Below are 57284 nucleotides of genomic sequence, written 5' to 3' on the forward strand. Positions count from 1 at the left end.
AGTAACTTATTACGCTATAAAAATATAAATCTTGCGATCCGTACATGGCGCCCGATTCAGCCCGCGATAGGCTCTCGAGTCGGCCCGGGCCCCTGAAGATCGGCATGGAAGAAAAGGAGACAACTTTGACGAATACCCCTCCGAAGCGCCCGACCCGGCGCGAAGCACTGATCCGAGGCGGCCTGACGATAGGCGGACTGGCGGCCTGGGCGGTCGCGCCCGCCGCCGAGGGGGCCCAGCCTGCGGCCAAGTGGGACCACGAAGCCGACGTGGTGTGTGTGGGCAGCGGCGCAGCTGGCTGTGCGGCCGCGGTGACCGCTGCGGCGGCCGGGGCGAAGGTGATTGTCATCGAGAAGCTGCCGACTACTGGCGGCACCACCAACAAGTCGGCCGGCATCGCCTGGATTCCAAACAACCGCTTCATGTCGGCGCAGGGACTGCGCGACGACAAGGTCGACTGCCTGCGCTATCTGGCGCGCTACTCGTATCCGGGCGAGTACGACCCGAACAGCCCCACGCTGGGCCTGTCAACGCCCGCCTATCGGCTGCTCGAGGCCTTCTACGCCCACGGCGCGGCCACGGTCGAGCACCTGGAAGAGATGGGGGCGGCGCACTTCCAAGAATACAAAATGTGGCACGTCAATCGGCTCGCCCCGGACTATGCCGACCACCTGCCCGAGAACTGCGCCCCGCGCGGGCGGGCGCTCGAGCCGGTCGATCGCAGCGGCACCTACGTGGGCGGGGCCGGGCTGGCCGCGCAGATGGCCGAGTGGCTGCGCCAGCGCGGCGTGCCGATCCTGCTCGAGCACGCCGTGACCGCGCTGGTGCAAGAGGGCGGGCGCGTGGTGGGCGTCGAGGCGCGCACGGGCGAGCGGCTCGTACGCATCCGCGCGCGCCGCGCGGTCATCTTCGGCAGCGGCGGCTATGCCCACAACCCCGAGCTGGTCGCGCGCCACCAGCCGGGCCTGTATGGCAGCTGCGCGATGCCCGGCTCCACAGGTGACTTTATCCCGATTGCCGGGGCGATGGGCGCGAGCATGGGCACGCTCGGCACGGCCTGGCGCACCCAAGTGGTGCTCGAGGAGGCGCTGCAAAGCCGTGCCATCGGCTTGGGCGCGTTCGTGCTGCCGGGCGACTCGATGATCGTAGTCAACAAGTACGGCCGGCGCGTGGTTAACGAAAAGATCAACTACAACGACCGCACCGAAACGCACTTCGTCTACGACCCGGTGGCCAAGGAGTACCCCAACCGCTTCCAGTTCATGGTCTTCGACGAGCGCACCCTCGACGGCTTCGGCGGCGCTTTTCCGCTGCCCACCACGCGCGCCTCCGACCCCTTCCTCATCGGCGGCGCAACCCTGGCCGAGCTTGCCACGAACATCCAGGCGCGCATGCAGAAGATCGGCGCGCACATCGGCGCCTACCGGCTCGCGCCCGAGTTTGCCGCCACCCTCGAGCAGGCCGTGGCCCGCTTCAACGGCTACGCCGCCGCCGGCAAAGACGCCGAGTTCGAGCGCGGGCTGCACGACTACGATCGCGACTGGCATGCGGTGTTCTCGCCGATGCGTCAGGGCACCGCCCAGCCGCCCAACCCGATGCCTAACGTCACCATGCATCCGCTCAGCGACCAGGGCCCGTTCTACGCCCTCATCCTCGGGCCGGGTGCGCTCGACACCTGCGGTGGTCCCGCGATCAACGAGCAGGCGCAGGTGCTCGACTGCGCCGACCGCCCCATCCTCGGCCTGTACGGCGCGGGCAACTGCGTGGCCAGCCCCTCCGGGCGCGCCTACTACGGCGCCGGCCACACCATCGGCGTCGCGCTCACCTTCGGCCACATCGCCGCCCGCCACGCCCTCGCCCACGGAGACACGGCGTGACCGCGTGGATGCTCCTCCCGGTCCGCTGGCCCGTGGACATCGGCGGGCCGGCGGCCCGAGGCTGCAGGGTGCTGATCCCCTGCGAGTCACGCGGCGGTTTCTTCGGCCCGCGGTGCCAGCTGCCGGTGAATGAGCGGCCTGCCGGGGCGCTCTCCGGCTCGGCGCGGCCCGCGCGTTCACCCCATTCCTACTGCTGCAGCAAGTTATCCGCATGACCAATCTCGTCAGTACCTTTCGCTACACACAATTACCGCCTGCGGCCGAGGCATTCCGGCTCGAGATCAAGGCGTTTCTGATCTCGGCGATGGATGCCCTGCCTGCCGATGTGCGCGCTCGCTCCTGGACCGGCTTCGACGCTGAGTTCAGCCACAAGCTGGCGGCGCGGGGGTGGGTGGGCATTACGCTGCCAGCCGAATACGGCGGGGCGAACCTCGACCCGTTCTCGCGTTTCGTTCTGGTCGAAGAGCTGTTGGCGGTCGGGGCGCCGGTGTCGGCGCACTGGATCGCGGACCGCCAGAGCGGTCCGTTGATCCTGCGCTATGGCACGGAGGCGCAGCGGCGCTTCTATCTGCCCAGGATCTGCGGCGCCAAGGCGTTCTTCTGCATCGGCATGAGCGAGCCCAACGCCGGCTCGGACCTCGGCAGCGTCGGCACCCGTGCCACCCGCACCGAGCACGGCTGGCGCCTGAACGGCCGCAAGATCTGGACCACCAACGCCGTCCATTGCCAGTACATGCTCGCGCTGGTGCGCACTTCCGGCAGCCCGCAGGATCGGCAGAAGGGGCTCTCCCAAGTCATCGTAGACCTCTCGCTGCCCGGCGTTACGGTACGGCCCATCGAGGATCTCACCGGCGACACGCACTTCTCGGAAGTGTTCTTCGATGATGTGGAACTCGGTGACGACGCGCTCATCGGCCAGGAAGGCAACGGCTGGGAGCAGGTGACCGCGGAACTGGCCTTCGAGCGCAGCGGCCCGGAGCGCCTGTATTCGAGCCTCGTCCTGGTCGATCGCTGGATCGACTACCTGCGCCAGAGCGGGAATGGCGAAGCGCATGCGCGCCAGATCGGACGCTTCGTGTCCCACCTCACGGCACTGCGCAACATGTCGGTGGCGGTGACGAGCCAGCTCGCGCACGGCGCCAGCCCGGTGGTGGAGGCGGCGCTCGTCAAGGACCTCGGCACCGAATTCGAGCAAAGCATCCCGGCTTCAATCGAGGCTGCGATCGCCGCCAATCCGATGCTGGCGGTCGATGCGGAGCTCTATCGAACCGTCGCGTTTCTGAGCCAGATCGCGCCGACCTTTTCCCTGCGTGGCGGCACGCGCGAAATCCTGCGCGGCGTCATCGCGCGCGGACTCGGCTTACGTTAAAGGTGGGGCCATGTTTGTAGAAGCGATTGAGAAGATTCTCGAAGATCATTGCAGTCCGGCCGAGGTCCGCAACGTCGAAAGCGGGTGCGGCTCCCCCGCCCCTTTGTGGGAGTCGGTGGCGGAGGCCGGCTTTCTTGAGCTGTTGGGCTCGGACGAGCAGGGTGGGGGGGGGCTTACGCTGGCTGAGTTGTTCCCCGTGATCGCCGCGTTCGGCCGTCACGCCATGCCGCTGCCCTTCGCGCAGAGCATCGTGGCGCGGGCGCTGCTCGCGCCTGGCGGCGAAGTGCCCGCGGGGATGCTGACCCTTGGGGCTGGCTGCCGGCGGATTGACGGCCGCATCGTGTGCCCCATGGTGCCGTTCGGTGTAGTGGCCGACTACGTTCTGGTCGACGAGGGCGACAGTCTCCTGGTGTTGCCATGCGCCGCGGCGCAGCGCACGCCGACCGGCGTTTCCCGCAGCCTGGTGGCAACGCTGAGTTGGGCGGAGGCAACGCCCCACGCGCGTCTCGCGGCTCAGGGCGTCCATGTGCAGCCGTTCTCCGCGGCAATTCATGCGGCGCTCATAAGCGGTGCATTGCATCGCGTCCTCGAGATGACCCTGCAGTACGCCAACGACCGCTCGCAGTTCGGCAAGTCGATCGGCAAGTTCCAGGCCATCCAGCACCAGATCAGCGTGATGGCCGAGAACGTGGCCGCCGCGAGCATGGCGGCAGAGGCAGCCTTCCAGGGCGAGGCGTCGCAGCCGGCCCTGCTGCCGAGCGGCATGGCAAAGGCCCGGGCTAGCGAAGCGGCCGTTCAGGCGGCGGCCATTGCGCACGCCGTGCATGGTGCGATCGGCGTCACAGAGGAGTATGACCTTCAGCTGTACACCCGGCGCCTGCACGAGTGGCGCATGGCGCACGGCTCGGAGGACTACTGGAATCTGATCGTCGGGCGGCTGGCGCTGGCACATCCGCATCCGACCATTACCGATTTCGTGCGCCTGGGCGGCTGACGATGGGCAAGAGACGCGGATTGCCGAGCGCCACGACGGTGGGCGCGTGATATCCGGCGTGCGGCGATCGCCGTCGAAGGGCCGCGCTGCCGCGCGGCCCGACGCCCATACGGTGTGCGTCGGCGGGGAGCACCCGGTGGAGTCGAAAATGCAGCTGCGCGACATCCTTAGGATGAGAAATCGAGAGCGCGGCTTGCCGCGCATCCGCAGCGTGCCGCCGGAGGTGCTGCTGCTCGACGCCTTGAAGACCATGGCGCGGCACGCGCTCGGCGCGCTCGTCGTCTCGACTCGGGATCGCTTCATCGGCCTGGTGACCTTGAACGACGTGCTTCAAGCGCTCAGTTTGCGCGGTGCCGAAGTGCTGGCGGGCTCCGTCGACGAAATCATGAACGCTGAGGCGATCATCAGCCGACCGGATGATGCGATCGAGGACGTACGCAGGCTAATGTTCGAGCGTTGCCTCAGCCATGTGCCGGTGATTGACGAAGGCCGGCTGCTGGACGTCATTTCCCGAGTGGACGTGGCCGACGCCGCCTACGCCGAGTGCCAGTTCGAGAATCAGCTGTTGAAGCACTACATCAAGGGGTGGCCCGATCCGGATCGGGCCACCTGAAGAACGGTTGCAGTTCGAATGAAAGGGAGCTTGACCTTGAAGCCGACAGACCTTCGAGCGCCTGACTACCTGCACAAGGTGGTCGACTGCCAATGGGCATGTCCCGCCCATACCCCCGTGCCGGAGTACATCCGGCTGATCGCGGCGGGCCGCTATGCGGAAGCGTATGCGCTCAACTGGCAGTACAACGTGTTTCCCGGAATTCTGGGGCGGGTGTGCGACCGCCCGTGCGAGCCGGCGTGCCGGCGCGGCCGCGTCGAGCGCGAGCCGGTGGCGATCTGCCGCCTCAAGCGCGTGGCGGCCGACCACAAGGGCGACGTGGGCGCGCTGCTGGTGCCCTCGCCCGTGCAGCGAAACGGCAAGCGCGTTGCTTGTGTGGGGGCTGGGCCCGCTTCGCTCGCGGTGGCGCGCGATCTGGCTACCCGCGGCTACGCGGTCACCGTGTTCGACAGCGGCACCCAGGCGGGCGGGATGGTGCGCAGCCAGATCCCCAAGTTCCGCCTGCCCGATGCGGTGATCGACGAGGAGTGCGGTTACATCGAGGCGCTCGGGGTGGAGGTGCGCCTGGGCCATTGGGTACCGAGCCTGCAGGGGCTGCTGGCCGAAGGGTGGGATGCGGTGTTCGTCGGCACCGGCGCGCCGCGCGGACGGGATGCTGATATTGCCGGTCGCGAGGCGGCGGCCGCGAACATCTACTTGGGCATCGACTGGCTCGCGAACGTGGCCTTCGGGCATGTGGACACCATCGGCAAGCGCTTGATCGTGCTCGGCGGCGGCAACACCGCGATGGACTGCTGTCGCACCGCGCGGCGCCTGGGCGGCGAGGACGTGCGCGTGGTGGTGCGAAGCGGCTTCGAGGAGATGAAGGCCTCGCCCTGGGAGAAGGAGGAGGCGATGCACGAGGGCATCCCTATCCACAACTATCTCGTGCCGCTCGAATTCACCCACGAGGGTGGGCGCCTCACCGGGGTGCGCTTCGAGCGCGTGCGCGCCGAGTACGACGCCGCCGAGCGCCGCAGCCTCGTACCCACGGGCGAGGCCCCGGTGCACATGCCCTGTGACGACGTGCTGGTGGCGATCGGTCAGGAGAACAGCTTTCCGTGGATCGAGCGCGACATCGGCCTTGAGTTCGACCGCTGGGGCCTGCCGGTGCTCGATGCGCGCACCTTCCAGTCGACGCTCGCGCCGGTGTTCTTCGGCGGCGATGCGGCCTTCGGACCGAAGAACATCATCACCGCGGTGGCCCAGGGCCACGAGGCGGCGATCTCGATCGACCGCTTCTGCCAGGGGCAGGCGGTGGCCGAGCGGCCGGAGGCGGTGGTCGAGCTGGTGAGCCAGAAGATGGGCATCCACGACTGGAGCTACGGCAACCGCGTCTCGGAGGAGGCGCGGCGCAAGGTGCCCACGTGCGAACTCGCGGCGGCGCTGCGCGACGTGCGTCTGGAGCTCGAGCTCGGTTTCGATGAGCGCCAGGCGCTCGCCGAAGCCGAGCGATGCCTGAACTGCGACGTGCACACGGTGTTCAGCGCGCCCGCCTGCATCGAGTGCAACGCCTGCGTCGACATCTGCCCGAGCGAGTGCATCACCTTCACCGCCGACGGCGAGGAGACTGAGCTGCGCGCACGGCTCACGGCGCCGGCCACGAACCCTGCGCAGCCCCTTTACGTGGCCGATGGCGTCAAGAGCGGTCGCATCATGGTCAAGGACGAAAACCTCTGCCTGCACTGCGGCATGTGCTCGGAGCGTTGCCCGACCGCGGCGTGGGACATGCAAAAGCTCAACCTGCGCCCGGCCCGTGAACAAGCGGAGACCACAGCACAATGAACCCCAAACACGTGATCCGCAGCACCAACGACTTCGTCGTCAAGTTCGCCAATATAAACGGCTCGGGCTCGGCCTCGGCCAACGAGCTGTTTGCCCGCGCGATCCTGCGCATGGGCGTGCCGGTGTCACCGCGCAACATCTTCCCCTCGAACATCCAGGGCATGCCCACTTGGTACGAGATGCGGGTGTCGGGGGCGGGCTGGCTCGGGCGGCGCGGCGGCTGCGACCTCATGGTGGCGCTCAACCCGCAGACCTGGGAGCGCGATCTGGCCGAGATCGAGCCGGGCGGCTACCTCGTCTACGACTCGTCCAAGCTGGTGCCGCGCGGGAAGCTGCGCGAGGACATCACGGTGATCGGCATCCCGCTCACCGCGCTCTGTAGCCGCGAGTTCGACGACCTGCGCCAGCGCCAGCTGGTGAGGAACATCATGTACGTGGGCGCGCTCGCGGCACTGCTCGACGTCGAGCTCGCGGTGGCCGAGGCGCTGCTCTCGGAGCAGTACCGCGGCAAGGACAAGCTCATCGAGGCCAACGTGAAGGCGCTGCGCATCGGCCATGCCTACGCCCGCGAACATTACCCCTGTCCGCTCGCGCTACGCGTGGAGCGCGCCGAGGCGGTGGGCGAGCGTATCTTCATCGACGGCAACAGCGCCAGCGGCCTCGGTGCGGTCTATGGCGGGGCGACGGTGGCCGGCTGGTACCCGATCACGCCCTCGACTTCGGTGGTGGAGGCCTTCGGCAGCTACTGCCGCAAGCTGCGCACTGACCCCGACAGCGGGCGCGCACGCTACGCCATTGTCCAGGCCGAGGACGAGCTTGCTGCGATCGGCATGGTGATCGGCGCCGGCTGGAACGGGGCGCGCGCCTTCACTGCGACCTCGGGGCCGGGGGTGTCGCTGATGCAGGAGTTTCTCGGCCTGGCCTACTTCGCCGAGATCCCGGCGGTGCTCTTTAACGTGCAGCGCGGCGGCCCATCGACCGGCATGCCCACCCGCACCCAGCAGTCCGATCTGCTCGCCTGCGCCTACGCCTCGCACGGCGACACCCGCCACGTGCTGCTCTTTCCTGAGGATCCGTATGAGTGCTTTGCCTTCGGCGCGCAGGCGTTCGATCTGGCCGAGCGGCTGCAGACGCCCGTCTTCGTCATGCTCGATCTCGATATCGGCATGAACGAGCGGCTGTGCCGGCCCTTCGACTGGGACGACAGCCGCCGCTACGACCGCGGCAAGGTGCTCATCCACGCCGATCTGGAAGCCGGCAAGGAGTTTGGCCGCTATCTGGACATCGACGGCGACGGCATCCCGTACCGCACGCTGCCGGGCACCCACCCCACCAAGGGCGCGTACTTCACCCGCGGCACCACGCGCAACGCCTACGCGCGCTATAGCGAAGCGGGCGCGGACTACGTCTCCAATATGGAGCGGCTGCGACGTAAGTTCGACACCGCCAAGACCTTGGTGCCTGCCCCGGTGCTCACCCCGGCGCCAGAGACCACGCGCGTGGGGGCGATCTGCTACGGCTCGACGAGCCCCGCGATGGCCGAGGCGATCGCGCTGCTCGGGGCGCAGGGCATTCACCTCGACGTGCTGCGCGTGCGCGCCTTCCCCTTTGCCGACGAGGTACTCGAGTTCATCGCCGACCACGACATCGTGTTCGTGGTCGAGCAGAACGAGAGCGCGCAGCTGCGGACACTCCTCATCAACGAGGGCGAGATCGCGCCGAAAAAGCTCATGCGCGTGCTGCACTACGACGGCACGCCGATCACCGCGCGCTTAATTGCTGGGTGCATCGGCGAGGCGCTCGCCGAGCGCGGCGCGAGCCCCCTTGGTACCCCCGCCCTTTCGCTGTGCAAGGTGGCCTCATGACCTATCTGCCCAAACCGAAACTGCTGCGCGCCGACGCCCCCCGCAACGCACTCGGCTACACCCGCCGCGACTACGAGGGGGCGATCTCGACCCTGTGCGCGGGCTGCGGCCACGACTCGATCAGCGCCGCGGTGGTGCAGGCGTGCTTCGATCTGGACATCGAGCCGCACCGCGTCGCCAAGCTCTCGGGCATCGGCTGCTCGTCGAAGACGCCCGACTACTTCCTGGGCGCCTCGCACGGCTTCAACAGCGTGCACGGGCGGATGCCCTCGGTGCTCACGGGGGCGGCGCTCGCCAACCGGGAGCTACTCTACCTCGGTGTGTCGGGCGACGGCGACTCCGCCTCGATCGGCATCGGCCAGTTCGCCCACGCCATGCGCCGCGGCGTGAACATGACCTATCTCGTCGAGAACAACGGCGTCTACGGGCTCACCAAGGGGCAGTTCTCGGCCACCGCCGACAAGGGCTCGAAGAGCAAGAAAGGCGTGGTAAATGCCGACACCCCGATAGATCTGGTCGCACTCGCCCTACAGCTGGGGGCCACTTACGTGGCGCGCAGCTTCTCGGGCGACCGCGAGCAGCTCGTGCCGCTCATCAAGGGGGCGCTGCGCCACCGCGGCCCGGCCTTCATCGACGTCATCAGCCCGTGCGTGACCTTCAACAACCACGCCGGCTCGACCAAGAGCTACGACTACGTGCGCGAGCACAACGAGGCGGTCAATGCAGTCGAGTTCATCCTGCCGTGCACCGCGATCGAGACCTCCTCCGCGCCGGGGAGCCTGCGCCGCGTGGTGCAGCACGACGGCTCGGTGCTGCACCTCCGAAAGCTCGGCCACGACTACGACTCCTCGGACCGCATCGGCGCGATGAACTACCTGCAGGAGCGCCAGGCGCTGGGCGAGCTCGTCACCGGGCTGCTCTACATCGACAGTGTCGGCGAGGAGCTGCATGCGCACCTCAATACGATCGAGACGCCGCTCAACCGGCTCGGCGACGCCGAGCTGTGTCCCGGTAGCCGCGCGCTCCAGGCGCTGAACGCGAGCTTGCGATAGCTGGAATTGAACGCTGGCCGGCCTCGCGCCAAGCGGGCCGCCGCACAACAACAGAGTTGAAGTGAAGTGATGAAGATCCTGGTCCCAGTCAAACGGGTGACCGATCCGAACGTCAAGGTGCGGGTCAAGAGCGACGGCAGCGGGGTGGAGCTCGCGAAGGCCAAGATAGCGGTGAACCCCTTCGGCGAGATGACCGTCGAGGAGGCGGTGCGGCTGAAGGAAGCGGGCCTCGCCCGCGAGGTGGCGGCGGTCCCGTGCGGCGTTGCGGCCTGCCAGGAGACGCTGCGCGCGGCGCTGGCGATCGATGCCGACCGCGCCGTCCTGGTCGAGACCGAGGCCGAGCTGCAGCCGCTCGCGGTGGCCGAGCTCTTGAAGGCGGTGGCCGAGCGCGAGGGCCCGCAGCTGGTACCCAGCGGCAAGCAGGAGATCGCACCTTTGCTCCGTTCTTCAGTCGGTCGATGAGCTCGCCCACGTCGGCCACCTTCACCGCGCCGCGCTTGGGCGGCTCGGCGACCTTGAGCGTCGCCAGCCGCGGCCCCACCTCGACGCCGAGCCCGGGGCAGGGTGTCGAGCGGCTTTTTCTTCGCCTTCATGATGTTCGACAGCATCGCGTAGCGTGCACGCGGGCGGCTACAGCCACATCCTCGGCGCGGGCAGGCCCAAGGATCTCGAAGCGCCGATCTTCCAGGTGGCCGACTACGGCGTGGTGGGGGACCTCTTCGAGCTCGTGCAGCAGCTCGCCGCGGCGCTCGACTGAGCGACAGTCCAGTTTTTTGTTTTTTTGGGTCCCCTCCGGTGACATTACCTCTCCTCCTAGGTCACCGGCTTTGTCCGGTTCATCGATGGCAGATCGATGAACCGGATTTTTTAACCGTTCGGCATGTGAGCCGCACGCGCATTCGATTCCCGTCAACCGGCGTCTTCCTCTCCAGATCGCTCCTCGGACGCCGGTTCTTTCGCCCATCCGGCTGTTCGGCCGGATGGGCATATTTTTCGTGCGAGTAGTCGACCGAACATCTTTGGAATCCATATTGACGAGTGTCGCGGACATCTTCTCCTTTCTGGTGACAAGGTAGATCGCGCCGAAGAAGCTCGTGCGCGTGCTGCACTACGACGGCACGCCGATCACCGCGCGCTTCATCGCTGGGTGCATCGGCGAGGCGCTCGCCGAGCGCGGCGAGAGCGCCATTGGTACCCCCGCCCTTTCGCTGCGCAAGGTCGGCGACCGCGTGTCGTGGCAGTTGCCGCGTCGGCTCATGCTCGGCAACAGTCCGTGCGCCTTCAGGATGAGGATTCCGAACCCACGTAACCGCTGATTCCGAAAGAGTGTGACCGGCGATTCCGCAGTTGTGACCGTGGATTCCGACTTGATCGTGACTGATTTCGGCGAGTTGTCGGAATGGGCGGTCACGATGCCGGATCCCTCGGTCACGATCAAATCGGAACGGAGTTTGCGAGGCCAAGCGTAGCAACGTCGTTTGTCCGGCCGCTACCCTCGCGCGCTTTGCGTGGAGATGGCGATGCCGGCGGAGCGTATTGCCATACACAAGATCAGAGAGCTGTTACGGCTCAAGTACGACTGCGCGCTCTCGCATGAACGGATCGCCCGCGCGCTGTCGGTTTCGAAAGGGGTGGTCGCCAAGTATGTGAAAGCTGCCCGCAGTTGTCTTCGGCTGACGAAGCCGAGTTGCGCGAGTTGCTGGGTGTTGCGACCCGCGGACACGGGGCGAGCCTCAGATACGTCGCGCCGGATCTGGCGGCGGTTCACCAGTGCCTCAAGCGCAAGAGCGTCAGGCTCGCGCTGCTGTGGAAAGAGTACGTCCAGGCCGCTGCTGACCCGCCTCCCAGTACTCGCGCTTTTGCGACCTGTACCGGGACTTTGCCCGGCGCCTGAAGCGATCATCGATGCTCCGACCGGCGAGGGGTCGCACGCGCACACGATTTCGTCGTCTGCGGCGCGGAGCTCGATCCTCGTGTAAAGGAGGGAAACGTGCTCGTTGTAGTGGAACAGTTTTCCGTGCATCAGCGTCTTGCGCGGCTCCCGCTTGTTCCTAGCCGTGAAGATGGATGACCGCGCGTAGTCGCTAGGGATGTGGCGCAAGTCCTCGCGCTCGCCAATCGTAGCCGGGAACAACAGGTCAAGCTGAAACTGTTTCTCGTTCGGCTTGATTCCTTTGCTATTCAGGTAGGCATGGCGTTGGAGTTCTCGACGCTGGCGATTACCTCGTTAGTCATCACCACCCCCTGTCGTGTTGATTCAGCCAAAAAGCGGCAAAGTTAGCCGCCACGATGCATTATCGCTCGCCGCGAGTCGATCCAAACGGCCAGCGGGGCCACTATGCGGCATACTATCATCGTGGGTAAAGTCGCCGTAAGTATAGCTACACTTATCCAATCAGTCAAAGACTTTTAGCGGCTAAAATTAAGAACACGCAAATAAGAGGCCGGAAGCCCTTGTACAACTACATTTTCTTCACGAACATGCTGCGCCTCCTTGATGAACTGCACATGACTAAGCAGGAGCTGGCTGATAAATCGGGCGTGTCCATCTCTTTCCTCTCCGACATCACTACGGGCAAGGGCAACCCTTCCTTGAAAGTGATGGAGGACATTGCCAAGGCGTTGCAAACGCCGCTGCCCCTGCTGTTGGAATCGACAGACTTGGACCCGGCTTCCCTGGAAGCCCTGGCCGGTGAAAAGATGCCCAGCAGTCTCCCACCAGGCTATGTGCGGGTAGCGGTGGTACTACCGGAGCATCAAGCGTTCATCGTGAAGAAGTGGGCCGAAACAACCCGGAAGAAGCTTACGAAGGCGTAACACGAGGAAGGCAAGGCAGCACGAAAGCCAGAAAACGGCATTTTAGCGGCTAAAGCACGCTGGGCGCTCAACCTCCAACCCCACGTCCACAGCCCATCCGGCAGAAATACGCCGCGGCGCCCGCTCGGGTGCTTTGTCGGATTCTTCCCTCATTTTGCCTTAACCATGTCGCGTAAGCTGACAGAAACGTTTTCGTCAAATCGTTTCAATTCGTTTCCCTTTCGCCATAAATAAAATTCGATATATCGTCCAGTGCTAGGATTCAGAGAAATGACATTCTAGGCAGGCGGAAACGATGATCGAGCACGGCGAAGCGATCAGCATAAAGGAACGTGCGAAGCGCAAGCTCGAGCGAGATATGGGGCCGGAGTTCCTTGCCGCGCTGAGCGACCCCAAGACCGTCGAAATCATGCTCAATGCCGACGGCAAACTGTGGCAGGAAAAATTGGGTGAGCCGATGCAGTGCATCGGCTCAATGCGCGTGGCGCAGGCGCAGGCGATCATCGAGACCATCGCCGGCTACCACGGCAAGGAAGTCACGCGACAGAAGCCGATCCTCGAAGGCGAATTGCCCCTCGACGGCTCACGCTTCGCTGGCCAGATCCCTCCAGTAGTCCCGGCGCCGATCTTTGCCATTCGTAAGAAGGCCGTCGCCATCTTCACCCTCGATCAGTACGTCGAAAGCGGGGTGATGACCGCTGGGCAACGCGACGTGCTGATTGAGGCCGTCCGCGCGCATCGCAACGTCCTCGTGATCGGCGGGACCGGCAGCGGCAAGACCACCTTGGTGAACGCCCTCATCAACCAAATGGTGATCAATGACCCGACCGAGCGGGTTTTCATCATCGAGGACACGGGAGAAATCCAGTGCGCGGCCGAGAACTACGTCCAGTACCACACCAGCCTCGACGTGAGCATGACGGCGCTGCTCAAAACCACCCTGCGTATGCGCCCCGACCGAATCCTGGTCGGAGAGGTGCGCGGTCCCGAAGCCCTTGATCTCTTGATGGCCTGGAACACCGGTCATGAAGGAGGTGCCGCCACCCTTCACGCCAACAACGCGAAAGCCGGCCTTGATCGGCTCGCAATGCTCATCAGCATGCATTCCGACTCTCCCAAGCCCATCGAACCGCTCATCGGCCAAGCGGTTCATGTCGTCGTCCACATCGCCCGATCCGAAGGCGGCCGCCGCGTCCAGGAAATTATCGAGGTATCGGGTTTCGACCACGGCCGCTACATCACTAAAGCGCTTTAAAGGAGTAACCCCCATGCAAGTCGCAGTGCCCTCGTTCCGCCTCGATCGTAACGCCGTCTTCTATCTCGGCCTGCTCGCTCTTCTGGCCTTCTTCCTGCTGGCGCCGCATTCGGCCTTCGCATCCGAAGGAACGGGCGGTTCGCTCCCGTATGAGAGCTGGCTGACCAACCTGCGCAACTCCGTCACCGGTCCGGTCGCGTTCACGCTGGCCCTCATCGGCATCGTCGTTGCTGGCGGCATCCTGATCTTCGGCGGAGAGCTCAACGGTTTCTTCCGCACCTTGATCTTCATCGTCCTGGTCATGGCCCTGCTGGTCGGCGCGCAAAACATGATGAGCACCTTCTTCGGCCGTGGCGCGGAAATCGCGGCTGTCCCCGAGGACGCGATCCAGCACGCCAAGCTGGCCGCCTCGGTGGTCCTCCCCAAGCGGGCTGGATAAACATGGCCCTGCGCAGCATCCCCATTCGTAGGGCCGGCAACCGAGAAAACCTGTTCATGGGCGGGGATCGTGAGCTGGTGATGTTCTCGGGGCTGCTGGCCGGGGCACTGATTTTCAGCGCCCAAGAAGTCAGGGCAACGATGTTCGGTATCGCCTTGTGGTTCGGCGCGCTCTTCGTCTTGCGCCTCATGGCGAAGGGCGATCCGAAGATGCGCCACGTCTACCTGCGGCACCGCCGCTACAAGGCGTATTACCCCCCGCGCTCGACGCCCTTCCGGGAAAACACGACAAGCCAAGGGAAGCAATACAAATGATCGAGACAATTGCAATCACCATTGCTGGCGTCGGGACCGTCTTGTTGCTCATCCTGTTTGTCCGCATCCGCCAGGTCGATGCTGAATTGCAGCTCAAGAAGCATCGTTCCAAAGACGCGGGCCTGGCCGACTTGCTCAACTACGCCGCTGTGGTCGATGACGGCGTGATCGTGGGCAAGAACGGCTCCTTTATGGCTGCGTGGCTGTATCGGGGGGATGACAACGCCAGCAGCACCGATGAGCAGCGCGAAATGGTGTCCTTCCGGCTCAACCAGGCTCTGGCCGGCCTCGGTTCAGGATGGATGGTGCACGTCGACGCGGTGCGTCGGCCGGCGCCTAACTATTCGGCAAAGGGGAGCTCGCATTTCCCGGATGCCGTATCGGCCGCGATAGACAAGGAACGGCGGCAGTTGTTCGAGGGCCTCGGCACGATGTACGAGGGGTACTTCGTACTGACGCTGACCTGGTTCCCGCCGCTCCTCGCGCAACGCAAGTTCGTGGAGCTGATGTTTGATGATGACGCCATCGCTCCCGATCGCCAGACCCGGACGATGGGGCTCATCGAGCAGTTCAAGCGCGAACTCACTGCGATCGAAAACCGCCTGTCCTCGGCCGTCAAATTGATGCGGATGCGCGGCCAGAAGGTGGTCAACGAAGACGGCTCCACCGTCACCCATGACGACTTCCTGAGCTGGTTGCAGTTTTGCCTCACCGGCCGGCATCACCCGATCCTGCTGCCCAGCAATCCGGTGTACCTGGATGCCGTGATCGGCGGTCAAGAGCTGTGGGGCGGGGTGGTGCCCAGGATCGGCCGCAACTTCGTCCAGGTCGTCGCCATCGAGGGCTTTCCCCTGGAGTCCACCCCCGGGCTCTTGACCGCCCTGGGCGAGCTACCGTGCGAATACCGTTGGTCGAGCCGGTTCATCTTCATGGACCCGCACGAAGCCGTGAAGCACCTGGACAAGTTCCGTAAGAAGTGGCGACAGAAGGTACGCGGGTTCTTCGATCAGGTCTTCAACACCCATACTGGCCCAGTCGACCAGGACGCCTTGTCGATGGTGGGCGACGCCGAAGCGGCGATTGCCGAAGTAAATAGCGGTCTGGTCGCGGTCGGCTATTTCACGGGCGTTGTGATTCTGATGGACGAGAATCGGGACAAGCTCGAGGAATCGGCCCGGCTGGTCGAGAAGTCCATCAATCGCCTGGGCTTCGCAGCGCGCATCGAGACCATCAACACGCTCGATGCCTTTCTCGGCAGCCTCCCCGGTCACGGCGTCGAGAACGTGCGCCGGCCACTCATCAACACGATGAACCTGGCGGATCTGCTCCCGACCTCATCCATTTGGACTGGCCACGCCGACGCGCCGTGCCCGCTCTATCCGCCGCTGTCGCCGGCCCTGATGCATTGCGTTACCCATGGGGCTACACCGTTCCGTCTCAACCTGCATGTGCGCGACATCGGCCACACGTTCATGTTCGGCCCGACCGGCGCCGGCAAGTCCACGCACCTGGCGCTGATCGCCGCGCAGCTCCGGCGCTATGCCGGCATGACCCTCTACGCCTTCGACAAAGGCATGTCCCTGTACCCGCTGACCAAGGCGGTCGGCGGGCTGCACTTCTCAGTCGCGGCCGACGATGACCGCCTGGCCTTCTGCCCGCTCCAGTTCCTCGACACCAAGGGCGATCGTGCCTGGGCGATGGAGTGGATCGACACCATCCTGGCATTGAACGGGGTCGAAACCACGCCGGCCCAGCGCAACGAAATCGGTCACGCGATCATGAGCATGCATCGCAGCGGCGGGCGCACGCTCTCGGAGCTCTCGGTGACGATCCAGGACGAAGCGATCCGCGAGGCGATCAGGCAGTACACGGTGGACGGCACGATGGGCCACCTGCTGGACGCCGAAGAGGATGGCTTGTCGCTCGCCGACTTCACCACGTTTGAAATCGAGGAACTGATGGACCTCGGCGAAAAGTACGCGCTCCCGGTCCTGTTGTACCTGTTCCGCCGCATCGAGCGCAGCCTGAAAGGCCAGCCGGCCGTCATCATCCTGGATGAAGCGTGGTTGATGCTCGGTCACCCCGCATTCCGCGCCAAGATCCGCGAATGGCTCAAGGTGCTGCGTAAGGCCAACTGCCTCGTGCTGATGGCGACACAGAGCCTTTCCGACGTGGCGAACAGCGGCATCCTCGACGTGATCGTGGAATCCACTGCGACCAAGATCTTCCTGCCCAACGTCTATGCCTGCGACCAGGACACGGCGGCTCTGTACCGCCGCATGGGCCTCAACGCGCGCCAGATCGAAATCCTGGCGACCGCCATTCCGAAACGACAGTACTACTACGTTTCCGAGAGTGGCCGCCGCCTCTATGACCTCGCGCTGGGGCCGTTCGCCCTGGCCTTCGTCGGTTCCTCCGACAAGGAATCGGTTGCCAGCATCAAGAGCCTGGAAGCCAAGTTCGGCGATCAATGGGTGCATGAGTGGCTGGCGGGGAAGGGCCTGAACCTCAATGACTATCTGGAGGCCGCATGAGCATCGCTGACACGATGAAGGGCTTGATCTTCAAGAAGAAGGCCGAGCTGAACGGCGATCCCCTCGATCCGCGCAACGCCGGCGCCACGATGGTCCGCGGCCGCCGCGAGGGGGAGGTCGAGAACCCCTACCTGGCCGCTCGCCGCACCTGGAACGATCACGTGGGATCGATCGTATCCCAGCGCCAGACTTGGCAGGTCATCGGCATCCTGTCGCTGCTCATCGCCCTGGCCGGCGTCGGCGGCGTGATCCACATCGGGAGTCAGTCGAAGTTCATCCCCTATGTGGTGGAAGTCGACAAGCTCGGCCAGATGGTGGCTGCCGGCCCGGTCACCGCAGCCGCCAAAGCCGATCCACGCGTCGTCCACGCGTCGGTCGCCGAGTTCATTGGAGACGCCAGGATCGTGACTCCTGACGTGGCCTTGCAGCGCAAGGCCGTGTTCCGCGTGTACGCGAAGCTCTCTCCGAACGATCCCGCGACTGCAAAGATGAACGAGTGGCTGAACGGCCACCCCGAGGCCAGCCCCTTCAAGCGGGCCGAAAAGGAAATGGTCAACGTCGAAATCAAGACCGTCCTCCAGCAGTCGCCCGACACCTGGCAAGTGGATTGGGTCGAAACCAGCCGCGACCGGCAAGGCATCGTGAAGGGCCAGCCTGTCACGATGCGCGCCCTGGTCACGGTGTACACGGCCGAAGTGTCCAGCCAAACGACAGACGAGCAGTTGCGGAACAACCCCATGAGCGTATTCGTCCGCGACTTTTCTTGGTCACGCATTCTCTGATTTAGGGGTTATCCAAGATGAAAAAACATCTTTCTGCTGTGATCCTGGGCATCGCGCTGACCGCATCCGTCGTGGCGGCACCAGACGATGACTTGGCCGACAAGTATTTCTCCGGGAAGAACCCCAAGCTGACCGCGCAAGAGCGGGAGGCGTTGAGGATCGCCAAGAAGTGGGGGGCGAACTCGGCGACCGGTATCAAGCCGGTGGCCGGCGCTAACGGCGCCGTGCGCTTCATCTACGGCGCACAGCAACCCAGCATCGTGTGCGCGGTACTCCAGGTCTGCGACGTAGCTTTGCAGCCCGGCGAACTGGTGAACTCGATCCACCTGGGCGATACCGCCCGCTGGACGGTCGAGCCGGCGATCACGGGCAGCGGCACCGCCGAAACCCAGCACCTCATCATCAAGCCGATGGATGTCGGCCTGGAAACCAGCCTGATCGTGACTACGAACCGGCGCACCTATCACCTCAAGCTGCGCTCGCATCGCACCGAGTACATGCCGCAAGTGGCCTTCACATACCCCGAGGACGCCCTTGCCAAGTGGGATGCGATCCGCACCCGCGAAGTGCGCGAGCGCGAAGAGCAAGCGATGCCGCAGACCGGCGAATACCTCGGCGATTTGTCGTTCGACTATGACGTGTCGGGCACCACGCGCTGGAAGCCGGTGCGCGTCTACAACGATGGCCGCAAGACCATCATCGAAATGCCATCTACGATGGAGCAGACCGAGGCGCCGACCCTGCTGGTCGTGCGCAAGGATGGCGGGCTGTTCACCGACGACGAAACCGTGCTGGTCAATTACCGCGTCCAGGGCGACCGCTACATCGTGGACACGATCTTCGACAAGGCGGTCCTGATTGCCGGGGTCGGTAGCAGCCAAGACCGCGTGACCATCACCAGGACCGGGAAATGACCATGAAGAGATTTGCCCTTGTCGCGCTGGTTGCATTCGCCCTGGGCGGATGCGCAACGACAGTCCCTTACGGCAACTTCGTCCAACCCCCGGTTACGGTCGATCAGCAGAAGCTCGCCGGGGATGCCGCCAAGCAGCTCGCTGCGCTGTGGCCGCCGGCCAAGACCCGGTTCGAACTGCAACAGCCCACGCCGGACGAGTTCGGCGCGGCACTGGTCAGCAATCTCCGGGCGGCTGGCTATGCCGTCGTGGAGTACGCCCCGGAGAGGACCTCCAGCGCCGGCAGGGCTGCGCCAGAGCAAACAGCTGGCGAGCCGGTTGCGGTCGCACCGCCGACCATGGCCGCACTGCCGCTGCGGTACGTCCTGGATCATGACGCAGGCAGCGGGCTTTATCGCCTCACGCTGCTGATCGGCTCGCAGTCCATCACACGCCCCTACCTGGAACAGAACCGCACGCTGATTCCGGCCGGGTATTGGGCACGCAAGGAGTGATACTGATGAGCGAAACAGCCGATCAAATGGCACCCGAGGCCTCGCCCGGCCAAGTGTCGAAGAAGTCGGGCGTGCGTCGGGTCAACAATCTGCCCATGTACCTGCTGGGCGGGGTGATGGTCGCGTTTCTGGTGATCATGATGCTGGTGGCAGCGGACCGCGCCGCTAAGCAGAACGCACCGGCAACCGGCGCCGCCGAGAAAGCCGGCAACACGTCGATGTTCGCCAAGGAAATTGCCGGGGAGCAGACCGGGGGGATGATTCAGCCGGCGTCGCAACTGGTCCCGCCCGAGCTCGATGCGGCCCCAGCCAGCGAGCCGCTATTGATCGCCCGACCCGAGAACCTGGACGCCCCACCGAGCCCGCCAGCTGCGAGCGGCGGGCTACAGCAGCCCGAGCGCGACGACGAGGCCGACCGCATTCGTATGGCGAAGCTCCAACGGCTCGAGGAAGCGGCCAAGGCGCGAACGGGGGTGCAGATGGTGGCCCCACGTAGCGCTGCCTCCGCGCCGGGGGGTGCAGCCGGCACGCCCCAATCCCGCGACGAAATGCTGGCGCGGCTTGCCGCCATGCGACAGCAGGCGGACGGCGTCCGCAGCGAAGATCCGACCGCCGCGTATCAAGCGCGCCTGGCACAGATTCGCAGCAACCTCAACACTGGGGCGACCAACCCGGCGGCCGCCGGCAGCGAGGCGTCGCAACTGGTCCGGACTTCGACAGGTGGTCGCAACAATATCACTCAGTTCGGGAAAGCAGGGCAGGGTGATCGCTGGGCGATGGAGTCCCAGCCCGAGGCGCCACACACGCCGTTCGAGCTGCGGGCCGGGTTCGTCGTGCCCGCCACACTCATTTCCGGGATCAACTCAGATCTGCCGGGCCAGATCATGGCCCAAGTCGCGCAGCACGTTTACGACACCCCGACCGGGCGGCACCTGCTGATCCCGCAAGGCTCGCGCCTGGTCGGGACGTACTCCAGCGATGTTGCCCACGGTCAGGCACGCGTGCTGGTGGCGTGGCAGCGCATTGTCTTCCCCGACGGAAAGGCGATGGATATCGGCGCGATGCCGGGCGCCGACAGCGCGGGTTATGCCGGTTTCAACGACCAGGTGAACAACCACTACTTCCGCACGTTCGCGTCGGCCTTCCTCATGTCGGCCGTAACGGCCGGCTTCACCTTGAGCCAGGACAACGGCAACAGCACCGGCGACTCGCAGCGCGCGAGCGATGCCTTGAGCGAAGCCCTCGGGCAACAGCTCGGCCAAGTCACAGCACAGATGATCGCCAAGAACCTGAACATCGCACCAACGCTGGAAATCCGCCCGGGCTACCGCTTTAACGTCATCGTCACCAAGGACATGACTTTTTCAAAGCCGTACCAATCGTTCGATTACTGACGCCAAGGAAAAACACCTATGAAAATGAAATTTTTAGCCGCTAAAGCCACCCTGGTCGTTGCTCTGTCCGCAGGCCCGCTCGCGGCGCACGCCGGGATTCCGGTCATCGACGCCGCGAACCTCTCGCAAACCATCATGACGGCGATCGAGAGCGTTGCCCAGACGCTCAAGCAGATCGAGCAGTATCAAACGCAACTACAGCAGTATGAGAACCAGATTCAAAACACGATGGCACCAGCCGCCTACATTTGGGACCGCGCGCAATCGACCATCAACGGCCTGATGACCGCCGTCGACACGCTGAACTACTACAAGACACAGCTTGGCAGCGTCGATGGCTACTTGGGCAAATTCCAGGACGTGGCCTATTACCGGGGCTCGCCGTGTTTCTCCGGCGCCGGGTGCAGCGACACAGAGCGGACGGCCATGAACGAGAACCGACGCCTGGCCTCCGAATCGCAGAAGAAGGCCAACGACGCGCTTTTCCGTGGCCTCGACAGGCAACAGGAAGCCCTCAAGGCCGACGCCCGCACGCTGGAACAACTGCAATCCAGCGCCCAAGGCGCCAGCGGCCAGATGCAGGCGCTCGGCTATGCCAACCAGCTCGCCAGCCAGCAAGCCAATCAGCTCTTGCAGATACGGGGGCTGTTGATCGCCCAGCAGAACGCAGTTGCGACCCGCATGCAGGCCGAGGCCGACCGGGAGGCACAGACTATCGCAGCGGATGAACAATTCCGTCGTGGCAGTTATCGGGCCAGCTCCGGGCAGACCTGGTAAAGGAGCATAGGCGGATGAATCGCAATTTGACCCTGACAGCGGCCGCCCTTGTGGGGGCCCTCGTGACTGGATGCGCGCCGGATGCCTCGGAAGAACCGAAGAAGGAGGAAATGCCGGTGGTTAACGATGAGAACTGCAAGCTGGAGAACATCAAGAAGATCCAGGACGACAAAGTACGGCAGGCGTTTGCCGATGCCTGCGCTCGTCGTGGCGACTTCAAGTCTAGCTCCGGAAAGACCTATTGAGGGAATGACCATGAGACTGCCAGTCACCTTCAAAGCCCTTTCTATGCTGTTGCCGCTGTGGCTGGCACTCTTTGCGCTGGATGCCCATGCCGCCATCGACAACGCGGACGTGCTCGATAGCGTACTGACGCGCTACCAGACAGCCGCGAGCGGCTGGGCTGCCACCATCATCAATTCCGCGTCCTGGTTGTTCTGGCTGTTAGTCGTGATCTCGATGGTTTGGACGTTCGGCATGATGGCCTTGCGCAAGGCCGACATTGGGGAGTTCTTCGCGGAGTTCGTCCGCTTCACGATCTTCACCGGCTTCTTCTGGTGGCTTTTGACCAACGGCCCGAACTTCGCCAAATCGATCATGGATAGCTTGCGGCAGATCGGCGGCAATGCAACTGGACTCGGCATCGGCCTTTCCCCATCCGGGATCGTGGATGTGGGTTTTGAGATCTTCGACAAGGTAATCGACCAATCGTCGCTGTGGTCGCCAGTGAATAGCGCCGTAGGGATCAGCATCGCCGCAGCCATCTTGGTGATTCTCGCTCTAGTCGGCGTCAACATGCTGCTACTGCTGGTCTCCGGCTGGATTCTGGCGTATGCGGGAATCTTCTTCCTAGGCTTCGGCGGCTCCCGGTGGACCTCCGACATGGCGATCAACTACTACAAGACCGTCCTCGGCGTGGCGGCTCAACTGCTCGCGATGGTGCTGATCGTCGGCATCGGTAAAACCTTCCTCGATGGCTACTACGGAAGGATGAGCGAAAGCATGACCATCAAGGAAATGGGGGTCATGTTGATTGTTTCCGTAATCCTGCTATCGCTGGTCAACAAGCTCCCAAGCCTCGTATCCGGAATCATCATCGGCGCCAGTGTCGGGCACGCCGGCATTGGCAACTTCGGAGCTGGCGCTGCGGTCGGCGCCGCGGGCATGGCGGCAGCAGCAGCGGCGACGGGAGGCGCGATGTTGGCTGTAGGTGCCGCGAACGCGGCCGGTGGTGCACAAGCCGTGATGGCGGCCTTCTCCAAGGCCAGTGAGAACGTCCAATCCGGCGCTGACGCATTCACCAGCATGTGGGCCGGTGGCGGCCCGGGAGGGGGCGGAGGCAGCGGCAAGGGTGAGGAAAGCACCGGCAGCACGCCATTCGCACAGGCGGCCGGCTTCGCATCATCCGGCAGCGTCCAAGCCCTACGCGGCAGTTCGGCAGCGAGGGCCGAGGGGCAGGATTGGGACGCCAAGGGCAAAGAAGAAGGGAAGTCCGATCAGGGGCAAGGCAAGGCTAGCGAGTCCAAGGCCAACGCAGGAACGGGCGGCGCCGGAAAGGCAGAAGGAGGGCCGCAGCGAAGCTCCGGAGGCTTGAGGCCCTCGGCCGGGAAAGCGGGGCTGTTCGCCGCCGATGCAGCCGCGAACTTGGCGAAAGGCACGGCACAGGTAGCAAAGGAAAAGATGGCGGGCATCAGGGATGCCGCGATGGATCGCATCGCCGAAACCACGGGGGGCAAGATCGCCGCCGCCATCAAGGCCGGGAGTGCAAAAGACGAGGCAGGAAGCGCCATCGAATCGATGCCGACGTTTGGAGGGAACAACCTCGCGGGCGCCAGCACCAGCGATGTCGACACGGCGGCAGAAGTCGCTGCATTTGCCAACCGAGCCACCAAGTTCGTATGAGCAAGGAGAAACGAAGAATGAAGAAGAACCTGCTTGGGATGGCCTCCGCGGTGGTGGCCCTCGGCACATCGCCCGGCTCGGTCAATGCGCAAGACGCAGACGTACTTTCCGGTGATACCCGCCTTGCCTGCGAGGCCATTCTGTGCCTCTCCACCGGGCAGCGGCCGAGCGAGTGCACTCCCTCCTTGGATCACTATTTCGGTATTAAGAAAAAGAAACTGTCGGACACGCTCGAGGCGAGGCTCAGCTTCTTGAACAAGTGCCCGGTCGCCAACCAAACGCCGCAAATGTCGACCCTGGTACGAGTGATCTCGCGCAGCGCCGGCCGATGCGACGCGGCCTCACTGAACAGCGCGCTGCAAATGTGGACCAGCGGCGACGGCGGCGAGATCTATATCGGCAACAGGATGCCCGACTACTGCATGGCCTATACAGCGCACGCCTACACCGACTTCAGCCAGACCAAGCCCATGTATGTCGGGATGCCGGAGAACGGCGGATATTGGGTTGAAGCGAAGGATTACGAACGTGCCCTAGCGGAATACAACGCCCGTCTGGAAGCGGAGCACCGGAACTATTGGTGGGGAGGCAGCTAATCGTGCTGCCGTTCGTTGCGGATCTACCCCCGCTGGAGCAAGAGCGCATCGTGTGCTCGATCTCGTCTGCCGTGAAGTACGAAGTGCCCGCCAACATCGTCTTGGCAGTCGCCGAGAAAGAGGGCGGCAAACCCGGCCAGTGGGTTCGCAACACGAACGGCACCCATGACGTAGGCCCGATGCAATTCAATACCGCGTACCTGCGCGAACTGGAGCGGTACGGCATCACGGCGAACGATGTAGCGGCCGCTGGCTGCTACTCGTTCGACCTGGCCGCCTGGCGGCTGCGGATGCACCTGCGCAACGACAAGGGAGACATCTGGACGCGAGCCGCGAACTACCATTCGCGCACACCGCAATTCAATGCCATCTATCGCGCCGACCTGATGAAGAAGGCGGCGAAATGGGCGGATTGGCTGGAAGCCCGGTTTGTCACCCTCGACGTAATCAAAGAGGGCGCAGCGCCTTCAACACCAACGATGCAGGCGCCTGCCCCTACGGCCGCGGCGGCGACTCAAGCCGCGCAACCGACCCCGCCGCGATCCACGCGCACGGGTGCGTATGTGCCGCGCCAGATCACTTTCACCAGCGCGAACGAATGACGCCGCTGCGACTCTCGGAGGGCTCCCTGGAGGCCTTGAAGTGGATCGCCCTGCTATTGATGACAGGGGATCACGTCAATAAATACCTGTTCAACGCCACCCTGCCGGTGCTGTTTGAGGTCGGCCGGGTTGCACTGCCGCTCTTCATCTTTGTCCTGGCTTACAACCTCGCACGCCCCGACGTCATGGCGCGAGGGACGTATGGCCGCACGATGAAGCGCCTGGGGCTCTTCGGTGCGGTGGCTTCGGTCCCTTTCATCGCCCTGGGCGGGTTGGCCTTCGGGTGGTGGCCGCTCAATGTGCTTTTCACACTCCTAGTCATCGCTGGCACGCTGCTCCTAGTCGAAAAGGGCAGGACAGGCACCTGGATCGTCGCCGGCATCCTCTTCCTGATCGGCGGCAGCTCTGTCGAATACTGGTGGCCCGCAGTCGCCCTCGGCCTCGCCGCGTGGTGGCACTGCAAGCACCCGTCATGGTGGTCGGCCGCCGCGGCAGTGCTAGCGTGCGCGGCCCTCGGGCCGGTCAACGGAAATCTGTGGGCTCTGGCCGCCGTGCCGCTCGTGCTGATTGCCTCGCGGATCGAGCTTCGTATGCCGCGCCTTCGGCGGGTGTTCTATGCTTACTACCCGCTGCACCTCGCCGCGCTTTGGCTGATCCGCATTCCGATGAGCAAAGCCGGATACCTGTTCTTTTGAATGGAAAGAAGATCCATGCATAAAGCCGTTGTGTGCTGAAATAGAAATTCGCAGACAAAATCGTTCGACATTGGCAAGGATTTTGTCTGCTGGCTTGATCCATGCGAATGTCGAGATCGGCCGGAACGTTGGCTTCGATGATGCGCGGAAAGAGCACTACGACCACATGTCCGGGTATGCGTTCACGCTGGACGGCGACATGGTCGAGATGCGACCGAAGGTCGCTGCCGCACCGCAACTCTCGCTGCTATTCCAGCACACCCCCTCTGTTCAGCTGTCGCCACATGCCTATGAGCAAGGGCGCACACTCGCGCCAGGATCGGACATCCACGGAAGCCGAATGGCGGGAGTGGCTGGCGAAGAAGCAGATCGCGCCGCGAAGCCCGGAGCGACACTTCCTGGCCTTCTGCAAGCGGCGCGGGCGCTATCCCGGCTTCAGGTGAGGGCGGTATCTTGGCCCGGCCTTGAGAGAAGCGGCGGTACGCGGCCGGCGATCGACACCGAAATGAGCGGACGGTAATGGATTCTTAAAAAAAGTACGCCGTACCTATTGACTAAGGTACGGCGTACCGATACATTGCAGGCCATAACGACAAGGAGCCCGCAATGCACAGCACTCATCACTTCAAGACGCGGATGTCCCAGCGTGGCATTACGGGGGACATGGTGAATCTGGCCCTCGAGTACGGCGAGGAAGACCCGGAGAACCTCGCTCGCCTGGTGTTCGGTCGTCGCCGGGCCACCCAGCTCATCGAAGAAAAGCAGCGCCAGGTGCGGGCCAAGGAGCAGGCGCTGCGTGAGGAGAAGCGCGAGCTGAAGCTCCTCAAGAAGTTGGCCGACAAGGGCGGGATCGTTGTTGTGGCGGCGGACGCTACCCTGATCACCACCTACAACCTGGCCGCCTGACATGCTTGACGGTTCAGTCAGCCGCAGCTTGGGACGCCTATTGCAGCCGTTGAGGGCAACGCCCCTCGAGGTGGAGCAGCAGGTCATTTTCGCCACGCAGCTCGCGACGTGGGTGTGGCTCGCCGCGAGCGACAAGATCCCGGAGGCGCTTGCACCGCACGGGCAGCCGCTGCCCCCTAATGAGGTTGGCCGCATCTTCCGGCAGCTGCGCAGTCTGCCGGCGCTGCGCGGCAACGGCGATGCCTTTATCGCGGACGACAGCCTGATTCACGCGGTTTCCGAGGCGGTGCTGGGGAATCTTCTGCATGAAGCCCGGCATCTGGTTAAGGGCGGATTCATTGGTGCCGAGTTCGTTGACGAAGTCCTGATAGCCTTGGGGTCCGGCGCAGGTCGCAGTGGCATAGGCATGTTCACGATGCCGCACGAGCTGGTGCAGTTGCTGATTGGGCTTGCAGACATCCGCCCCGGCGAAGAGGTCTACACGCCGTTTGACGATGCGCTGCAGCTCTCGCTTGCGGCAGCGCAGGCCGGCGCAAGCGTCTTCACGGAAATGCCGCGCTACTCCCCCCTGCCGTATCTGATCAATCTGCTGACCAAGCAGCAGATTCATGTGAATGCCGGGCGCGACCCCATCACGCACCCCAGCTTCGTTGACGGCCCGCGGCTGCGAAGCTTCGCCAAGACTGTGTCGTTCCCGCCGATGGGCGTGCGCCTCCCCCTTGAAACGAGCGACCGCGATCTTTATGGACGCTTCCGCGAGCGCACGACCTCCAGCAGCGTGCTCGCTGCTCGCCACGTCCTGGCACAAACCCAGCGCCGCGCGGTCATCCTCGCGCCCAACAGTCTGTTGTTCGGTGCGGGGGCGGAGCGATCACTTCGCCAAGACCTGGTGCATGGCGGACTCGAAGCCGTTATCGGCCTGCCGCCCGCGACGCTGTTCGGGACCGCTATTTCGCTGGCTGTTATGGTGATTAATCTCGAGCAGGCCGCAACACACGTGGAAGTCCTGTTCGTCGACGGCAGCGCCGACCGCTTCCACAAGCGGGACGGCAAGGGGCGCACAACGCTGACAGGCTGGCGCGAACTGTTGCAGGCGGTCAATCAACGCCGGACCGGCGATCATGTGACGGCTGTTCCATCGCAAGTCATCGAGGAGAACGACTACCAACTCATGGTGTCGCGCTATGCGCGTTCGCCAATGATTGATGCGGTAGACGAGGCACTGCGCAGAAGTGAGGTGGTGCCGCTTGAAGAACTGGTGGAGTTCATCCGGCCAGTGCCGGCCCGCGCTGCAGGCAGCGCGGAGGAGCTGCCGGTTGAAGCGCTCGAGGTAGGCGTCCCTGACCTGCCGGAATACGGTTACATCCGCAATCCTCAGAAGCGCGTCCGCCTAGAGGCTTTGAAGAACGCGTTGCGGCCCCTCGACATCCTGATCAGTGTAAAGGGCAGCGTCGGCAAGGTTGGAATCGTTCCGCCCGATCTCGACGAAACATGGGTGGCTGGGCAATCCTGCTTGATCCTGCGCCGGCGCGACGGCGCACATCTTCACAGGCCGCATTTCCTGTTGCTTTACCTACGTTCAGCCATCGGCAAGGCAAGCCTTGAGCGCATCGCGTCGGGGACCGCGGTGCCGCTCATTCAGCTCCGCGAGCTGCGCAAGCTTCTTGTCATAATACCGACAGCGCAAGAGCAGGCAGCGGCGGAGCAGGCTTTCGGGCAACTGGTGACCCTGCAGCAGCAGATCGAGGACTTGCGCGCGCAGCAGCAGCAGATCGCAGCGGGATTCTGGCCGCTGCCAGGCCTGGCCAACGCTGGCTCCACATAGGGACTCGCCCAGCGGGACAAGAACAGCTAGAAACGTGATCAACTCGGGCGCAGCTTATAAGGGGAAGAATAACAATGACCAACGAGGCGTTCTCGCGCGTCAAAATCGACGCTCAGCTCAAGGACCAGGGCTGGGAAATCCTCAATCCGAACGCTGTGCGCTTCGAGTACGTCCTTTCCGACGGCACCAAGGCGGACTACGTGCTGTGTGACCGCCACGGCCGGGCGCTCGCCGTCGTTGAGGCCAAGAAGGCAGCCATCAACCCGGCCGAAGCCGAAGCGCAGGCCAAGGCCTACGCCGTGCAGCTCCAGGTGCCCTACATCTTCCTTGCCAATGGCGAAGAGATCCGGTTCTGGGAGTGGGAACGTGAAGCTTTCCCGCGGACCGTGAAAACGTTCTTCGCGCAAAGCGACCTGGAGCGGCGGGCTGCGACCGGCCAAGTCAAACGCGACCCGCTCACCGTCCAGATCGACAAGCACATCGTCGAGCGCGACTACCAGACCGCCTGCATTGACAAGCTCTGCCAGGAGATTACTGCCGGCAGGCGAAAGCTCCTCGTCGAAATGGCGACGGGCACCGGCAAGACCCGCACCGCGGCGGCCTTCATCAAGCGTCTTTTTGAGGCAAACGCCGTCACGCGCGTGCTGTTTCTGGTCGATCGCATCCCGCTTGCCAAACAGACCGAGGACGCCTTCGCCGAGCATCTATCCGACTTTCCCGCCTATGTCCTGCGGACCGGGCGACGCTTCCAGGACGAAAAACGCATCACCATCACGACGCTGCAAAGCATGGTGAACATCTATCACGAGTATTCCGCCGGCTACTTCGACCTCGTGATTTCGGACGAATGCCACCGGTCAATCTATGGCAAGTGGAGCGGGGTGCTGAAGCACTTCGACGGGATACAGGTCGGTCTCACCGCAACGCCCTGCGTTGCCAACCTCGGGGATTTGGGCGACGCGGAAGACAAGCTCTTTGTCCGCGACACGCTCCGCTTCTTCGAGGTGGACAAGCCGACCTTCAGCTACAAGATGAAGGATGCGATCCACGACGGCTACCTGGTGCCCTACCAGATCTACAAGGCCAAGACGGTGAAAACCGCCGCGGAAGGGGGTTTCGAGGTCAAGCGCGGCGAGCTCGACTGGTCGGCGATGGACACAACCACCCGCGCAGAGTTCGAGAAGCTCTTCGAGGGGAGCGACGCGATCGTGATCGATCCCAATGCGCTCGAGCGGAAATTCACTATTCCGGAGCGGAACCGCGCCATCGTGCGCGAGTTCCGCGAGGTGCTCGAGAAAGGCTTCACGGACGCCAAGGGTGTGGTGCGCAAACCGCTCCTTGGCAAGACCATCGTCTTCGCGGTGACCAAGCGCCACGCGGAGACCCTCGCCCAGCTGTTCGATAGTGCCTTCGCCGACCAGAAACCCTCGCCTGAGGTGCGTTACGCGGATTATGTGGTCTCCGGCATGGGCAAGGACGACACCGTCGACGGGATGACCAAGATCAAGCGCTTCAAGAAGGAGCCGTTCCCGAAGGTGCTGGTTTCGGTCAACATGCTCGATACCGGTTTCGACTGCCCCGAGGTGGCGAATCTGGTGTTCGCGCGGTTCACCCGGTCAGCCATCCTCTATCAGCAGATGCGCGGCCGCGGCACCCGCAAAGCCAAGGGCAAGCCCGTCTTCACGATGTTCGATTTCGTCGGCGTCACGGACTATCACGGCGACAACGACGCGGAAGGGGAGGGCGGGATCGTCATCCAGAAAGCCGCCCCCAAGAGGCCCACGGAGCCCCGCAAGCTGCTCTCCCTCGATATTGACGACCACATCGACCCGACCACGCGCGAGTGGGTCACGGTCGATGAAGACGGGAACATGGTGTTCCCCGAAGCTTCGGAGCAGAAGCAGGCCGAGATTGGGGCGCGCTTCGAAGCCTGGCTGCTGGCGCAGGAAGAAACGCTTTCGCCGGACGAAGCGCGCTGGCTGCGGACCGTGGGCAGTCAGCTCTACGCGAACGTCGATGCCTGGGATGAATTTACCGCCGGGCACTTCGCCTTTCCGCCTTTCACCCTGATGGGCGGTCTTCCTGAAGCTCTGCGCGTGTTCAGCAGCGGGAAGCGCCTCGACACCCTCCTTGAATCGTTAAACGACGCTGTGTTTCAGACGGATGCGCAGGACAACGGCCCCCCCACGCCTCTGCGCCAAGCAGCAACCGCCTCATAACCCGAAAAGGACTCCAAGAAATGCCCCTGACCCCAGCCATGCGCCGCTCGATCGAGCAGATACGGGACTATCTGTTCGGCGGCGGCTACCCGGACCCGGTGAGCAACGCCGAGCAGCTCTCTTTTCTGTTCTTCTTCTACCTGGTCGAAGGCATCGACGCCGAGAACGAGGCCCGCGCCAAGGTCCTTAAAACCCCCTATGAAAGCCTGTTCAAGAGCTCATGGACGCTCAGGAACCCCCTCAACGCCCTCGCCAAAGGTGAAACCACGATCCCGCGCGATCGTTTCCGCTGGTCGGTCTGGGCCACCGCCCTGTCCGGTGAACCGCTGGTTCGGTTCCTCCGGGACGAGGTGTTCGCGTTTTTCACCGAGATGGCGGGCAATGGCGCGGTCAATTTCATGCATGGCGCGCGACTGGTGATCGACGAGCCGACCGTGCTCAACCAGGTGGTAACGCTCGTCGACGGGCTGCACCTCGACCGGGCCGATGCCGATACCAAGGGCGATCTCTTCGAGCACGTCCTGCGCCAAATCAAGCAGGCGGGCGAGCTCGGGCAGTTCCGCACCCCGCGGCACATCATCCGCGCGATCGTCGAGATCATCGATCCGAAGATCGGCGAGACCATCTACGACCCGGCTGCCGGCACGGCCGGGTTCCTGGTGGCGGCCTACAACCACATCCGCCTGGCCAACTCCTCGCCGGCGGGAATCCAAAGCGTCGAGCTTGACGGCAAGATGCAGACGCGCGGTCTCGGCGACAAGCTCTCCACCGCGCAGCTCTCCGCCCTGCAGAGCAAGACCTTCTTCGGCAACGACGTGGACCCGAAGATGGTGCGCCTGGCCACCATGAATCTGACGCTGCGCGGCCTTCCCAACGTCCACATCCTGCTGCGCAACGTCCTGACGACCACGCTCGATAACGAGCGCAAGGCGGATCTGTGCCTGCCGCAGGAGGGCTATCACGTCGTCCTCGCCAATCCGCCGTTTTCGGGGCGGGTGGACAAGGACCGCATCGTCGATGACGTGAAAATCGGCACCACCACGGCGACCGAGCTGCTCTTCCTCAAATACATGATGGATTCCCTGCGGCCAGGCGGGCGCTGCGGCGTGATCGTGCCCGAGGGCGTGCTCTTCGGCTCGACCGGCGCACACAAGGAGCTGCGCCGGCAACTGATCGAGAACAACCGGGTCGAGGCGGTGATGAGCCTGCCGGGCGGGGTCTTCCAGCCGTATTCCGGCGTGAAAACCTCGGTGCTGTTCTTCCGGAAGGGCGGCAGAACCGAGAACGTGCTCTTCCTGCATGTCGATAACGACGGCTACAAGCTGGATGCCAATCACGACACGCCCATCGAGGCCGACGATCTTCCGGGCCTGGTGGCCGCTTACCGGGATCGTGAAGCGAACCGCGAGGCGTGGGCGAGCCGGGAACCGCAGGCGGAATGGAGCGCCCCCTGGTGGTTCGCGGATGCCGCCGCGCTCCGCGCCAACGACTTCAATCTCTCGGCCGGGCGCTACCGGCCGATGAGCCAGTCCCAGGTCGAACACCGCGACCCGCGCAAACTGCTCGATGAGCTGGCCGCGATCGAGGTCGAGATCGCCGAAGAAGTGGAAGCGCTGCGCGCAGCGTTGGGTGAGGCGGCATGACCTTTCCCCGCTTTCGGCTCGCAGACGTTTGTGACATCAACCCACGGCTGCCGCGTACTCATGGCATCACGGACGACACGCTCGTGTCCTTCGTGCCGATGGCCGCCGTTGACGAATTGACCGGCACTATCGCCACATCACAGAGCCGCTCATTCGCCGAGGTGAAGAAGGGCTACACGTCGTTCCGTGAGAACGATGTACTGTTTGCCAAGATCACGCCTTGCATGGAGAACGGCAAGGCCGCGCTCGCACAGAGTCTTGTCGGCGGCGTCGGCTTCGGTTCGACTGAGTTCCACGTCCTGCGCGCTGGTCCGCAAGTGCTGCCCGAGTGGCTGCGCTACTTTGTCAGACGCGAAGAGTTCCGCCGCGAAGCCAAACGCAACTTCACCGGCACGGCTGGACAGCAGCGCGTGCCAACCACTTTCCTCTCTGGCGCAGAGATTCCTGTCCCCTCGCTCGACGAGCAGCGGCGAATCGTCGACCTCCTCTCTCGTGCAGAGGGAATTGTCCGGTTGCGGCGCGAGGCGCAGAGGAAGGCCGCCGAGATCATCCCCGCACTGTTCGTCGACATGTTCGGCGACCCGGCGACGAATCCGAAGGGGTGGCCTGTTACGACAATTGGGAGCTTGAGCTCCTACACTCGCTACGGTCCCCGTTTCCCGGACCGTCCGTATGCGGCTGAGGGTGCCCACATTCTCAGAACGACAGACATGGGCTATAGCGGGGATATCCATTGGTCGGACGCGCCCGTCCTGCCAGTCACCGTCGACGAACTGGAAAAGTATCACCTAAGACCTGGAACGCTCTTGGTAACCCGAACCGGGGCCACGATTGGTAAGATTGCCATCTTTCGCGGCGCTGAAGAACCGTGCATTGCGGGTGCCTACCTAATAGAGATCGGCTTCCAGGCTCAGGTGATCCCCGAATATATCCTGCACTTCTTGCTTAGCGCCTTCGGCCAGTCTCAGCTGGTCCGAGGGAGTCGTGCAGTAGCACAACCAAATATCAACGCTCCAACGATCTGCGCCATACCAATTCCGTTGCCACCTCTTGAAATACAGGCGCGCTTTGCTGCAAGTGTCGATCAATTACGAGCTGCACAGGGATTGCAGGAATCGGCAATGGCGAAGGCTGAGGCAATCTTTAATTCGCTGCTGGCGCAGGTGTTTTCCAGAGACGACCAACGGGCGGCCACGCGACTGGAAGAGGCAGCCGTGGCATGAGCGAGGCCGATTTCAGTCTGATCTTTCAGGGATTCTCCGGAACGGGAAGGTTGGTTAGTAAATGTGGGTAACAACAAAAAAGGTCAACGTTCATGAAAGCTACCGCCGTTTCGCTGTTGGCTCTATTCGAGACCAAGATGCAGCTCGAAGTGCCGCTTTTTCAGCGGCAATACATTTGGCAGCGCGAAAAGCATTGGGAGCCGCTGTGGGAGGACATCGCCCGAAAGTTCACCGACTATCTTGACGGTCGCAAGGACGCACCTGTGCATTTTCTGGGTGCGATGGTACTTGACCTGAAGCAGACTCCGGCCACCCATGTCGGCAAGCGCCAGGTCATTGACGGGCAGCAGCGGCTCACTACACTCCAGATTTTTCTATCGGCATTCCGAGATTTCTGTAGCGAACATAGCTGTGAGGACATGGCGAAGGAGTGCGCCAACTTCACCCTGAACAAGGGGATGATGGCCGATCCCGAAGTAGACAAGTTTAAAGTCTGGCCGACCCAGCTCGACAGAGCGCAGTTCGTCGATGTCGTCGGATCCGGTTCACGAGTCGAAGTCTTGAAGCGCCATCCGCTACGCAAGCGGCCCTACGCCCGTGGCTTCGACCCTAGACCGCGCATGGTCGAAGCCTATTTTTATTTCTATGAACAGCTTGAAGCGTTCTTCATCGGCACCAAGGCAGAGCCGCCGCTCGCTGCCGACGCGCCGCTTTCAGCGCGCGTCGATGAGTGCTTCCAGGCTTTGAAAGGTGCGCTGCAGGTCGTCGAGATAGATCTGGAACAAGGCGACGATGCGCAAGTCATCTTTGAGACCCTGAATGCGCGCGGCGAGCCCTTGTTACCTGCCGACTTGCTGCGCAACTTCATCTTTTTGCGCGCGGCACGACGGGGAGAACCGCAGGAAGCACTCTACAAGCAGTATTGGGCGCGCTTCGATGACCCGTTCTGGCGCGTTGAAGTCAAGCAAGGTAGGCTCTTACGACCCCGCAGCGACTTGTTTTTGCAGCATTTTCTTGCCAGCCGTTTGACCACCGACATCCCAATCAAGCACCTCTTTGTCGAATACAAGTTCTGGATTGATCGCACCGAACCATTCCCATCGGTCAAGGAAGAGCTGGCCTGCCTGGCGCGACAAGGCGATGATTTCCGGCGAATCATCGCCCCCGCCAAAGACGATCCGATCTATGGCTTGGTCACTTTTCTCGACGCCTACGACGTGCGCACCAGCTATCCGCTGCTGCTCACGATGCTCGACGCCGGATTAGACGACACGCAGTGGGCGGTAGTATCTACCGTCCTCGAATCCTACCTGCTGCGCCGAGCCGTCTGCGGGTTGACGACAAAGAACTACAACCGCGTTTTCCTCGGTCTGACCAGAAGCCTGCGGCGCGATGGCGTAACCCCGGAAAACCTAGCCGGGCTCCTTGCTGCGCAGACGGGTGACTCAACCGAATGGCCTGCCGACGATAGGTTTGCCGAAGCGTGGCGGACGCAACATGCCTATCATTTGTTAAACAACCCAAAAATCGTTCATATCCTGAAGCGGTTAAGCGATACCTACTTTACCAGCAAGAACGAGGGCGTTTCCTTCGACCACCCGCTGACGGTCGAACATATTTTGCCGCAGCAGTGGGCCGACAAGTGGCCCTTGCCTGACGGCTCAAAAGGCATGACGACCGCAGAGCTGTGGACGGCTGCAAAGGACGATCCGCGCGCCGAAGCATCGCGGAGTCGGAACAAGCTGCTGCAGACATTCGGCAATCTCACCATCTTGACGCAGACGTTGAATTCGTCCGTGTCGAATAGCGAATGGGACGTTAAGCGGCCTGAACTACTGAAATATTCTCTGCTGCCAATCAACCAAATGCTGCACGACGTAACGCAGTGGGATGAAGCCGCGATTGCTAAGCGTTCCGATGACCTGCTCGCTCGGGCACTCAAAATCTGGCCTCGCCATGTCTGAGCCTCGCCCTGGGTCGGACAGGCGACGCCTGCGCCGGGCGAAGTCAGCATACGACTAGGGAGCGAAGCCGGTCTTGCGACCGGCTTTTTTCTAGCTTGTTTATGTTTGATAAAGGACGTTATCATTCATGAAACTGGGGATAAAGGGGCCGGGAAGGGCGGCGACGATTCTGGACTGGTGTACGGGCATAAAAGGTGCTATGTTGGTAGATGCTTAGATGTTTATATGCGTAGGTGCGATCATGGCTGAGGATTCGACGACAAGGTGGACGGTGACGGTTTCCCGGGAAACCGATCTGGCGCTGCGTGCCTTTCTGGGAGCGCAGGGGATGCGCAAGGGCGACATCTCCCGCTTCATCGAGGACGCCGTGCGTTGGCGGATGTTTGACCAGAACGTGCAGGCCATCAAGGCGCGCAACGCCGACATCCCCGCCGATGAGCTGCAGGGGGCGATTGACGAAGCCTGCGCCGCTGTGCGGGCGGAAATGTGGCCGACGACCCGCGGGCCGGTGTAACCGGCCATGCGGGTTGTGCTCGACACCAATATTCTGATTGCCGCACTGATCACGAAGGACACGCCGCCCGACCGCGCCTATCAGTCGTGGCGCGCGGGCGAATTCACGCTGCTCTCCTGCGACCAGCAGCTCGAGGAAATCCGCCGCGTCACTCGACGCGAGGGGGTCCGGTTCCGTATCCGGCCGATGGAGGCAGGGCGGATGGTGAACGATCTGCGCAAGCTGGCGGCGATGCTCGAAAAGCTGCCCGTCGTGGAGGTTTCGCCCGATCCCTACGACAACTACCTGCTGGCTATGGCCGTAGCCGGTGACGCGGATTATCTGGTCACCGGCGACAAGCGCGATCTGCTGGCCCTCGAGCGCCACGACCATACCCGGATTGTCACGGTGCGGACATTCATTTCGCTGCGGGAGAGCTAACCATGGCCTTCCAGAGCATCCTGCGGCGCGGAAAGGAGCGGCGATGACTTCTGGACCCGTTCTCTCGTTCTGGGATCTGTGTTTCAACAATCTGCCGCAGGGACCCTTTGAACGCCGCACCATTGCCGCGGACGAAGCCCGCTCCCTGATCGATGCGGCCCGCAGCGCCGGAACGTTGCGCTGCGTCAGCAGCGACGACCTGCTCGCGCCCAATCGGGAACGGCAAAGGCGGGGGCACGATGCCCTTCGCGACGTGCTCCTCGACAACTATGACCTCCCCCTGCGCTTCGAGGATTTTCTGTCCGGCTCCGCGGACCGGGAGGACGGCGTACAGAGCGTGACGCCGCTGCAGGTGGCGCGCCTGCAACCGGGCGAACGGATGCTGGGGGTGAGCTGCGACTACGTCTTTTCCAAAAATCCCGGGATGGCCGATCCGGAGAATCTCTTTGCCATCGACGCGGAGTCCGTGGGCTTCGATCTGATCACGGCACTGCCCCAGAGAGGGACGGCACCATGAGCCGCCCGCTTCCTCCAGCTTCCGTTGTCGGAAGGGTGACTATCGTCCCGCAGTCCCCCCTCCCGGCCCTGTTCTGCTCGGACGAGGCCGCCGCGCGCCGGTTCGTCGAATTCTTCACCGCCAACATCCGCAACCCCAACACGCGGCGGGCCTATGGACGGGCGGTGGCCGGCTTCGCCGCCTGGTGCGAGCAGGAAGCCCGGATCACCGCGCTGCGCGACATTGAGCCGGTGCATGTCGCCGCCTATGTCGAGACGCTGCAGACGCGCCTGTCGGCCCCCTCGGTCAAGCAGCACCTGGCCGCCATCCGCATGTTGTTCGACTGGCTGGTGGTCGGCCAGGTCGTCGCGACCAATCCGGCGAGCGCTGTGCGCGGCCCGAAGCACTCGGTCAAGAAAGGCAAGACGCCGGTGCTCGCCGCCGACGAGGCCCGCGCTCTGCTCGACGCGATCGATGTCAGCACCGCCGTAGGCCTGCGCGATCGCGCCCTCATCGGCCTGATGGTCTACACCTTCGCCCGAATCGGCGCGGCGCTAAAGATGCGGATCGAGGATGTCTATGTGCAGGGCCGGCGCAGCTGGGTGCGGCTGCACGAGAAAGGCGGCAAGCGGCACGAGATGCCCTGTCATCACAATCTCGAGGAGTATCTGCACGCCTATATTGAGGGCGCGCAACTCGCCGGTGCGGGCAAGGCCTTCCTCTTCCGCACCGCCATCGGCCACACCGGCAGACTCTCCGAGCGCCCGATGTCCCAGGCCGACGCCTACCGGATGATCGGCCGCCGCGCGGCGGACGCCGGCATCCTCACCCGCATCGGCAATCACTCCTTCCGCGCCACGGGCATCACTGAATACCTACGCAACGGCGGCAAGCTCGAGATCGCGCAACAGATGGCCAACCACGAGAGCGCCCGCACTACCGGCCTTTACGACCGCCGCAATGACCAGCTCACCCTTGATGAGGTCGAGCGAATCGTGGTCTAAATCTTCGCGGCGCAACTCCTATGCCATAATTATTTACATGCTAAAGCACTACATGGCACATCGAATAGCCCGAAGTTTTCAGCAAATCCAGCGAAGTAATGCGGAACTGCGGGCGGTGCTCGGTCCGCTCTCTAAGCATTTTGCGGGCATACAAGTGACCAGAGGCGGCCTCGTCAGCGGGAGCAACTAGGCGGCACCAGGCTCGCCAGCGCCGACAACAGCCAGACGGATCCGCCCTTCTTGAACCACAGCCAGGGCAGGTAGCAGCGGACGATTCCGGCGATCGCGGTGACGAAATAGCGCAGCAAGGTCCTCACGTTCTTTGCGCAGACCGCCTTGGCGGAAAGAACGCGGCAGACCAAACCGGCTGGCGGGAGCAATAATCCACAGGAACCCCAGCACTTATCCACAAAAAATGGGGGTAACTTTCCATCCCCGAATACCGCGCCTACAAAACCGGCACGATCCTCGCGATCGTCGAGCACATCCACGAACAGGTGAATCGCGCGCACTGGCCGATATGGACCGTGGCATGGACGCTGGCCGCCATACCTTCGTGCTCGACATCCCGCCCGGCTTCGAGCGCGACGTGCTCGCCGGCCGCAGCCCGGCAGCGCAGCTCAATGTCGACGCCACCCGCCAGAGCCAGGCGCAGACCGGCGCCGCGCTGATCCGCGAACGTGAGCACGGCACGATCGAACACCTGCTGGTGATGCCGGTCACGCCGCTCGAGATCATGCTGTCGAAGATCTGGTCGATGGGCGTGGTGGTGCTCGTGGCGTCATCCTTCTCGCTGCAGGTGGTGGGCAAGGGTTTCCTCGGCATCAGCGTGGCCGGCTCCACCACCGCGCAATCGGCCCCGTACTTGAGGATGTCCATCACCAGTTCACGGTCGTCCGCGTAGGGCACCTTCAGCTCGTAGCGTCCATCCTCGAGCAGGCGCCCCTGCTGGCTCGGGTGCCAGCGCTCGGCCGCGACCCAGCGCGCGCGCTCGGCCAGGATCATGCTGTGTGCCTGGTCGGACCGGCTCGTGGAAGCCTTCCGCATCGGCGAATCCGCGCGCGCCGACCTCGCCGTGATGCCCCCCTACGTCGCCGGCCTGATCCACAATACCCTCGCCTACGAAGCGATCACGCTGGGCCGCGACGTCGCGGCCATGCAGGAGATCGCGCGGCGAAGCGCCTGCTCGAACCCATCGGCACCGTCCATGCCCTCAACTACAGCGTCACCTTCGAAGGCGCCATCGCCCTGCTGCAGGGCGAGGCGAAAGCCGCACGGGCGCGCTTCGAAGGCACGCTCGAGGCGGTCATTGCCGGGGGCCACCGCTACACCACGTCAAGCGCGATCGTCGCCGCCCACCTCGCCGAGGCACTCTACGAACTCAACGACCTCGACGCCGCCGAAACGCTGCTCATCGATTATTTGCCAGTCATACACGACGGCTGCCTGCCCGACCACATCATCGTCGCGTATCAAGTGCTGGCGCGCATCCAGGCTCAGCGTGGACAATATGCGAAAGCCCTGGTGACCCTCGACACGCTGCAGGACCTTGGCGACGTACGATCGATCCCGCGCATTTCGGCAGCCTCCCGCATCGACAAGCATCGGCTCGCACTGCTTGCACTGCTCGCCGGCGACCTCGCGGCCGCCCGGCGAATGGCTCCGCTGCTCGCCGACGCATCCGTGTGGCAGTCGTCGTCGGGATTCTTGCTCTACGCTGAAAATCTCGACGATCCACTGGTCGCGGACGCTCGCCTGGCCTTGGTTGAAGGGTCGGTGCGTGCCGTCATTCCCCGCTTGCAGGACGCGATCTGCGAAGCCAACGCCCTGAACCGGCGCCGACGCGTCGCAAGGATGCAGTGTCTTCTCGCCCAAGCTTTCGACGTCGCCCGCCGCCGGCCTCAGGCCCTTGAAACGCTGGAGCGGGCCCTGTTACAGGCCGAGCCCGGCGGAATGTTGCGGGTCTTTGCGGACGAACCCTGGCATCTCCACGACTTGCTGCAAGCGCTCGCCGACCGGAAATGCGCTGTCTCGCCCGGCTATCTTCAAAATCTGCGCGCCGCAGCGACCAGGACCGAACCGGTCGCCCCCAAGGGGCCGCTGCAGGACGAGGCCATGCGCCTGAGCCCCAAGGAAGGTCAGATCCTCCGCCGCCTCGCCGAAGGGCACTCCAACAAGGAACTCGCGCGCAAGCTGTTCGTGACCGAAAACACCGTCGAAACCCATTTGCGCCGAATCTACGGAAAGCTCGGGATCCGCAGTCGTACGCAGGCCGTAGCGCGGGCCTTGGAGTTGGGCCTCATCTAAGAACTTGATGCCGCCTTGCGTCCAGGCGGCCGCGGTCATTTCACGTCGGGGTCAGGCGCACCGACCGTGGCGTTTGTGATTCAATCGCACTGTACCGCACAACCGAAGCGACCCAGTGAAGACCGAAACCTCTCAACCCGGCCGTAAGGCCCAGCTCGACGCGCTGCTGCTCAAACTCCCGGGCGTCAGCGCCCGGAAAATCAGCGGCCTGGACGCCTATTTCGTCAGCGACAAGATGTTTGCCTGCGTCAGCGCCAACGGCGTTGGCCTACGCCTTCCCGTCGCCGTCGCGACCGAGGCGCAGTTTTCCCGGGCGAACGTCTCCGCGTTCCAGCCCGGCGGCCTGGCCAGCACGCGGGAATGGATCCAGATCAACCGCGAAGACGCAGCCGATTACGAGAAGGACTTGGAGCTCTTCGAGGCGTCGGTCGCCTTCGTGAAGGTCGCCGGGAGCCGCTAGCTGCGCCGTTCACGCGCTCCCGCTCGTCGTTCCGATAGGACACGGAGCATCGGCAGAACACCGAGCGCGGCGATCAAATGCTTGACCGGATGCCCCGAAAACAAGCCGTCTGTCAGCGTCCAGATCAAGCGGTCAAGGAGCTCGAAGGCTTTCGCGACCCCGTACGCGAACAATAGCCAACCCCACGGCAGCCGAACCATTCCCGCGGCGACGGGAAGGCGGAACCACAGCAGCAGTACGCCAAGGCCGCCGAACTGGGTAACGAGGTAGAGCCTCAAGTCGCCAGAGAGCCTCCACAGAACAACGGCGACCAATCCTGTCATCTGCCACCCGAGGAACCAGCGCCTGCCGGCCGCGGGTCCCAGCCTTTCCGCACCAAGGGAACCTACAGCCCCGGCAAACGCGATCGTCATTGCGAGCCGATCCCAGACGAGAGACACGTCGGTTGGAGAAAGGTGGTACCAGACGCTCCCGATCCCGGTGAGCACGAGCCCCGTGAAGAAAACCGTCAGCGGCAAATATTGCGCGGGCATCGAGCGGGAGCAACGCGGGAGCCCCGCCAGCCCGGCCGCGACGAATGCGAGGCTCGTCAACACGTCGGCCGCATGCGGCAGCGCGATCGGTCCCAGCGACAGCGCCCGCGAATCCGCGAACCGGTGGTAGTCCTGCGGCTGCGCAATCGGCGCGACGAACGCGAGTCCTGCAAACAGGAGGCAGACCCAGGCGAGCGCCCAATACTCGGCAATGCGCGAGGAACGCGTCACATCATGGATTCACTACAACTGGCGCCCGGAGTATGGCGGCAGCGAGCTCAGCCGCGCATCCTCGGTTGGGACGCCGACGGTGAAGTGATACAGGCTCTGCCATTCGCTCCCCGCTAGACCGAGCAATTCGTGCATCGAATCGTCGAAATAGCAGCCGATGCCGGTGCCGCGCAGCGCAGCCGCTTCCGCTTCGAGGTACAACGCCTGGCCGATCATGCCGCACTCGCGAAACAGCGCCGGGTAGCGCCAGGGCTCGCGCTGGGCGAGACCGAAGCGCCCCAGCATGCCGAGCGCGAAGCACGAATCGGCAGCAATTTCCTGATGGCAGCAGACGAGCTGCGCCGAAGCGCGAAGGTCGTAAGGGATCAGCAGGTATAGCGGCAGATGCGTCGGCCCGACCTTGTGCCACAACCAGTCAGCGCGGAGCGCTGCCCGCAGTTCGTCGAGCACCGCCGCGTCGCGCAGCAAGATGTAAAGCCCCGGGTCGAGTCCGGTGACCCGATGTACGAGCAGCGCCAGGTGGACCTGCGGGCGCGACGCGCACGCGCTCCACGGCGGCACGCCCTGTCGCGGCAATACCGCATCGAGCAGCGCGAAGAAAGCTTCGGCAGTCATGCCGGAGACACCGTCGAACGCGAGCGCGCTGCGGCGCTGCCGGACCAGGGCTGCGACGCACAAGTCGAGGGTCGGCTCGGACGGCGCCGGAAACGTCGGCAGATCCGCCACCGCCTCCGGTGCGGTTCGCGGCTTGTGCACGGCGGCCTGAACGTCGTCGATCTCGTGCCAGTGCACATGACCCGTGCTGAGCCTGCTGGCCTGGCCCTGCCACGCGCAGCGCGCGCTGAGGACGCCGAGCAAGTCGACATCGACCACTGCCTGCGCGTCGCCGATCAGCATCAGCACGTCCGGCACTTCGCGCTCGGCGGTGCCGAAGTCGGCTTCGCGATCCAGTCCGGCGAGGCGCGCGACGTCGTCGTCGCCGACCTCATCGAGCACCCTCGCCCGCCATCCGAGCGCCGCCGCAGCGAGCGAAACGGCTGCGATTGCGTGTCCGCAGTCGTGCTGACAGTAGCGATACGCGCGCATGCCGTACTTCCATGCCTCGCGCCAGTGGATCGAGCTGAGCGCGACGAGCAGCGCCCGGCCGCGGAACGCCGCATCCCATTCGTTCGTTGCGCCCGCGCGCTGTTCCAGCACATGCTCACGACTCGAATAGTGATACACCCCTGCCGCGACGTCAGGCAGCGCCGGCACAATCAAATAGGCCTCAGTCGGATGCAGATTGCCACTCGAAGGATTGCAGCGTAGCGCCCAGCGCGTGCCGCCGAATTCCTTCCACGCGGACAGCGCCAGCGACAACTCGAACAGCAAACCGATGTGCGCGCGATCGAGCGGCGCCGCCACCGGCAGACGGCCACGGCGCAAGTCGTTGTAGCGCGTCTCGCAAGCATCGGCCGCCAGCGGCAGCACAACACGCGGCGCGCCGGCATAACTGCGCCACGGATCGGGCTGATTCGCCCAGTCGAGCCGGCCCGGTCCCAGCGCATAGCGCTCGGGTCGATGCTTGCTATTTTCATGATAGGCACGAACGGTCATGGCACCGGCTCATGGGTGGCGATCGCAGTATTTTCCATTATCGCCCCCGCCCTCGCGAGCTGCACGAGCGAAGTCGCACCCCGCCGAAATATCGGCCTTCCCGACAGCGGCGCGAGTCAGGCGTCGAGCCGTGCAGCCCCCGCCAGCCGCGGACTTCCGTCTTCATGCACTTCCTGATTGGGCCCGATGAGGAAGGATCGGTCGAACCGCCGCGAGTCGCTCCGGACCCGTGGCGCGCCGCGAACCGCGTGACGAAACCGTGTCGCGAGCGATGAGCCGGGCTGTCAGTTGCACGCTGGCGCCTCGCAGCCTCCCTGAAGAAGACCGCCGACTTTCGTCGGCGGCTCCGGTTTCGACGAAGCACCGGTTTTCCGGACCGGTGCGAAGGCGCTGACAGGCAAACCCCTATGACGAAACCCCGGGCCGAAGGCCGTCCCTGTTTCAGGGGCTGACAGGTCGCATGACGCACGTTTTTGCCGAAACGTGCAAAACGGCGGAAAACCGCAAAGACGATTTCTCTAGCCTCCGCTGCAGAAAGCGCCCTTCGTCGAAGGGCTCCCGAAGTGTCGAAAAAGGCAACCCGGGCAGGATATGAAACAGGATTTCGCCGCATTAGCGGAAAGGCGCCGGGCGGCTGCCCGCTTCGAGCACTCGCCCCGCTGCGGCCCGTACTCCGAGTGCCTCGGATCGAGCGACCCGATCGTGCGAATCGAGGATATCGCGCACATGCTGGCCAGCACCTGCTGCTTCGCCAAGCAGACGACGTTCTTCTATTCGATCGCGCAGCACGACTATCTCGTGAGCATGATCGTGCCGCCCGACGATGCGCTCGCCGCGCTGCTCGCGGACGCGCGGACGGCACTCGAGCAGCTGCTGCCGCAATGCTTCGAGACCGACGGTGATGCGGCCACCTACATCCTCGCGCGGCTCGGCCTACCGAGCGGCCTGCCCTCGGCGGTCGAGCAGGCCGATCTCGTGCTGCGCGCGACCGAACGCCACGATCTCGGCCGAGCGCACGACGCCGCGGTGGCGCCTCTCGAGGGGGTCCGGCCGCTGCCGCTGAAGATCCAGCCGCTGCCGCCGCTCGTGGCGAAGCACCTTTTCCTCGATCGCTATTACGAGCTTCGGCCGCAGCGGAGTCCGAGCGCGTCCCCTGTTCCCGAGGGCGCGTCATGACGCAGCAAGCGTTCCCTGGCTTTTAGGACGCCGCGCACGCGATGCCCGGCCTAGGGCCCCATGCGAGGCGCCAATGACTTCGCCATGGCCGCAGTGTGCGCCGGCGAGTTTCCCGGGAAGCGAGACCGGCGAGCTTTCGCTCGCAGGCGCGCGCCTTACGCAGATCCTGCTGCCGAACGAAAAGACCCGGCCGGAACACGCGATCGCGGTGGCGCTGTTGCCGCCGCCGAAGGAGGCATGAAATGTTCCTGAATAAAGACGAACTGCGCAACCTCACCGGCTACCAGATGCCCTCGGCGCAAAAGCGCTGGCTCACGGATCGTGGCTGGCCCTACGAGGAAAACGCCGCGGGATACCCGAAAGTGCTGCGCTCGGTTGTCGAGAAGCGCATGGGCGGCTCGACCGAACCTGTCCGGCGCAGGCAAGGCCCGAATCTCGAGGCTATCCTGCGATGATGGGACGTCAGCGAAAACATGGCCTGCACCTGCCGCCCCGCATGTACCTCAAGGGGCGCTCGTACTGGTACGCGGGAAAAGCCCGATGGATCAACCTCGGGCGAAGCCTCCCCGTCGTCCGGACGGAATGGGCCGTACTGGAGAACACCGACGCCCCGGCCGAGATGATGTCGAGCGTCATCGGCCGCTACCTGCGCGAAGTGGTCCCCGAGAAGGCCCCGAGCACGCAGGCCGGCAACAGGCTGGAAGCGGCGACGCTGACGAAGGTGTTCGGCCTCATGAAGCCGGCCGAGATCACCCCAGCGGACGTGTGGGACTTCATGCAGACGCGCGCGAAGACGTCGAAAGTCCGCGCCAACCGCGAACGGTCCCTGCTGCAGGACATCATGCGCCACGCGATCATGTGGGGGCACTGCAAGGACAACCCGGTGCGCGAGGTGAAGCCGTTCAAGGAAACCCCTCGCACGCGCTACGTCACCGACGCCGAGTTCGAAGCGGTCAAGCGGATCGCCTCTCCGATCGTGGCCGCGCTGATGGATCTGGCTCGCTTCACCGGCCAGCGCCGCGGCGATCTGCTCGCGCTGCGCCGCGATGCGATCACCCTTTATCCTCGCCAATTCTCGATACACAACACACCGACCCGGCAGAACTCCGCTTCGTTGGCCGTGACGACTACCAGTCCACGCGCCAGACCGCGGCCGGCAATCTGGCAGTCGTAAGGGCCAGAAGCGTTACTTGGCGCGAAAGCGGCCATCAAGTGGCACGACTGCTTATTTGCGCGCCACATAAAATGGCGCGATACTGTCTATCGCGCCACATAAAAGCGATTTCATGCCAAAAAAAATCCTCGACGAGGAGCTCCAACCCATCCTCGAGCTGATCGCCCGGCATCCGGGCGGAATCGGCATCGACGGGCTGCTCAAGGAGATCGGCCCGGCCTTGCCGCGCCGCACCCTGCAACGCCGTCTGGCCAGCCTGGTTGCGCAACAACGTGTGCGAACCGAAGGCGAGGGGCGCGCCCTCAAGTATCGATTCCCGGAAACCGTCGGCTCATCGGACGTCGAATTGCCTAACCTTCAGGCCTCCGGAACAGGTGAAACGTACGTACCTCTGTCCACCGAGGGGACAGCAATCAAGGCCTACGTTCGCCAGCCGCGCCAGCAACGCAAACCCGTCGGCTACCAGATTGGCTTTCTGGAGCAATACCACCCCAACCGGACAGCCTATCTGCCTGCCGACTTACGCGCCCAACTGCACAGCATGGGGCGCTCGCCCGCCGAGCAAGCGACCGCGGGCACCTTCGCGCGGGACATTCTCAACCGCCTGCTCATCGACCTCTCCTGGGCTTCCTCGCGCCTCGAAGGCAACACCTACAGCCGGCTCGATACCGAGCGCCTGATCGAATTCGGCGAGGCCGCCGAAGGCAAGGATGCACTGGAAACCCAGATGATCCTGAACCACAAGGCGGCCATCGAATACCTGATCCGCGACGTCGAACGCGCCGGCCTGTCAGCGGAAACCGTCATCGCCCTGCACGCCTTCCTGTCCGACGGTCTGATGCCCGATCCGCTCACGTGTGGCCGCCTGCGTGCGCGCTCGGTCGAAATCGGCGGCAGCGTCTATTTGCCGATCGCCCTGCCTCAGCGGCTGGAGGAGTTGTTCGGCATCGTGCTGCGCATCGCCGCCGAGATCGACGATCCCTTCGAGCAGGCCTTCTTCCTGATGGTGCATCTGCCCTACCTGCAACCTTTCGAAGATGTGAACAAGCGCGTCTCGCGGCTGGCCGCCAACATCCCGCTGATCCGGCACAACCTCTGCCCGCTGTCCTTCATCGACGTGCCGCAGCAGGCCTATGTCGATGCGATGCTCGGCGTGTATGAACTCAACGACGTCGCCCTGCTGCGCGACGTCTTCGTCTGGGCTTACGAACGCTCCTGCCAGCAATACGTCGCCGTGCAGCAGCAGCTCGTCCCGCCCGACACCTTCCGCCTGCGCTACCGCAACGAACTTGCCGAAACCGTCGCCGCCATCGTGCGCGGCGGGCAGCGCGCTGACGAAGCGGCGATCCGCGCCGTCATGCCGGCCACGGTGGGCAAAGACGACCGGCCGCGTTTCGTTGCCCTGACGTTGGCCGAGTTCAACACGATTCACCCCGGCAACGCGATTCGCTTCGGGTTGAGGCCGCTGGAATTTTCGGCGTGGCTAGAGCAGCATGGCGCTTCGTGAAGCCACACAAATCTCACGCAGGGTTTCAGGCCTGTCGCCAGGCAGCGATGCAGGAGCGGCGCGGCAGCGGTCAACCCGGCTTCCCGCTTCGGTGCCGCGCCCCCCATGCCGGGGTGAACTTGTCGCCGCCCGCCAGCAGGATCACCACTTCCAGGCCGCGCTGCGTGAAATACACGGGTTAGCCTGGCCCATAATGGATTCACATCTCCGAGACCCCCTCTCCCACCGATTCGCAGTCACCAAAGTTGCCCAACTCTGCCCGGCGGATTCGCAACTTAATGCGCGCTGCCGCCTGCGGGTCTCGGAGATCGGCAAACCAGGCGTCGAAAGATTCGGTGGTTTGGAGCGGAGTGGTTCAAGGATCAGACCTTCCTTGCTCTCGTCGATGGGCGCAGCCAGGGGATCTTGCGGAAGGCCCAGAGCGACGCCGCGAAACATTGGCCGAGGGAGGGTCCTGTTCCGCCAGCGAACGTGATTGCCGAACTGTCCTTCGGGTTTTGGCACAACCTGACGGATTCAGGTTGGAGCACCCTCTTTGGGTGCCTTACCTGCACAAAGCCTTCCGTCCTCGCAAGTCACCGAAGCGGGCGACCTTCAACCAGCAGCTCGGGAAGCGGCGGTAGCTTCGAAACCGGATCGCTCACCCTGAGCCGATCTTCCATCTGAACTTGATTGGCATCCACGAGACGCTCCGTGAAGTTGCCCAGACGTTGTAACCGGCTACGGCTGCGGTGATGCTCAAGACCAGCACCGTGCGTCGCGAAGTGATGGCCGCTAACTCCTACTGCAAGAGGCGGGGTATCTAGCTCCTCGCGCCCTCGGCCTTCGCGATTCGAGGAAGCAGCAATATCAGGCGCTGCCCGGCTCGCACAACTTGGGCGCGAGCCGGAACGATCAGACATCCAAGGATTAGCTGCTGGTGGGCTGGCAGGGCGTCTATGACTCGGTGCGCAATGGTGGCTATTTCGGCCTCTTCAGACTGGTTGGAAGCCGTGAACCTGGCCGTGCCAAGCGAAAAAACCGCCCCGGGGTGAGGCGGTTTAGGGTGGGGGAGCTACAATTAGATCACGCGATCCGTGCCGCGCGCCTCGGCTGCTGTTCCTGGATCTGTTTCTTCTCCTGTCCCTGGGTGTGCTCGCGCTTCTTTTCGATCTCGCGGATCACGCGGCCGACCTCTGCCTTTAGCTGGCGTTCAACTCCTTCTCGACCCAGCTCGCTCTTTGTAGCCAAGTCGTTGAAGTCGGTGCGCCCCTTCATCTGATCGAGAGCCGCCAGTTGTTTGTCATTGAGCTGGGCGCGTTTCAGCTCCGCCGTCTGCTGCTCGGTGAGCGTCGCCCCCTCGGGGTCCTGCTGCGCGTCTTCCAGGGCTTTCGTGGCTCGCAGGTGCTCCCGGTAAGTCTGCGGGGTAACGGGTTCCAGGTTAGCCGGATAGGCGTTCTCGCCCGGCGCGAAGATCGGGAAGATAGCTTTCCCGCCCACGGCTTTCGCGGCCTCCTGGGCCTTCACGCGGCCAGAATTGACGCCCTGCGTCAGCTCCAATTGCCGGTCGTCGTCGCCCAAGATGATGACCGGCTTGTCGGGGAACTTCTCGTGCAGAGCGTGGGCCACGGCGGGCAGGTTCCCGGAGTCGAATGCGGCGACGGTGGCGAAACCCAGCGCCTCGGCGTTGGTGGCCGCCGTCGCGTAGCCCTCTGAAATGACAAGCGCCGGGGCCGTGGCTAGCGCGTCCATGCCGCCGACAGGATGGAAGCAGCCTTCCTTTTTGCTGTCCTTCGCGAAGCGTTTGGTGCCGTCCTCCTGGATGTACTGCATCGTCCACTGCTTGCCATCGATGTCGAAAGCCGGAATGTAGGTCTTCTGCCCTTCCTTGTCGGTAAACGCGCCGGCATGGGCTTGGATGCCCTTGTCGCGCATGTACGGTGTCAGCTCGGCAACCGGTGCCAAGTCGGCCATTTGCTTGCCGACGCGCTGGGCGCTCGCTTCATGCAGGCGGTCTTGCTCTTCGGCACGTGCCGCCAGCTTGCTCGCGGCCTCGGCCGCCAACTTCGCCTTCTCCTGGGGATCGAGGGAATAGCCTTTCGACTTCCATTTCATCTCGATGCCGGTGCGGTTGTTCTTGATATAGCCGGCCGGGTGGCCGTCCAGGTGGCCGACGTAGAAACCAGCGTGTTCGCCCTTCTTGTCGCCCTCGACGCCGATCCGGTGTTTCTTGCCGTCCATGATGGGGTGCTCGTCGGTCACGTTGCAGCCCATCGAACGCAAGGCATCGGCGAACTCTTCACGCGGGTTCATCGCCGCGGCTTGCTGCGCCGGCACGTTGTCGGGCAACCAGCGTTGCAGCTTCTCCATGTCGGCCTTCGGTCCGGCATACCAGGACTTCGCGACCTTGTCCCAAGCTGCGCCGGCGGCCTTCGCCGCGCTGCGCTCGCCATACGGAACGGCCAGATAGACGCGCTCCTGGGCGGCCTTCTGACCGGCGCCGTAGTCTAGGGCCGGCATGTCGGCTGTGCGGGCCAGGGCGGGCTCTTGGGCGGTGCCTTGCGCCCATTTGGCGAAGGGGGTCGCATCGGCGCCCGGCGGGACATACCAAGACTGTTCCTTGCGGTCCCAGCGCGCCCCGAGGGCCTTGGCGTCGTCCTTCTCCTTGTATGGGACATTAAGGTAGGTCCGTTCGTCCGGGGCGGAGCGATCCGCCGTCTGCTTCTGCTGCTCTTCCAACTCGGCAATGCGCTTCTGCATGTCAGCGTCGTTGAGCATGACATTCATTTCCGCCGACTTTCGCGCCTCTTTAGCCGCTGAAATGTCCTCGTCCGTGCTGGCGGGATCACGGCGAACGCGGTCCTCATGAGCGCGGGCAAGGATCGCGCTGTGCTCATGCTCGTTATCGGTCGAATTGGCGGCAACCACGGCCAAACGGGACGCCAGATGCTCGGCCTGCTGGGCGTTCTCGAAGTCGTGCACGAACTCATAGCGCCCATCTTCGCGCTGGGCGTACACGCTCCAGAACTGCGGTTCCACGCCAAGATCCGCGGCCGCCGCGACGTGGGTTTCCCCGTCGACCTGGTACTCGGCGCTGGCCTGCACCTGGACGTTGCCGTTCCAGTCGTGCGGCAAGGTCGCCTCGAAGGCTTCATTGGCCGCTGCATCGAACGCCGCCACATCGCCGACCTTCCGCGCCTCGGCAACCTTCGCCTCCTCCCGGAGCTGTTCCAGCGGCTCGATGGCCGCCTGGATCTTCGCCTCCAAGGCCTCAACGGCTTCGGGCAGCTCATGCCGCGTCCAGAACTCGTTTTGGGTACTGAGGGGCTGAATCTGATCGAGTAGATCGAGGGCCTTGTCGATCTGCTCCAGCCGCGCGGTATCGAGGACACCGGGCAAGGTGCCGCGCTCCAAGTGTCCCAGCATCCAAGCTTCGGCCTTCACCGCCTTCGCGGCCCGGTCGGTAGCGTCATCGGGTCCGGCTTGCATACTGACCTCCTGTGTCGGAATGGCCTGCTGCGCCTCGTCACGCTCGGCCACGGTTTGCCTGGCTAGGGTCATCGCTTCGCGCCACTGAGATGCGGCAATCGTGTACGTCTCCTTGGCCTCCCGCACGGCAGGATCGGCATGGTGAAGCGGATAGCGCCGCTCGCTGGCATCCTTCTCGCCATAGACACGCACAAGCTCGGCTTGGAAAGCTTGGTCTGCAAGTTTCATGGCCTCGTGCTGGGTGACGGTCAGCTCGGCTACGGTCGGCTGCGGCTGCGCTTCCTGCTCCTGTGCCTGGCCCTGCTCCTGTACCTGCTTCTGCTCGAAGGCCATCACATAGTTTTTGATCTTCTCGGCCTCGGCCGCCGCCCGGAAGATCTCCAGCGAGTCATCCTCCAGGGCCTTGATCCACGAAGCGACATACGCGACGTGCTGTCCGGGATCGTGGCCAATGCCCAGTTCGTCGCCGATGATCATCGACGCGATTTCCGCCCGCAGTTCTTCCTTGGCGTACCCCTCGCTGCCGAACGGGTGCACCAGGTCGCGGTCAAGCCGGGACTCGTGCCCGGTCCAGTGCCCGAGCTCGTGCAGCGCCGTCGCATAGTAGTTGTCGGCGGTCGGGAATTGGCCCCTGTCAGGAAGGTGGATGCTGTCGGTCGCCGGCCGATAGAAGGCGCGATTGTTCTCGCCGTGGCGGATGACGGCACCCGAGGCTTTCACGATGTGCTCGGCCCGCTCGACAGCATCCCAAGTCTGTTCCTTGCGCTCGATGGGCGGAAGACCCTCGATCTGTTCCGCATTGAACACGGAGGCGAAGAACACGCGTGGCCGCTCCAGCATCACGGTTTGCTTGACCGGCTTGCCGTCGCCATCCAGGACGGGCTTGCCGTGCTCGTCCCGCTTCTCCTGCTCTTCGCTGAACTTCCAGTATTGAACGGGGGTGCCCTTCTCACCCTTGCGGACCTGGGCGCCGGCCGCCGTCGCCTGCTTGTAGGTCATCCAGCGGTTATCCGTGCGCCCCTGGCTCATCAGATAGATCGCGTTGATGCCCTTGTACCGCTTGCCAGTCGTTGGATTGACCGGCAGGAAGCCGCCAGGCTCTCCAGGCTCCCAAGGCCGTTGCCACGGCGCCGTGCCCGCCTTGAGCTGTTCAATCAGGTTCTCCGCGACCGTTTTATGGAACGGTTTCTTGGCCTCTGCCATGGCCTTAACCCTCCTGCCGCTCGGTCGGAACGGTCGCGTCCACCAGATCGACATCGCTGTCGAGCGCGTCTTGTTCGCTCAAGGCGTCTTCCGCGAAGGCGCCCACGCGCTCGGCCTCATCCGGATCGAACTCGGCCTGGTAACCGGGCGTCTGGGCGTCGATCAACTTCTCGCGGATCGCATCCGTCGCATTCGTCACGTCATCGAGGATCGCGGCTTCAGGATGGGTGATCTGCTCGGTCATGGTCATTGCTCCTGTTCGTGAGTGTTGTTGCGGCCGGTGCTGTAGTCGGGTCGGCCCTTGAGCTTCGGGTTCTTGCTCTCGGGATAGCTCTGCTTGCAAGTCGGGAAGTTGCTGCACGCCCACCAGAAGACGTCGGCCTTCTTCGTCGGCCGGCGAATCAGCCCCTGCCCGCACGCCATGCACTTGTAGAGAGTGGAAATCGGCAAGGCTTCACGGCCGCCGGCAATGGCGACGGCGCCATCGTTGGCCTTCGTCACCTGGTCACGGATGAACGTCTCTTGCTTGGCAATGAAGGCGGCCAACTCGGCCGTGCCCTGCTCGATGCCTTTCAACATGCGTTCGTAAAGGGCGGTCAGCACGGGGCTCTTCACGACTTCGGGCAGGGCGTCGATCATGCTGCGCCCCAATGTCGTGCCGATAATCTGCTTGCCCTTGGTTTCCAGGAACCCGCGGCGTTTCAGCTCGGAAATGATGGATGCGCGGGTGGCGGAAGTGCCGATACCGTCCTCCTCGCGCAGCATCTTCTTGTGCTCCGGCTCGGGCACAACCTTATGGATGTTCTCCATCGCACGGAGCAGCGTGCCCTCGGTGAAGCGGGCCGGTGGCTTCGTCTTGGCGTCCTTCCGGGTGGCCTGCTTGCAGGTCACGCCATCGCCCTTCTGCATAGCCGGAAGGCGTTGATTCCCGCCTTCGTCCGCGTCCTTCTCCGTGTCCTGCTCGTCGACTTCCTGGTAGACGTCGCGCCAGCCGTTGCGCGTAACAACCTTGCCGGTCGCAACGAAGGTTTCATCCTCGACCTCCACGACAACCGTGGTGCTCATGTACTCATGGACGCAGTAGAACTGCGCCAGGTACGCCCGCACGATCAGGTCATAAATGTTGCGCTCCCTCTCGATCAGGCCCGCCTTGCTGCCGTTGTGCATAGTCGGGATGATCCCGTGATGCGCCGTGATCTTCGAGTCGTTCCACGTCTTGGACTTCAAGCGCGGATCGGCACCGGCCACCAGGCCGGCCAGCTCCGGGTTCACGTGCTGAATCGCCTTAAGAACGCGGGGCGAATCGGCATGCTGCGACTCGGGCAGGTAGGCGCAATCGGTACGGGGATAGGAAGTCAGCTTGTGGGTTTCATAGAGCGTCTGGCAGGCGTTCAGCACGTCCTCGGCGCTGTACCCGAACTTGTTGGACGCAAGCAATGTGATGTCGGACAGGGCAAACGCGAGCGGCTGGTTCTGCTTCTTGGCCTCCTGCGTGTATTCGGCGACGGTGCCGGGTTTGCCGGTGACCTTTGCCACCAGCGCGTCCGCCACGGCGGTATCGACAAGGCGCCCCTCGGCATCGAGACCCGCCTGATCGACCTTCGCTCGCCAAGAGGCGAGGAAGGCACCGCCCGAATGCTGAATCGCTGCGCGGATGGTGTGATACGGGATCGGCTTGAACGCCTCGATTTCCCTGTCTCGCGCGACAACGAGCGTGAGCGTCGGGGTCTGCACACGGCCGACCGTGAGCAGACCCCGCGAACCACCGCGCTGTGCGCGCAGGGTATAGGCGCGACTGAGATTCATGCCGATCAGCCAGTCGGCCCGCTGCCGTGCCCGCGCGGCATCGGCCCAGCCGTGATAGGTGCCGTTGTCCTTGAGGGCGGCAAGGCCACGCTTCACGGAAACGGAATCCTGCGCGGACACCCAAAATCGCCGCGCGGGCTTGTTGCAGCGAAAGTGCTCCAGGACCTCATCGACCAGCAATTGACCCTCGCGGTCGGGGTCGGCGGCGTTGACGATTTCCGCCGCCTCCTTGAGCAGTTTGCCGATCACGGCGAGCTGCTGCTTGGCATCGTCCTTCGCCTTGAGCATCCAGTCGGTCGGAATGATGGGTAGCTCGTCGACCCGCCAGATTTTCTTGCCGCGGGCGTTGCGGGGAACGTCGTCGGGGGTGTACTCGTCGGGCTCCGCCTGTTCGAGCATGTGTCCGAAGCACCAGGTCACAGTATCGGTGCCGCACTCGATGAAGCCGTCGCCCTTCCCGCTCTGGCCCAGCTCGCTTGCGATGGCCTTTGCGACGGATGGCTTTTCAGCGATGAACAATCGCATCGTTCTTTCCTCCCTTACCAGGTGATGACCGGGGAAACGACTGTCACGATCTGGGAACGATTGATGGGGCCGAAGTAGCGGCCATCGAACGATGTGCCACTCATGTCGGACATGAGCAGCAGTTCGGCGGCGCCGAGGATGTAGCGGGTGGCATGGAACCGTGGCAGCGGTCGGCCGCCGGCATCGACAGCTTTGGGAGCACTGAAAGGCAGCAGCACGCCGTTTACGCGCACGCCATCGGCGGATACGGCAACGTCATCGCCTTTAGCGGCTAAAACGCGCTTCATCAGATAGCCGTAACCGCCGGCGCAGAAGCCGGCGCCGATGTAGCCGCGTTCCCGTGCCTCGTTGAAGACTTGGAGGTGCGGTGGGCAGAAGAGGACATAAGCCCCCTTCTCCACCGCTAGGCTTGGGCTCGTCCAGTACAGGCCGACCGGAATGCTCCTGGTGGTATTGATGCGTGCGCCGACCGAATACGCGAGGGCGGCGCCGGTGAGCCCCGCCGCGCCTGCCAAGGCCACCCCGACACTGATCTTCTTGAAGAGCTGCTTCATATCGTGATCCGCTCCCCTGCTTCCGCGAACTGGACCAGGCGATCACTGTCCTTGGGCGCGGGCACCGCAGCGCGCGCCAGGAAAATCGGATCTTTGAAGTAAAGCGGCTGCTTGCCATAAATCGCGGGATAGCCGGCCACGTACACCACCATGTCGCCAGGCTCTTCGATGTTGCCGTCTGCGTTCTTCCGAGGACCAGGCATCCGCAAGCACTCATCCGGTGTCAGCAAGGGGCGCTGCACTTCTTGGAACGTGCGGGAAACCTGCCCGAGCATCGCCGCCGTGCGGCGGCCGCTGGTCGTGATCTGCTCCTTGACTACGGTGGTCTGTCCGGTCAGCCGAGACAGGTGTTCGGCAGTCTCCACACGGTTCGGGGGATAGGCGTTCTGCACATGGCAGTTGGAGGTGATGGTTTCATCTGGTCCGTACCCCGTTTCACGGCTCTTGAGTTGGTTGATGTCCTGGCAGATCAGGTAGCACTTGATGCCGTAGCCCGCCACGAAGGCCAGTGACTCTTGCAGGATCTGCAACTTCCCAAGGCTGGGAAACTCATCGAGCATCATGAGGAGCCGGTGCTTGTAATGCGCCACCAGCCGCCCGTTGTCGAAGTCCATCTTGTCCGCGAGCAGACGGACAATCATGTTCACCATGACGCGGACCAGGGGCCGCAGCCGATCCTTGTCATTGGGGTGCGTGACGATATAGAGCGTTACGGGGTCATCTGAATGCATCAGGTCGCGGATGCAGAATTCGGAGCGACTCACGTTGCGGGCCACGACTGGATCGCGGTACAGGGCCAGGAAGGACTTGGCCGTGGACAGCACCGATCCCGCTTCTTCCTCCGGCCGATCCATCATGTCGCGGGCGGCGGAACCAATGGCATGGTGGTTCTGCCCGGCGACGTGCCCATAGGTCGCCATCTCCATCCAAAGCTCGCCGACGTCGCGGTTCGGATCGGCCAGCATCGCATCAACCGATGGGAGCGTGGCCGTCGTGTCGTCGTCCTTCGCCTTGTAGAGCGCGTGCAGAATCACGCCGACCAAGAGTGCAAACGCCGTTTTCTGCCAATGCGAACCCAGGCCCTTCCCGTCCGGGTCGACAATCAGGGTCACCAGGTTCTGAACATCGCCAACCTCGTGTTCAGTACCCATCCGGATTTCGTCCAGCGGATTCCAGCACACGCTACCGTTCGCAGTAGCCGGCTCAAACCGCAGCACGTTGTTCTTGGCGTGCTTCTTCCTCCACCCGGCAGTCATTGCCCACAGCTCGCCTTTCAGGTCGGTGACAACGGCGCTGTCACCCCATGACAACAACGTCGGAACAACCAAGCCGACACCTTTGCCCGAGCGGGTAGGGGCATAGGTCAAGATGTGCTCCGGGCCGTTATGGCGCAGATAATGAAAATTGCCGTCCTTGTCCTCCCAGCCCCCGACATAGACGCCCGTGGACGGGGCGGTGTCCTTGCCCGTGACAACATCCAAGAGACGGCGAGGCCGGGGCAGCAGCCCGGCAGCCTGAATGTCTTTCTTCCCGGCCCAGCGCGCGGAGCCATGCAGGTACTCGTTCGCCTTCGACGAGTTCGAGGACACGACTTTCGCCACCGCCACGCCCAGCAGCCCCACTGTGGAAATCATCATGCCCACACTGCCCGCCTGCATGATTTCGTTCGGATAGTGGGAATACCACTTCGATGACCACTCGAGGATCGACCACGGCGCATAGACGTGGTTGAAATGGCCGCCAAGGTTCGCCTGGTAATCGAAGATATGGGCGAAAAACTGGGTAGCAGACTGCAATCCGGCCCCAAGCGACACCGCCCCGAGCACGGGCAACAACTTGCCGCCCGCGCCTTTCTTGGTGCGGACTTGAGGCCCGACCGCATTGTCCATCTTGATCTTCATCGACTCCTTCCCTTCGACGTTTGGATCGAACCCCGAGGCGTGACGGTGACAGGATCGCCGACCGCTACACGGGACAAGCGCCGGGCCGTGGCTTGGTCGATGGGCAGAACCATGACAGCGTCAGCATCGTCTCGCCTGAGAAGAGCCAGCGTCCGACCTTCGACATGACGAAGACCAGCAAATGAAAAACCACGGGCATTCTTATTATATAAACTATTTTTCGGTATATCGAAATATTTTAGGGGCTTATCTTCGCGCTCGGCGAGGTATTCGTCCGCTGCAGCCTGTTGCGCGGGTTTCAGTCGTCCTACCCCAACAGCGTCCCGTCGCAATGCGTGATCTGATTGGGCTCGTTGCTGCTCCACGTGACGAGGAACATCACGCGGCAATAGCACTTCACCTCCGCCGACGATGCGAACCACACTGAGTTCGGACATTCCTCGCAAACGGTGCTGGCTTTGGGGCGGCGGGACTCGCCCAATGCGTCCAACGTTGGGCTTGCGGCCGACATGGGCGGGGGCGTCCATGCCGGCCCCGCCTCTGCCGTCGCTGCCTCCTCGGCCGGCTCCGGCGCCGGTCCGGGCACGGTTGTCGTCGGCAGCGGCGCTTGATCCAGCGCCGCCAAGGCGGCGTCGATCAGTTCGTCCTCGCTCGGTTCGTGCTGCTCGCTCATGTGCTTTCTCCTTGCTCAAAAGCTGTTGCCGCCGCAGTTCCAAAGCGGGATCCGCAAACGTGATAGGTAGCTGGGAATCGACGGCAGCCCTGATGATTTGAGCCTTGAACGCGGGGGTGCCGTTGACGGTAATCTGACTGCCATACCGCTCCATCGCCAGGCGCAGGGCGGCTTGCACGCCTTCGCGCGTGGCATCGCGGGAGACCTGAAGCTTGTCACCATCGTCGCGCACAGCCGACTGGCCGATGCGGAAGATGATCGTGCCCTTCTTGGTGATGTTGTCCTGAACGTGGGCGCGCTCGGACTTCGTTGCACCCTGTCCGGCGATCGTGTTGCCCTTGAGGCCCTGGGCCGCCTCACGACCCCGCAGGGCAGCCAGCGCGTCCGCATTGCCCTGTAGGGCCTCCTGCTTCAACCAGTCCGCCCAGGCCCGCCGCTTGAAGCCTTGGGAGAGCTTTTCCCGCTCTTTCGCATACTCCTTATGGATCTCGGCCAGTTGATCGCGCAGGGCGGTACTGGCCTGCGAATAGAGCGCTTTCTTGCCAACGCCCTTGCTATCGACAACCGTGATAGTCGCGCGCCTGAGCCGGTTGGCCCGCTTCGCACCGTCGACAGCACGATCCTTGCGGCGCCGGGCTTTCGCCAGGGAATCGGCGCGTGCCGCTGTGAGGGTCTGCTGCTCGGCCTTGTACCGGGCATAGAGCTCGACCGTATTGACGCGCAGGCCGATGGGGGGCTTTTCGTATTGCCGCCGCATCTTCGGTTCCGCCAGCCGATCCGGCGACGGCTCGAAGGGACCAAGCCGCGCCTCAAGACCGGGCTTGGAAAGCTCGCGGGCGATAGTGCT

Annotated in this window: 50 protein-coding genes and 8 pseudogenes (1 of these 58 running past the window's edge); 45 read left to right on the forward strand and 13 right to left on the reverse strand. The window is 63.7% G+C overall.

The annotated features are described in order from the left end of the window. Window positions 1-104: 104 nt before the first annotated feature. The 8 genes and pseudogenes from EBN1_RS21805 to EBN1_RS21840 form a co-directional block, all read left to right on the forward strand. A complete protein-coding gene (locus tag EBN1_RS21805; protein ID WP_049780411.1) occupies window positions 105-1877 on the forward strand; it encodes an FAD-dependent oxidoreductase in 1773 nt (590 codons plus the stop codon). A 211-nt stretch (window positions 1878-2088) separates the two neighbouring features. Further along, window positions 2089-3246 carry an acyl-CoA dehydrogenase family protein gene (locus EBN1_RS21810; protein WP_011255092.1) on the forward strand — a complete coding sequence of 386 codons (1158 nt, stop codon included), beginning with the start codon at window positions 2089-2091 and terminating at the stop codon, window positions 3244-3246. Window positions 3247-3256: 10 nt separating this feature from the next. Continuing rightward, complete coding sequence (locus EBN1_RS21815; RefSeq protein ID WP_011255091.1) at window positions 3257-4240, forward strand: acyl-CoA dehydrogenase family protein; 984 nt, start codon at window positions 3257-3259, stop codon at window positions 4238-4240. A gap of 148 nt (window positions 4241-4388) precedes the next feature. Then, window positions 4389-4853, forward strand: a complete 465-nt coding sequence (locus tag EBN1_RS21820; RefSeq protein ID WP_041647954.1) for a CBS domain-containing protein — start codon at window positions 4389-4391, stop codon at window positions 4851-4853. Window positions 4854-4889: 36 nt separating this feature from the next. Then, entirely contained in the window at window positions 4890-6677 is a 1788-nt protein-coding gene (locus tag EBN1_RS21825; RefSeq protein ID WP_011255089.1) for an FAD-dependent oxidoreductase, read from the forward strand. Further along, on the forward strand, window positions 6674-8542 hold the full coding sequence (locus EBN1_RS21830) for a 2-oxoacid:acceptor oxidoreductase subunit alpha (protein ID WP_011255088.1): 1869 nt from the start codon (window positions 6674-6676) through the stop codon (window positions 8540-8542). The genes EBN1_RS21825 and EBN1_RS21830 overlap by 4 nt, the downstream gene beginning before the upstream one ends. Then, window positions 8539-9594 carry a 2-oxoacid:ferredoxin oxidoreductase subunit beta gene (locus EBN1_RS21835; protein ID WP_011255087.1) on the forward strand — a complete coding sequence of 352 codons (1056 nt, stop codon included), beginning with the start codon at window positions 8539-8541 and terminating at the stop codon, window positions 9592-9594. Before EBN1_RS21830 ends, EBN1_RS21835 begins: the two co-directional genes overlap by 4 nt. Window positions 9595-9663: 69 nt before the next feature. Then, a pseudogene (locus tag EBN1_RS21840) lies at window positions 9664-10023 on the forward strand (electron transfer flavoprotein subunit beta/FixA family protein); the annotation flags it as partial. 1 nt (window position 10024) lies between these two features. Here EBN1_RS21840 and EBN1_RS21845 read toward each other — a convergent pair. After that, window positions 10025-10211 (reverse strand): annotated as a pseudogene (locus EBN1_RS21845) (electron transfer flavoprotein subunit beta/FixA family protein); the annotation flags it as partial. On the opposite strand from EBN1_RS21845, the gene EBN1_RS21850 reads away from it, so the two are divergent. The 3 genes and pseudogenes from EBN1_RS21850 to EBN1_RS21860 all read left to right on the forward strand — a co-directional run. Beyond that, window positions 10211-10351, forward strand: coding sequence for a hypothetical protein (locus tag EBN1_RS21850; RefSeq protein ID WP_197531916.1), 141 nt, complete (start codon window positions 10211-10213; stop codon window positions 10349-10351). The pseudogene EBN1_RS21845 and the gene EBN1_RS21850 overlap by 1 nt on opposite strands. Before the next feature lie 337 nt (window positions 10352-10688). Further along, a complete protein-coding gene (locus tag EBN1_RS21855) occupies window positions 10689-10910 on the forward strand; it encodes a hypothetical protein (protein ID WP_041647956.1) in 222 nt (73 codons plus the stop codon). A 204-nt stretch (window positions 10911-11114) separates the two neighbouring features. After that, window positions 11115-11496 (forward strand): annotated as a pseudogene (locus tag EBN1_RS21860) (IS21 family transposase); the annotation flags it as partial. A 40-nt stretch (window positions 11497-11536) separates the two neighbouring features. On the opposite strand, the pseudogene trfA reads toward EBN1_RS21860, so the two are convergent. Then, window positions 11537-11779, reverse strand: a pseudogene (gene trfA / locus EBN1_RS21865) (plasmid replication initiator TrfA); the annotation flags it as partial. Between the two features lie 269 nt (window positions 11780-12048). Between trfA and EBN1_RS21870 the strand changes: the two are divergent. The 26 genes from EBN1_RS21870 (at window position 12049) to EBN1_RS21995 (ending at window position 37323) form a co-directional block, all read left to right on the forward strand. Then, window positions 12049-12411, forward strand: coding sequence for a transcriptional regulator (locus tag EBN1_RS21870; RefSeq protein ID WP_011255084.1), 363 nt, complete (start codon window positions 12049-12051; stop codon window positions 12409-12411). 295 nt (window positions 12412-12706) lie between these two features. Continuing rightward, window positions 12707-13666, forward strand: a complete 960-nt coding sequence (trbB, locus tag EBN1_RS21875; RefSeq protein ID WP_011255083.1) for a P-type conjugative transfer ATPase TrbB — start codon at window positions 12707-12709, stop codon at window positions 13664-13666. Window positions 13667-13679: 13 nt separating this feature from the next. Then, entirely contained in the window at window positions 13680-14105 is a 426-nt protein-coding gene (gene trbC / locus EBN1_RS21880; RefSeq protein WP_011255082.1) for a conjugal transfer system pilin TrbC, read from the forward strand. Window positions 14106-14107: 2 nt separating this feature from the next. Further along, window positions 14108-14419, forward strand: a complete 312-nt coding sequence (locus tag EBN1_RS21885; protein ID WP_011255081.1) for a conjugal transfer protein TrbD — start codon at window positions 14108-14110, stop codon at window positions 14417-14419. After that, window positions 14416-16953 carry a VirB4 family type IV secretion/conjugal transfer ATPase gene (locus EBN1_RS21890; RefSeq protein WP_011255080.1) on the forward strand — a complete coding sequence of 846 codons (2538 nt, stop codon included), beginning with the start codon at window positions 14416-14418 and terminating at the stop codon, window positions 16951-16953. The genes EBN1_RS21885 and EBN1_RS21890 overlap by 4 nt, the downstream gene beginning before the upstream one ends. Next, window positions 16950-17735 (forward strand): conjugal transfer protein TrbF, encoded by a 786-nt coding sequence (locus tag EBN1_RS21895; RefSeq protein WP_011255079.1) that lies wholly within the window; start codon window positions 16950-16952, stop codon window positions 17733-17735. Before EBN1_RS21890 ends, EBN1_RS21895 begins: the two co-directional genes overlap by 4 nt. 17 nt (window positions 17736-17752) lie before the next feature. After that, window positions 17753-18649, forward strand: coding sequence for a P-type conjugative transfer protein TrbG (trbG, locus tag EBN1_RS21900; protein WP_011255078.1), 897 nt, complete (start codon window positions 17753-17755; stop codon window positions 18647-18649). A gap of 2 nt (window positions 18650-18651) precedes the next feature. Next, window positions 18652-19143 (forward strand): conjugal transfer protein TrbH, encoded by a 492-nt coding sequence (locus EBN1_RS21905; RefSeq protein ID WP_041647958.1) that lies wholly within the window; start codon window positions 18652-18654, stop codon window positions 19141-19143. A gap of 5 nt (window positions 19144-19148) precedes the next feature. Then, window positions 19149-20537: a TrbI/VirB10 family protein gene (locus tag EBN1_RS21910; RefSeq protein ID WP_011255076.1), complete on the forward strand. Its 1389-nt coding sequence runs from the start codon at window positions 19149-19151 to the stop codon at window positions 20535-20537. Window positions 20538-20555: 18 nt separating this feature from the next. Then, on the forward strand, window positions 20556-21314 hold the full coding sequence (trbJ, locus tag EBN1_RS21915; RefSeq protein WP_011255075.1) for a P-type conjugative transfer protein TrbJ: 759 nt from the start codon (window positions 20556-20558) through the stop codon (window positions 21312-21314). A gap of 14 nt (window positions 21315-21328) precedes the next feature. Beyond that, window positions 21329-21559 carry an entry exclusion lipoprotein TrbK gene (trbK, locus tag EBN1_RS21920; protein WP_011255074.1) on the forward strand — a complete coding sequence of 77 codons (231 nt, stop codon included), beginning with the start codon at window positions 21329-21331 and terminating at the stop codon, window positions 21557-21559. 10 nt (window positions 21560-21569) lie between these two features. Then, window positions 21570-23216, forward strand: coding sequence for a P-type conjugative transfer protein TrbL (gene trbL / locus EBN1_RS21925; RefSeq protein WP_011255073.1), 1647 nt, complete (start codon window positions 21570-21572; stop codon window positions 23214-23216). A 17-nt stretch (window positions 23217-23233) separates the two neighbouring features. After that, window positions 23234-23812: a TrbM/KikA/MpfK family conjugal transfer protein gene (locus EBN1_RS21930; RefSeq protein WP_011255072.1), complete on the forward strand. Its 579-nt coding sequence runs from the start codon at window positions 23234-23236 to the stop codon at window positions 23810-23812. 5 nt (window positions 23813-23817) lie between these two features. Continuing rightward, window positions 23818-24414: a lysozyme family protein gene (locus tag EBN1_RS21935; RefSeq protein WP_041648023.1), complete on the forward strand. Its 597-nt coding sequence runs from the start codon at window positions 23818-23820 to the stop codon at window positions 24412-24414. Beyond that, a complete protein-coding gene (locus tag EBN1_RS21940; RefSeq protein ID WP_011255070.1) occupies window positions 24411-25109 on the forward strand; it encodes a TraX family protein in 699 nt (232 codons plus the stop codon). The genes EBN1_RS21935 and EBN1_RS21940 overlap by 4 nt, the downstream gene beginning before the upstream one ends. 94 nt (window positions 25110-25203) lie before the next feature. Further along, the gene (locus EBN1_RS21945) at window positions 25204-25629 is read left to right on the forward strand and encodes a hypothetical protein (RefSeq protein WP_041647959.1); all 426 of its coding nucleotides are present in this window, start codon (window positions 25204-25206) and stop codon (window positions 25627-25629) included. A gap of 86 nt (window positions 25630-25715) precedes the next feature. Then, window positions 25716-26015, forward strand: a complete 300-nt coding sequence (locus EBN1_RS21950) for a DUF4258 domain-containing protein (protein ID WP_041647960.1) — start codon at window positions 25716-25718, stop codon at window positions 26013-26015. A gap of 1 nt (window position 26016) precedes the next feature. After that, a complete protein-coding gene (locus tag EBN1_RS21955) occupies window positions 26017-27840 on the forward strand; it encodes an N-6 DNA methylase (protein WP_157866790.1) in 1824 nt (607 codons plus the stop codon). Between the two features lie 74 nt (window positions 27841-27914). Further along, on the forward strand, window positions 27915-30059 hold the full coding sequence (locus EBN1_RS21960; RefSeq protein ID WP_011255067.1) for a DEAD/DEAH box helicase family protein: 2145 nt from the start codon (window positions 27915-27917) through the stop codon (window positions 30057-30059). A 20-nt stretch (window positions 30060-30079) separates the two neighbouring features. Then, complete coding sequence (locus tag EBN1_RS21965) at window positions 30080-31702, forward strand: HsdM family class I SAM-dependent methyltransferase (RefSeq protein ID WP_011255066.1); 1623 nt, start codon at window positions 30080-30082, stop codon at window positions 31700-31702. After that, a complete protein-coding gene (locus tag EBN1_RS21970) occupies window positions 31699-32925 on the forward strand; it encodes a restriction endonuclease subunit S (protein WP_011255065.1) in 1227 nt (408 codons plus the stop codon). Before EBN1_RS21965 ends, EBN1_RS21970 begins: the two co-directional genes overlap by 4 nt. 92 nt (window positions 32926-33017) lie before the next feature. After that, entirely contained in the window at window positions 33018-34889 is a 1872-nt protein-coding gene (locus EBN1_RS21975) for a DUF262 domain-containing protein (protein WP_011255064.1), read from the forward strand. A 241-nt stretch (window positions 34890-35130) separates the two neighbouring features. Further along, window positions 35131-35403, forward strand: a complete 273-nt coding sequence (locus tag EBN1_RS21980; protein WP_041648028.1) for a ribbon-helix-helix domain-containing protein — start codon at window positions 35131-35133, stop codon at window positions 35401-35403. 6 nt (window positions 35404-35409) lie between these two features. Beyond that, window positions 35410-35823 (forward strand): putative toxin-antitoxin system toxin component, PIN family, encoded by a 414-nt coding sequence (locus EBN1_RS21985; protein WP_041647966.1) that lies wholly within the window; start codon window positions 35410-35412, stop codon window positions 35821-35823. Between the two features lie 43 nt (window positions 35824-35866). Next, window positions 35867-36340: a hypothetical protein gene (locus tag EBN1_RS21990; RefSeq protein ID WP_011255062.1), complete on the forward strand. Its 474-nt coding sequence runs from the start codon at window positions 35867-35869 to the stop codon at window positions 36338-36340. Continuing rightward, on the forward strand, window positions 36337-37323 hold the full coding sequence (locus EBN1_RS21995) for a tyrosine-type recombinase/integrase (RefSeq protein WP_011255061.1): 987 nt from the start codon (window positions 36337-36339) through the stop codon (window positions 37321-37323). Before EBN1_RS21990 ends, EBN1_RS21995 begins: the two co-directional genes overlap by 4 nt. A 197-nt stretch (window positions 37324-37520) precedes the next feature. On the opposite strand, the pseudogene EBN1_RS22000 reads toward EBN1_RS21995, so the two are convergent. Beyond that, window positions 37521-37640, reverse strand: a pseudogene (locus EBN1_RS22000) (YnfA family protein); the annotation flags it as partial. Window positions 37641-37822: 182 nt separating this feature from the next. Between EBN1_RS22000 and EBN1_RS22005 the strand changes: the two are divergent. After that, a pseudogene (locus EBN1_RS22005) lies at window positions 37823-38164 on the forward strand (ABC transporter permease); the annotation flags it as partial. On the opposite strand, the pseudogene EBN1_RS22010 reads toward EBN1_RS22005, so the two are convergent. Beyond that, window positions 38149-38319 (reverse strand): annotated as a pseudogene (locus EBN1_RS22010) (WCX domain-containing protein); the annotation flags it as partial. The pseudogenes EBN1_RS22005 and EBN1_RS22010 overlap by 16 nt on opposite strands. A 12-nt stretch (window positions 38320-38331) precedes the next feature. Between EBN1_RS22010 and EBN1_RS22015 the strand changes: the two are divergent. Together EBN1_RS22015 and EBN1_RS22020 are read left to right on the forward strand one after the other, a co-directional pair. Continuing rightward, window positions 38332-39630: a helix-turn-helix transcriptional regulator gene (locus EBN1_RS22015; RefSeq protein WP_011255059.1), complete on the forward strand. Its 1299-nt coding sequence runs from the start codon at window positions 38332-38334 to the stop codon at window positions 39628-39630. A gap of 115 nt (window positions 39631-39745) precedes the next feature. After that, the gene (locus EBN1_RS22020; RefSeq protein WP_041647973.1) at window positions 39746-40090 is read left to right on the forward strand and encodes a hypothetical protein; all 345 of its coding nucleotides are present in this window, start codon (window positions 39746-39748) and stop codon (window positions 40088-40090) included. On the opposite strand, the gene EBN1_RS22025 is transcribed toward EBN1_RS22020, so the two are convergent. Together EBN1_RS22025 and EBN1_RS22030 are read right to left on the reverse strand one after the other, a co-directional pair. Continuing rightward, complete coding sequence (locus EBN1_RS22025; protein ID WP_011255058.1) at window positions 40087-40854, reverse strand: hypothetical protein; 768 nt, start codon at window positions 40852-40854, stop codon at window positions 40087-40089. The two genes, EBN1_RS22020 and EBN1_RS22025, sit on opposite strands and share 4 nt — an antisense overlap. Window positions 40855-40866: 12 nt before the next feature. Beyond that, window positions 40867-42450 (reverse strand): nitroreductase family protein, encoded by a 1584-nt coding sequence (locus tag EBN1_RS22030; protein ID WP_011255057.1) that lies wholly within the window; start codon window positions 42448-42450, stop codon window positions 40867-40869. 726 nt (window positions 42451-43176) lie between these two features. Between EBN1_RS22030 and EBN1_RS22035 the strand changes: the two genes are divergently transcribed. From EBN1_RS22035 to EBN1_RS22055, 5 genes are all read left to right on the forward strand, one after another. Beyond that, entirely contained in the window at window positions 43177-43626 is a 450-nt protein-coding gene (locus tag EBN1_RS22035; protein WP_157866791.1) for a metal-dependent phosphohydrolase, read from the forward strand. A 73-nt stretch (window positions 43627-43699) separates the two neighbouring features. Continuing rightward, complete coding sequence (locus EBN1_RS22040; protein ID WP_157866792.1) at window positions 43700-43867, forward strand: hypothetical protein; 168 nt, start codon at window positions 43700-43702, stop codon at window positions 43865-43867. Between the two features lies 1 nt (window position 43868). Then, on the forward strand, window positions 43869-44081 hold the full coding sequence (locus EBN1_RS22045; protein WP_041647974.1) for a DUF4224 domain-containing protein: 213 nt from the start codon (window positions 43869-43871) through the stop codon (window positions 44079-44081). Continuing rightward, entirely contained in the window at window positions 44078-44800 is a 723-nt protein-coding gene (locus tag EBN1_RS22050; RefSeq protein ID WP_011255055.1) for a phage integrase central domain-containing protein, read from the forward strand. Before EBN1_RS22045 ends, EBN1_RS22050 begins: the two co-directional genes overlap by 4 nt. A gap of 112 nt (window positions 44801-44912) precedes the next feature. Next, complete coding sequence (locus EBN1_RS22055; RefSeq protein ID WP_049780414.1) at window positions 44913-46307, forward strand: Fic family protein; 1395 nt, start codon at window positions 44913-44915, stop codon at window positions 46305-46307. Between the two features lie 70 nt (window positions 46308-46377). On the opposite strand, the pseudogene EBN1_RS22060 reads toward EBN1_RS22055, so the two are convergent. From EBN1_RS22060 to traI, 7 genes and pseudogenes are all read right to left on the reverse strand, one after another. After that, window positions 46378-46653 (reverse strand): annotated as a pseudogene (locus EBN1_RS22060) (type II toxin-antitoxin system RelE/ParE family toxin); the annotation flags it as partial. Between the two features lie 719 nt (window positions 46654-47372). Continuing rightward, window positions 47373-50978, reverse strand: coding sequence for a zincin-like metallopeptidase domain-containing protein (locus tag EBN1_RS22065; protein WP_011255051.1), 3606 nt, complete (start codon window positions 50976-50978; stop codon window positions 47373-47375). A gap of 4 nt (window positions 50979-50982) precedes the next feature. Then, the gene (locus EBN1_RS22070; RefSeq protein ID WP_041647976.1) at window positions 50983-51222 is read right to left on the reverse strand and encodes a hypothetical protein; all 240 of its coding nucleotides are present in this window, start codon (window positions 51220-51222) and stop codon (window positions 50983-50985) included. A gap of 2 nt (window positions 51223-51224) precedes the next feature. After that, the gene (locus EBN1_RS22075; protein ID WP_011255049.1) at window positions 51225-53309 is read right to left on the reverse strand and encodes a DNA topoisomerase 3; all 2085 of its coding nucleotides are present in this window, start codon (window positions 53307-53309) and stop codon (window positions 51225-51227) included. 14 nt (window positions 53310-53323) lie between these two features. Continuing rightward, window positions 53324-53863, reverse strand: coding sequence for a conjugative transfer signal peptidase TraF (traF, locus tag EBN1_RS22080; protein WP_011255048.1), 540 nt, complete (start codon window positions 53861-53863; stop codon window positions 53324-53326). After that, window positions 53860-55764: a type IV secretory system conjugative DNA transfer family protein gene (locus tag EBN1_RS22085; protein WP_011255047.1), complete on the reverse strand. Its 1905-nt coding sequence runs from the start codon at window positions 55762-55764 to the stop codon at window positions 53860-53862. The genes traF and EBN1_RS22085 overlap by 4 nt, the downstream gene beginning before the upstream one ends. Next, window positions 55761-57284 carry the 3' portion of a TraI/MobA(P) family conjugative relaxase gene (traI, locus tag EBN1_RS22090; protein WP_011255046.1) on the reverse strand. 699 nt of this gene lie beyond the right edge of the window, so 1524 of the gene's 2223 nt are visible here — the last part of the coding sequence; its start codon lies beyond the right edge, outside the window — the gene reads right to left on this strand; the stop codon is at window positions 55761-55763. The genes EBN1_RS22085 and traI overlap by 4 nt, the downstream gene beginning before the upstream one ends.

This window comes from Aromatoleum aromaticum EbN1, assembly GCF_000025965.1.
Classification (GTDB): Bacteria; Pseudomonadota; Gammaproteobacteria; order Burkholderiales; family Rhodocyclaceae; genus Aromatoleum; species Aromatoleum aromaticum.

What these genes read in the sequence shown, in the direction of transcription:
- EBN1_RS21805 (WP_049780411.1), top strand. Translation starts at nt 105, where the DNA reads ATGGAAGAAAAGGAGACAACTTTGACGAATACCCCTCCGAAGCGCCCG.
- EBN1_RS21810 (WP_011255092.1), top strand. Translation starts at nt 2,089, where the DNA reads ATGACCAATCTCGTCAGTACCTTTCGCTACACACAATTACCGCCTGCG.
- EBN1_RS21815 (WP_011255091.1), top strand. Translation starts at nt 3,257, where the DNA reads ATGTTTGTAGAAGCGATTGAGAAGATTCTCGAAGATCATTGCAGTCCG.
- EBN1_RS21820 (WP_041647954.1), top strand. Translation starts at nt 4,389, where the DNA reads ATGCAGCTGCGCGACATCCTTAGGATGAGAAATCGAGAGCGCGGCTTG.
- EBN1_RS21830 (WP_011255088.1), top strand. Translation starts at nt 6,674, where the DNA reads ATGAACCCCAAACACGTGATCCGCAGCACCAACGACTTCGTCGTCAAG.
- EBN1_RS21835 (WP_011255087.1), top strand. Translation starts at nt 8,539, where the DNA reads ATGACCTATCTGCCCAAACCGAAACTGCTGCGCGCCGACGCCCCCCGC.
- trbB (WP_011255083.1), top strand. Translation starts at nt 12,707, where the DNA reads ATGATCGAGCACGGCGAAGCGATCAGCATAAAGGAACGTGCGAAGCGC.
- trbC (WP_011255082.1), top strand. Translation starts at nt 13,680, where the DNA reads ATGCAAGTCGCAGTGCCCTCGTTCCGCCTCGATCGTAACGCCGTCTTC.
- EBN1_RS21885 (WP_011255081.1), top strand. Translation starts at nt 14,108, where the DNA reads ATGGCCCTGCGCAGCATCCCCATTCGTAGGGCCGGCAACCGAGAAAAC.
- EBN1_RS21890 (WP_011255080.1), top strand. Translation starts at nt 14,416, where the DNA reads ATGATCGAGACAATTGCAATCACCATTGCTGGCGTCGGGACCGTCTTG.
- EBN1_RS21895 (WP_011255079.1), top strand. Translation starts at nt 16,950, where the DNA reads ATGAGCATCGCTGACACGATGAAGGGCTTGATCTTCAAGAAGAAGGCC.
- trbG (WP_011255078.1), top strand. Translation starts at nt 17,753, where the DNA reads ATGAAAAAACATCTTTCTGCTGTGATCCTGGGCATCGCGCTGACCGCA.
- EBN1_RS21905 (WP_041647958.1), top strand. Translation starts at nt 18,652, where the DNA reads ATGAAGAGATTTGCCCTTGTCGCGCTGGTTGCATTCGCCCTGGGCGGA.
- EBN1_RS21910 (WP_011255076.1), top strand. Translation starts at nt 19,149, where the DNA reads ATGAGCGAAACAGCCGATCAAATGGCACCCGAGGCCTCGCCCGGCCAA.
- trbJ (WP_011255075.1), top strand. Translation starts at nt 20,556, where the DNA reads ATGAAAATGAAATTTTTAGCCGCTAAAGCCACCCTGGTCGTTGCTCTG.
- trbK (WP_011255074.1), top strand. Translation starts at nt 21,329, where the DNA reads ATGAATCGCAATTTGACCCTGACAGCGGCCGCCCTTGTGGGGGCCCTC.
- trbL (WP_011255073.1), top strand. Translation starts at nt 21,570, where the DNA reads ATGAGACTGCCAGTCACCTTCAAAGCCCTTTCTATGCTGTTGCCGCTG.
- EBN1_RS21930 (WP_011255072.1), top strand. Translation starts at nt 23,234, where the DNA reads ATGAAGAAGAACCTGCTTGGGATGGCCTCCGCGGTGGTGGCCCTCGGC.
- EBN1_RS21940 (WP_011255070.1), top strand. Translation starts at nt 24,411, where the DNA reads ATGACGCCGCTGCGACTCTCGGAGGGCTCCCTGGAGGCCTTGAAGTGG.
- EBN1_RS21950 (WP_041647960.1), top strand. Translation starts at nt 25,716, where the DNA reads ATGCACAGCACTCATCACTTCAAGACGCGGATGTCCCAGCGTGGCATT.
- EBN1_RS21955 (WP_157866790.1), top strand. Translation starts at nt 26,017, where the DNA reads ATGCTTGACGGTTCAGTCAGCCGCAGCTTGGGACGCCTATTGCAGCCG.
- EBN1_RS21960 (WP_011255067.1), top strand. Translation starts at nt 27,915, where the DNA reads ATGACCAACGAGGCGTTCTCGCGCGTCAAAATCGACGCTCAGCTCAAG.
- EBN1_RS21965 (WP_011255066.1), top strand. Translation starts at nt 30,080, where the DNA reads ATGCCCCTGACCCCAGCCATGCGCCGCTCGATCGAGCAGATACGGGAC.
- EBN1_RS21970 (WP_011255065.1), top strand. Translation starts at nt 31,699, where the DNA reads ATGACCTTTCCCCGCTTTCGGCTCGCAGACGTTTGTGACATCAACCCA.
- EBN1_RS21975 (WP_011255064.1), top strand. Translation starts at nt 33,018, where the DNA reads ATGAAAGCTACCGCCGTTTCGCTGTTGGCTCTATTCGAGACCAAGATG.
- EBN1_RS21980 (WP_041648028.1), top strand. Translation starts at nt 35,131, where the DNA reads ATGGCTGAGGATTCGACGACAAGGTGGACGGTGACGGTTTCCCGGGAA.
- EBN1_RS21985 (WP_041647966.1), top strand. Translation starts at nt 35,410, where the DNA reads ATGCGGGTTGTGCTCGACACCAATATTCTGATTGCCGCACTGATCACG.
- EBN1_RS21990 (WP_011255062.1), top strand. Translation starts at nt 35,867, where the DNA reads ATGACTTCTGGACCCGTTCTCTCGTTCTGGGATCTGTGTTTCAACAAT.
- EBN1_RS21995 (WP_011255061.1), top strand. Translation starts at nt 36,337, where the DNA reads ATGAGCCGCCCGCTTCCTCCAGCTTCCGTTGTCGGAAGGGTGACTATC.
- EBN1_RS22030 (WP_011255057.1), bottom strand. Translation starts at nt 42,450, where the DNA reads ATGACCGTTCGTGCCTATCATGAAAATAGCAAGCATCGACCCGAGCGC.
- EBN1_RS22035 (WP_157866791.1), top strand. Translation starts at nt 43,177, where the DNA reads ATGCTGGCCAGCACCTGCTGCTTCGCCAAGCAGACGACGTTCTTCTAT.
- EBN1_RS22040 (WP_157866792.1), top strand. Translation starts at nt 43,700, where the DNA reads ATGACTTCGCCATGGCCGCAGTGTGCGCCGGCGAGTTTCCCGGGAAGC.
- EBN1_RS22045 (WP_041647974.1), top strand. Translation starts at nt 43,869, where the DNA reads ATGTTCCTGAATAAAGACGAACTGCGCAACCTCACCGGCTACCAGATG.
- EBN1_RS22050 (WP_011255055.1), top strand. Translation starts at nt 44,078, where the DNA reads ATGATGGGACGTCAGCGAAAACATGGCCTGCACCTGCCGCCCCGCATG.
- EBN1_RS22055 (WP_049780414.1), top strand. Translation starts at nt 44,913, where the DNA reads ATGCCAAAAAAAATCCTCGACGAGGAGCTCCAACCCATCCTCGAGCTG.
- EBN1_RS22065 (WP_011255051.1), bottom strand. Translation starts at nt 50,978, where the DNA reads ATGGCAGAGGCCAAGAAACCGTTCCATAAAACGGTCGCGGAGAACCTG.
- EBN1_RS22070 (WP_041647976.1), bottom strand. Translation starts at nt 51,222, where the DNA reads ATGACCGAGCAGATCACCCATCCTGAAGCCGCGATCCTCGATGACGTG.
- EBN1_RS22075 (WP_011255049.1), bottom strand. Translation starts at nt 53,309, where the DNA reads ATGCGATTGTTCATCGCTGAAAAGCCATCCGTCGCAAAGGCCATCGCA.
- traF (WP_011255048.1), bottom strand. Translation starts at nt 53,863, where the DNA reads ATGAAGCAGCTCTTCAAGAAGATCAGTGTCGGGGTGGCCTTGGCAGGC.
- EBN1_RS22085 (WP_011255047.1), bottom strand. Translation starts at nt 55,764, where the DNA reads ATGAAGATCAAGATGGACAATGCGGTCGGGCCTCAAGTCCGCACCAAG.